The organism is Pseudoalteromonas sp. S2893, from assembly GCF_005887105.1.
GTDB classification, from domain to species: Bacteria; Pseudomonadota; Gammaproteobacteria; order Enterobacterales; family Alteromonadaceae; genus Pseudoalteromonas; species Pseudoalteromonas atlantica.
In genome coordinates, this window is record NZ_PNCY01000011.1 from 1 (window position 1) to 57,671 (window position 57,671).

Annotated in this window: 54 protein-coding genes (1 of these 54 running past the window's edge); 33 read left to right on the plus strand and 21 right to left on the minus strand. The window is 40.9% G+C overall.

Annotated elements, in window-relative coordinates; translation table 11 throughout:
• The first annotated feature begins 231 nt into the window (after positions 1-231).
• The 6 genes from CWC04_RS06625 to CWC04_RS06655 all read left to right on the plus strand — a co-directional run bounded on the left by CWC04_RS06625 (position 232) and on the right by CWC04_RS06655 (position 8,513).
• Positions 232-1,878, plus strand: coding sequence for a sensor domain-containing diguanylate cyclase (locus tag CWC04_RS06625; protein WP_249326069.1), 1,647 nt, complete (start codon positions 232-234; stop codon positions 1,876-1,878).
• A gap of 246 nt (positions 1,879-2,124) precedes the next feature.
• Complete coding sequence (locus CWC04_RS06630; protein WP_055255729.1) at positions 2,125-2,781, plus strand: carbonic anhydrase; 657 nt, start codon at positions 2,125-2,127, stop codon at positions 2,779-2,781.
• A gap of 414 nt (positions 2,782-3,195) precedes the next feature.
• Positions 3,196-5,772, plus strand: coding sequence for a nitrite reductase large subunit NirB (gene nirB, locus CWC04_RS06635; protein ID WP_138684944.1), 2,577 nt, complete (start codon positions 3,196-3,198; stop codon positions 5,770-5,772).
• Positions 5,759-6,112 (plus strand): nitrite reductase small subunit NirD, encoded by a 354-nt coding sequence (nirD, locus tag CWC04_RS06640; protein ID WP_024033472.1) that lies wholly within the window; start codon positions 5,759-5,761, stop codon positions 6,110-6,112. The genes nirB and nirD overlap by 14 nt, the downstream gene beginning before the upstream one ends.
• Positions 6,113-6,123: 11 nt before the next feature.
• Positions 6,124-6,990 (plus strand): uroporphyrinogen-III C-methyltransferase, encoded by an 867-nt coding sequence (cobA, locus tag CWC04_RS06645; protein ID WP_138684945.1) that lies wholly within the window; start codon positions 6,124-6,126, stop codon positions 6,988-6,990.
• A gap of 269 nt (positions 6,991-7,259) precedes the next feature.
• On the plus strand, positions 7,260-8,513 hold the full coding sequence (locus CWC04_RS06655) for a nitrate regulatory protein (RefSeq protein ID WP_138684947.1): 1,254 nt from the start codon (positions 7,260-7,262) through the stop codon (positions 8,511-8,513).
• A gap of 32 nt (positions 8,514-8,545) precedes the next feature.
• On the opposite strand, the gene lepB is transcribed toward CWC04_RS06655, so the two are convergent.
• The 4 genes from lepB to aceK all read right to left on the minus strand — a co-directional run bounded on the left by lepB (position 8,546) and on the right by aceK (position 12,796).
• The gene (gene lepB / locus CWC04_RS06660) at positions 8,546-9,196 is read right to left on the minus strand and encodes a signal peptidase I (RefSeq protein WP_138684948.1); all 651 of its coding nucleotides are present in this window, start codon (positions 9,194-9,196) and stop codon (positions 8,546-8,548) included.
• 138 nt (positions 9,197-9,334) lie between these two features.
• On the minus strand, positions 9,335-9,589 hold the full coding sequence (locus tag CWC04_RS06665; protein ID WP_004586776.1) for a DUF2999 family protein: 255 nt from the start codon (positions 9,587-9,589) through the stop codon (positions 9,335-9,337).
• 103 nt (positions 9,590-9,692) lie between these two features.
• A complete protein-coding gene (locus tag CWC04_RS06670; protein WP_138684949.1) occupies positions 9,693-10,655 on the minus strand; it encodes a zinc-binding dehydrogenase in 963 nt (320 codons plus the stop codon).
• A gap of 365 nt (positions 10,656-11,020) precedes the next feature.
• Complete coding sequence (gene aceK, locus CWC04_RS06675) at positions 11,021-12,796, minus strand: bifunctional isocitrate dehydrogenase kinase/phosphatase (RefSeq protein WP_138684950.1); 1,776 nt, start codon at positions 12,794-12,796, stop codon at positions 11,021-11,023.
• A gap of 117 nt (positions 12,797-12,913) precedes the next feature.
• Between aceK and CWC04_RS06680 the strand changes: the two genes are divergently transcribed.
• The 3 genes from CWC04_RS06680 (at position 12,914) to CWC04_RS06690 (ending at position 15,357) form a co-directional block, all read left to right on the plus strand.
• Complete coding sequence (locus CWC04_RS06680) at positions 12,914-13,861, plus strand: LysR family transcriptional regulator (RefSeq protein ID WP_064385020.1); 948 nt, start codon at positions 12,914-12,916, stop codon at positions 13,859-13,861.
• 82 nt (positions 13,862-13,943) lie between these two features.
• Positions 13,944-14,393, plus strand: coding sequence for a GNAT family N-acetyltransferase (locus tag CWC04_RS06685; protein ID WP_004586780.1), 450 nt, complete (start codon positions 13,944-13,946; stop codon positions 14,391-14,393).
• Between the two features lie 532 nt (positions 14,394-14,925).
• Positions 14,926-15,357 (plus strand): hypothetical protein, encoded by a 432-nt coding sequence (locus CWC04_RS06690; protein ID WP_138684951.1) that lies wholly within the window; start codon positions 14,926-14,928, stop codon positions 15,355-15,357.
• Between the two features lie 12 nt (positions 15,358-15,369).
• Here CWC04_RS06690 and icd read toward each other — a convergent pair whose 3' ends face one another.
• On the minus strand, positions 15,370-16,620 hold the full coding sequence (icd, locus tag CWC04_RS06695; RefSeq protein WP_138684952.1) for an NADP-dependent isocitrate dehydrogenase: 1,251 nt from the start codon (positions 16,618-16,620) through the stop codon (positions 15,370-15,372).
• A gap of 167 nt (positions 16,621-16,787) precedes the next feature.
• Between icd and CWC04_RS06700 the strand changes: the two genes are divergently transcribed.
• On the plus strand, positions 16,788-17,591 hold the full coding sequence (locus tag CWC04_RS06700) for a M61 family metallopeptidase (RefSeq protein WP_138684953.1): 804 nt from the start codon (positions 16,788-16,790) through the stop codon (positions 17,589-17,591).
• Here CWC04_RS06700 and CWC04_RS06705 read toward each other — a convergent pair.
• The gene (locus tag CWC04_RS06705) at positions 17,588-18,133 is read right to left on the minus strand and encodes a dienelactone hydrolase family protein (RefSeq protein ID WP_138684954.1); all 546 of its coding nucleotides are present in this window, start codon (positions 18,131-18,133) and stop codon (positions 17,588-17,590) included. The genes CWC04_RS06700 and CWC04_RS06705 overlap by 4 nt on opposite strands.
• Before the next feature lie 369 nt (positions 18,134-18,502).
• Between CWC04_RS06705 and CWC04_RS19660 the strand changes: the two genes are divergently transcribed.
• Together CWC04_RS19660 and CWC04_RS06710 are read left to right on the plus strand one after the other, a co-directional pair.
• Positions 18,503-18,670 (plus strand): hypothetical protein, encoded by a 168-nt coding sequence (locus tag CWC04_RS19660; RefSeq protein WP_024033460.1) that lies wholly within the window; start codon positions 18,503-18,505, stop codon positions 18,668-18,670.
• A 131-nt stretch (positions 18,671-18,801) separates the two neighbouring features.
• A complete protein-coding gene (locus CWC04_RS06710; protein WP_126007357.1) occupies positions 18,802-19,662 on the plus strand; it encodes a transporter substrate-binding domain-containing protein in 861 nt (286 codons plus the stop codon).
• A 29-nt stretch (positions 19,663-19,691) separates the two neighbouring features.
• On the opposite strand, the gene CWC04_RS06715 is transcribed toward CWC04_RS06710, so the two are convergent.
• The 5 genes from CWC04_RS06715 to rnm form a co-directional block, all read right to left on the minus strand.
• Entirely contained in the window at positions 19,692-20,267 is a 576-nt protein-coding gene (locus CWC04_RS06715; protein WP_138684955.1) for a YceI family protein, read from the minus strand.
• 1 nt (position 20,268) lies between these two features.
• Entirely contained in the window at positions 20,269-20,817 is a 549-nt protein-coding gene (locus CWC04_RS06720) for a cytochrome b (protein ID WP_138684956.1), read from the minus strand.
• A gap of 120 nt (positions 20,818-20,937) precedes the next feature.
• Positions 20,938-21,777: a segregation and condensation protein A gene (locus CWC04_RS06725; protein WP_004586788.1), complete on the minus strand. Its 840-nt coding sequence runs from the start codon at positions 21,775-21,777 to the stop codon at positions 20,938-20,940.
• Between the two features lie 5 nt (positions 21,778-21,782).
• A complete protein-coding gene (locus CWC04_RS06730; RefSeq protein WP_004586789.1) occupies positions 21,783-22,403 on the minus strand; it encodes an L-threonylcarbamoyladenylate synthase in 621 nt (206 codons plus the stop codon).
• The gene (rnm, locus tag CWC04_RS06735) at positions 22,400-23,254 is read right to left on the minus strand and encodes an RNase RNM (RefSeq protein ID WP_004586790.1); all 855 of its coding nucleotides are present in this window, start codon (positions 23,252-23,254) and stop codon (positions 22,400-22,402) included. The genes CWC04_RS06730 and rnm overlap by 4 nt, the downstream gene beginning before the upstream one ends.
• A gap of 449 nt (positions 23,255-23,703) precedes the next feature.
• Between rnm and CWC04_RS06740 the strand changes: the two genes are divergently transcribed.
• Genes CWC04_RS06740 through trpA form a run of 6 tightly spaced genes read left to right on the plus strand, consistent with a single transcriptional unit; the run spans position 23,704 to position 30,292 of the window.
• Complete coding sequence (locus tag CWC04_RS06740; protein WP_138684957.1) at positions 23,704-25,272, plus strand: anthranilate synthase component 1; 1,569 nt, start codon at positions 23,704-23,706, stop codon at positions 25,270-25,272.
• A gap of 1 nt (position 25,273) precedes the next feature.
• Entirely contained in the window at positions 25,274-25,876 is a 603-nt protein-coding gene (locus CWC04_RS06745; protein ID WP_004586792.1) for an aminodeoxychorismate/anthranilate synthase component II, read from the plus strand.
• An 11-nt stretch (positions 25,877-25,887) separates the two neighbouring features.
• Positions 25,888-26,925, plus strand: a complete 1,038-nt coding sequence (gene trpD, locus CWC04_RS06750; RefSeq protein ID WP_024033453.1) for an anthranilate phosphoribosyltransferase — start codon at positions 25,888-25,890, stop codon at positions 26,923-26,925.
• Positions 26,918-28,282: a bifunctional indole-3-glycerol-phosphate synthase TrpC/phosphoribosylanthranilate isomerase TrpF gene (gene trpCF, locus CWC04_RS06755; protein WP_138684958.1), complete on the plus strand. Its 1,365-nt coding sequence runs from the start codon at positions 26,918-26,920 to the stop codon at positions 28,280-28,282. Before trpD ends, trpCF begins: the two co-directional genes overlap by 8 nt.
• A gap of 7 nt (positions 28,283-28,289) precedes the next feature.
• Entirely contained in the window at positions 28,290-29,474 is a 1,185-nt protein-coding gene (gene trpB, locus CWC04_RS06760; RefSeq protein ID WP_138684959.1) for a tryptophan synthase subunit beta, read from the plus strand.
• Positions 29,471-30,292, plus strand: a complete 822-nt coding sequence (gene trpA, locus CWC04_RS06765; protein ID WP_004586796.1) for a tryptophan synthase subunit alpha — start codon at positions 29,471-29,473, stop codon at positions 30,290-30,292. The genes trpB and trpA overlap by 4 nt, the downstream gene beginning before the upstream one ends.
• A 63-nt stretch (positions 30,293-30,355) precedes the next feature.
• Here the strand turns inward: trpA and CWC04_RS06770 are convergent, their stop codons facing one another.
• Positions 30,356-30,934 carry a type 1 glutamine amidotransferase domain-containing protein gene (locus CWC04_RS06770; RefSeq protein WP_004586797.1) on the minus strand — a complete coding sequence of 193 codons (579 nt, stop codon included), beginning with the start codon at positions 30,932-30,934 and terminating at the stop codon, positions 30,356-30,358.
• Between the two features lie 400 nt (positions 30,935-31,334).
• Positions 31,335-31,604, minus strand: a complete 270-nt coding sequence (locus tag CWC04_RS06775) for an HU family DNA-binding protein (RefSeq protein WP_004586798.1) — start codon at positions 31,602-31,604, stop codon at positions 31,335-31,337.
• Between the two features lie 172 nt (positions 31,605-31,776).
• On the opposite strand from CWC04_RS06775, the gene CWC04_RS06780 reads away from it, so the two are divergent.
• Positions 31,777-32,352, plus strand: coding sequence for an inner membrane-spanning protein YciB (locus CWC04_RS06780; RefSeq protein ID WP_138684960.1), 576 nt, complete (start codon positions 31,777-31,779; stop codon positions 32,350-32,352).
• Positions 32,353-32,419: 67 nt separating this feature from the next.
• Positions 32,420-33,061, plus strand: a complete 642-nt coding sequence (locus CWC04_RS06785; RefSeq protein ID WP_024033448.1) for a CPBP family intramembrane glutamic endopeptidase — start codon at positions 32,420-32,422, stop codon at positions 33,059-33,061.
• A gap of 70 nt (positions 33,062-33,131) precedes the next feature.
• Here CWC04_RS06785 and CWC04_RS06790 read toward each other — a convergent pair whose 3' ends face one another.
• Positions 33,132-34,556 carry a sodium-dependent transporter gene (locus CWC04_RS06790; RefSeq protein WP_138684961.1) on the minus strand — a complete coding sequence of 475 codons (1,425 nt, stop codon included), beginning with the start codon at positions 34,554-34,556 and terminating at the stop codon, positions 33,132-33,134.
• 186 nt (positions 34,557-34,742) lie between these two features.
• Between CWC04_RS06790 and CWC04_RS06795 the strand changes: the two genes are divergently transcribed.
• From CWC04_RS06795 to CWC04_RS06815, 5 genes are all read left to right on the plus strand, one after another.
• Complete coding sequence (locus tag CWC04_RS06795; protein WP_024033446.1) at positions 34,743-35,045, plus strand: YciI family protein; 303 nt, start codon at positions 34,743-34,745, stop codon at positions 35,043-35,045.
• Positions 35,046-35,200: 155 nt separating this feature from the next.
• Complete coding sequence (locus tag CWC04_RS06800) at positions 35,201-35,464, plus strand: PepSY domain-containing protein (protein WP_024033445.1); 264 nt, start codon at positions 35,201-35,203, stop codon at positions 35,462-35,464.
• Between the two features lie 3 nt (positions 35,465-35,467).
• Complete coding sequence (locus CWC04_RS06805) at positions 35,468-36,142, plus strand: response regulator transcription factor (protein WP_004586804.1); 675 nt, start codon at positions 35,468-35,470, stop codon at positions 36,140-36,142.
• Positions 36,136-37,473 carry an ATP-binding protein gene (locus CWC04_RS06810; RefSeq protein ID WP_004586805.1) on the plus strand — a complete coding sequence of 446 codons (1,338 nt, stop codon included), beginning with the start codon at positions 36,136-36,138 and terminating at the stop codon, positions 37,471-37,473. Before CWC04_RS06805 ends, CWC04_RS06810 begins: the two co-directional genes overlap by 7 nt.
• Positions 37,460-37,876, plus strand: coding sequence for a hypothetical protein (locus tag CWC04_RS06815; protein WP_004586806.1), 417 nt, complete (start codon positions 37,460-37,462; stop codon positions 37,874-37,876). Before CWC04_RS06810 ends, CWC04_RS06815 begins: the two co-directional genes overlap by 14 nt.
• A 110-nt stretch (positions 37,877-37,986) precedes the next feature.
• Here CWC04_RS06815 and CWC04_RS06820 read toward each other — a convergent pair whose 3' ends face one another.
• Positions 37,987-39,021 (minus strand): AI-2E family transporter, encoded by a 1,035-nt coding sequence (locus CWC04_RS06820; RefSeq protein ID WP_138684962.1) that lies wholly within the window; start codon positions 39,019-39,021, stop codon positions 37,987-37,989.
• A 170-nt stretch (positions 39,022-39,191) separates the two neighbouring features.
• On the opposite strand from CWC04_RS06820, the gene CWC04_RS06825 reads away from it, so the two are divergent.
• A complete protein-coding gene (locus CWC04_RS06825; protein ID WP_138684963.1) occupies positions 39,192-40,085 on the plus strand; it encodes a TIGR01777 family oxidoreductase in 894 nt (297 codons plus the stop codon).
• A gap of 130 nt (positions 40,086-40,215) precedes the next feature.
• Positions 40,216-41,391, plus strand: coding sequence for a GGDEF domain-containing protein (locus CWC04_RS06830; protein ID WP_138684964.1), 1,176 nt, complete (start codon positions 40,216-40,218; stop codon positions 41,389-41,391).
• Positions 41,392-41,441: 50 nt separating this feature from the next.
• Here CWC04_RS06830 and CWC04_RS06835 read toward each other — a convergent pair whose 3' ends face one another.
• Both CWC04_RS06835 and CWC04_RS06840 read right to left on the minus strand, forming a co-directional pair.
• A complete protein-coding gene (locus CWC04_RS06835; protein WP_138684965.1) occupies positions 41,442-43,994 on the minus strand; it encodes a glycoside hydrolase family 3 protein in 2,553 nt (850 codons plus the stop codon).
• The gene (locus CWC04_RS06840) at positions 43,994-45,268 is read right to left on the minus strand and encodes a sugar MFS transporter (RefSeq protein WP_024033438.1); all 1,275 of its coding nucleotides are present in this window, start codon (positions 45,266-45,268) and stop codon (positions 43,994-43,996) included. Before CWC04_RS06840 ends, CWC04_RS06835 begins: the two co-directional genes overlap by 1 nt.
• A 258-nt stretch (positions 45,269-45,526) precedes the next feature.
• Between CWC04_RS06840 and CWC04_RS06845 the strand changes: the two genes are divergently transcribed.
• From CWC04_RS06845 to CWC04_RS06855, 3 genes are all read left to right on the plus strand, one after another.
• The gene (locus CWC04_RS06845) at positions 45,527-46,858 is read left to right on the plus strand and encodes a GH1 family beta-glucosidase (protein WP_096041555.1); all 1,332 of its coding nucleotides are present in this window, start codon (positions 45,527-45,529) and stop codon (positions 46,856-46,858) included.
• A 60-nt stretch (positions 46,859-46,918) separates the two neighbouring features.
• Positions 46,919-48,247: a glycoside-pentoside-hexuronide (GPH):cation symporter gene (locus CWC04_RS06850; RefSeq protein ID WP_138684966.1), complete on the plus strand. Its 1,329-nt coding sequence runs from the start codon at positions 46,919-46,921 to the stop codon at positions 48,245-48,247.
• Between the two features lie 63 nt (positions 48,248-48,310).
• Positions 48,311-49,315: a LacI family DNA-binding transcriptional regulator gene (locus CWC04_RS06855; RefSeq protein WP_096739481.1), complete on the plus strand. Its 1,005-nt coding sequence runs from the start codon at positions 48,311-48,313 to the stop codon at positions 49,313-49,315.
• 53 nt (positions 49,316-49,368) lie between these two features.
• Here CWC04_RS06855 and CWC04_RS06860 read toward each other — a convergent pair whose 3' ends face one another.
• Both CWC04_RS06860 and CWC04_RS06865 read right to left on the minus strand, forming a co-directional pair.
• On the minus strand, positions 49,369-50,034 hold the full coding sequence (locus CWC04_RS06860; RefSeq protein ID WP_171038564.1) for a DUF2987 domain-containing protein: 666 nt from the start codon (positions 50,032-50,034) through the stop codon (positions 49,369-49,371).
• Positions 50,027-50,836: a glucosaminidase domain-containing protein gene (locus CWC04_RS06865; protein ID WP_138684967.1), complete on the minus strand. Its 810-nt coding sequence runs from the start codon at positions 50,834-50,836 to the stop codon at positions 50,027-50,029. Before CWC04_RS06865 ends, CWC04_RS06860 begins: the two co-directional genes overlap by 8 nt.
• A gap of 265 nt (positions 50,837-51,101) precedes the next feature.
• Between CWC04_RS06865 and CWC04_RS06870 the strand changes: the two genes are divergently transcribed.
• The 3 genes from CWC04_RS06870 (at position 51,102) to CWC04_RS06880 (ending at position 55,936) form a co-directional block, all read left to right on the plus strand.
• A complete protein-coding gene (locus tag CWC04_RS06870) occupies positions 51,102-52,394 on the plus strand; it encodes an anti-phage deoxyguanosine triphosphatase (protein WP_138684968.1) in 1,293 nt (430 codons plus the stop codon).
• 215 nt (positions 52,395-52,609) lie between these two features.
• Entirely contained in the window at positions 52,610-52,921 is a 312-nt protein-coding gene (locus tag CWC04_RS06875; protein ID WP_138684969.1) for an Mpo1-like protein, read from the plus strand.
• Positions 52,922-53,368: 447 nt separating this feature from the next.
• Entirely contained in the window at positions 53,369-55,936 is a 2,568-nt protein-coding gene (locus CWC04_RS06880; protein ID WP_138684970.1) for a TonB-dependent receptor plug domain-containing protein, read from the plus strand.
• Between the two features lie 80 nt (positions 55,937-56,016).
• Here CWC04_RS06880 and CWC04_RS06885 read toward each other — a convergent pair whose 3' ends face one another.
• Both CWC04_RS06885 and CWC04_RS06890 read right to left on the minus strand, forming a co-directional pair.
• A complete protein-coding gene (locus tag CWC04_RS06885) occupies positions 56,017-57,060 on the minus strand; it encodes a branched-chain amino acid aminotransferase (protein WP_138684971.1) in 1,044 nt (347 codons plus the stop codon).
• A 150-nt stretch (positions 57,061-57,210) separates the two neighbouring features.
• Positions 57,211-57,671, minus strand: the 3' portion of a protein-coding gene (locus CWC04_RS06890; protein WP_138684972.1) for a fatty acid desaturase family protein. Its footprint extends 592 nt past the window's final position; only the last 461 of its 1,053 coding nucleotides appear in the window; the start codon falls outside the window, past its right edge — the gene reads right to left on this strand; it ends in the stop codon at positions 57,211-57,213.

The window sequence follows — 57,671 nt, forward strand, 5'->3', positions numbered from 1 at the left end:
CGAATGTAGCTCAGTTGGTTAACGCGCTACCCACCTTAAATCCTAACTAATACGACAAACACCCGCGGTGTTTATAAATTCGTTTAAACAAAAACGCCCTCGTATTACTTATTTATTAATGCAGTTTGTTATTTAAAGCCAAATTAAGCCATTACTTAAAGGCGATAATTTTGTTTGATTTATATACTATTTGTTTACAATTTGATTATAATCGCTTAGTGGGTTTTTAAAGTGAGTTTAGGTATGGTGCGGGTTGGTATATTAACAGTATTCTTTTTCTGTGCTTTGTTTAGCCCGCTAGCATATGCTTATACACTTAATAACAACATTACCCTAGAGGATGATAACCTGTGGCGCCCTGTCACAGCATTCAATGCGTCTCCTTCTGCACAGCAAGTAATTACATCTTATAAAAACGCTAGTGAAACGAGTAACCTGCTCGGTAAAAGTGGCGCTGTAATAACAAAAATTGCGCTAAATAACCCCACCACTGGAGATTGGTATGTGTTGCCGCAAGCCAATTTTATCGACGTTGGTTTAGCCTATTGGCAAACCGAACAGGGGGATATAGTTAAGCTTGCTGATTTTTCGCAGTCACACGTTAATCAACCGGCTATTTTAATGCATGGACAAGCATTTAAACTGCCCTTCTATGCGCCAAGCAGTGGCTATTTATGGATATATTTAGAAGCCAAACACTATCCAACGCCGGTTGATTTAAGTATTTTAAGCGAAGGTGCATTTTTGCATCATCAGTTTTATATAAACTCATTAAGCCTTATTACTATTTCTGTCATGCTCACTTTAGCAATGATGGCCTTTGTAATGTTTTTAAGAGTAAAGCAAAAAGTGGCCTTGTTTTGTGCTGGGTATGTCGGTTTGCACGGTCTTGGCTGGGCGTTTGCTTCGGGCGCTGTAAATACAATTTATGCCAGCCCCTCTTTTAATAAACATTACTTAGGTATTTATTTATTTGCCTTTGCTGTAAGTTGCGCAGCAGCATTTACCTACTACCTGTTTAATTTCGATAAAGAAAAAGCCAATAAGCTTGGGAGTGCTTTAAAATACTTTACCGTTAGCGCATTTGTATGCGGTATCTGCAGCCTATTTATGCCCTTTTATTTAGTGTTTTATATCGCGCACTTTTTAGCAGCTGTATGGGTTATGCTTAGCTTAACCACCGGGTTTGCTATGCTTAGCCTGAACGATTTTAGAGCCAAGTATTTTTTATTTGGAAATATGCTCTATAGCCTGTCATTAGTAGTATACGTTGCGTTTCATTTTGATTTAATAAATGCGACCTCATCAGAAATACTTGTGCTGCTAGCCTTAGCAATAGATTGTGTGTGTATTGTGCTGTCTTTGTCTGAGTGGCTAAAGTTAAAACAGCATGAATTTAGTACCTTGTTACATGAATCTCGCTTTGATCCTCTAACCCAAGTAGGCAACCGACTACTATTAAATGATGAGCTGATTAAACTTGCACACAGTGCTTACATCATTGTGTTTATAGATTGTGATGGAATAAAAAAAATAAACGATGCGCTTGGGCACGCTAAAGGTGATACTTTTTTAATAAATGCAGCAAAATTAATGACACAGCATCTAGCGCAAGACGGCACCGTATTTAGAACCGGGGGCGATGAATTTATTTGGTTATGTAAAGTCAAAAACAAATCACACCTTCCCCAACTAAAAACCACACTTACCCAGAAGCTCACCGCATTACATCGCACTATTCAACAGCAATGGCCGCAATCTGGTATTAGTTATGGCATAGCATCTAGCGATGAGTGCCAAAGCCATACCGAGTGTTTAACCTTAGCGGATCAGCGTATGTATAACTTAAAATCAGCCCATAAACTTAAAGCAAGTTAAGCTACTAACCTCCTCAACCACCTTTTTCGCCACTTACCCTTTTATTTTACTCGAAGTCTCTGCTAGGTACGCTCATGTATACGCGAATCACTGCATGCATGTGTGTCGCCCTTTGTTCGCGAGTATGAAATTTATTAAACAGTGTAATAGTACAAAACAAACAAGAACAAAGTTATAATGGCGCTAATTTGTCAGGCGAATAAAGCTATAAATAACACGATTAAATTACACCAATAGGAGTTGTACATGGAACATATTATTTCGGGCGTGGCTAAGTTTCAAAAAGAAGTTTACCCATCAAAAAAAGCAGCGTTTCAAAAACTAGCCAATGGTCAAAACCCAGAAGTGTTATTTATCACCTGTGCCGACTCGCGTATCGACCCTAACCTAGTGACTCAAACTGAACCCGGTGAATTATTTATTTGTCGTAACGCGGGCAATATTATCCCGCCACATAGTAATCAAACCGGCGGTATGACAGCCTCAATTGAATTTGCGGTGGCTGCACTGGGCGTATCACACATTATTATTTGTGGGCACTCGGATTGTGGCGCAATGAAAGGCGCTATAAATACTGAAGGTTTATCAAGCTTACCGCACGTTAAAGAGTGGCTTGGCCACAGCCGCGTAGCAACTGAAGTTGTAAAAGAAAAATGCGGTTGCGCAGAGCTAAACAATAACGACCACCTAGGCTTAGTAATTGAAGAAAACGTAGTACAACAACTACAGCATATAAAAACACACCCTGCTGTGGCTGCAAAAATTGCAACCGGTCAAGTTAAGCTACACGGTTGGGTATATGATATAGAATCTGCAGAAATTAAAACCTACGATGAAGCAACGGGCAGCTTTAAACCTGTTGAAGATACCGATGTAGAAACCCTAGCAAAACAAAGCAAGTAAAGCGGCTTTACAGTATTAATGCGCTTACTGTTATCTGAAAATAACAAAGCGCATTTTTTATTTATAGCCTAAACGCTTACCCCTCGTTATTAGTTAACGGCACAAATGCACTTTTGCTGACTAAACAGCACTTTGTAGCCTCATTATGTGCACTCCCATAGTGCTAGCCCCGCACCAAAACAACTCAAATATGCGTAAGTAAAACCATTTAAAAGTAATGTAGCTATTAAAAAACAAACACTTATAAAAATGGCCGTGTTTTTGCTTATACGATAACCATACCGTTCGTTATTAAAACGACACACATTTAGGTTGTTATGACCACAGGCAAAGAAGCCCGCTCGCAGTTGCATTAATTTGTAACTGTGGCGGGCTTTTTTGTTTTTAAATTAAACCGTCATTGAGGGGATACCAATGCAAACACCAACAAAAATACTCATTATTGGTAATGGGATGGTTGGGCACCATTTTGTAGAGCAAATGCGCCAAAGCGACGCTAACGCGCACATTACCGTACTGTGTGGAGAAGCAAATTTAGCTTATGACCGTGTTTACTTATCCAGCGTGTTTGATGGTAAAACAGCCGCCGATTTAGCCCTAACCACCTTTGATAATTATCAGCAGTTAAATATAAATGTGCATACTAACCAGTGGGTTAATGAAATAGATAAAACAAACAAGGTAGTTAGCACTCAAACCGGTGATAAATTTAATTACGATAAACTTATTTTAGCAACAGGGTCGTACCCGTTTGTGCCGCCAATTAAAGGGAATGACCAACCCCATTGCTTGGTTTACCGTACCCTAGAAGATTTAGAGCAAATAAAAGCAAGCGCTGCACAAAGTAAAAGTGGCGTAGTGATAGGTGGCGGCTTGTTAGGGCTTGAAGCAGCCAATGCAATTAAGCAACTTGGGCTTGATACTCATGTAGTTGAGTTTGCACCCCAACTTATGGCGGTACAACTTGATGAACAAGGTGGTACGCTGTTAAAAAACAAAATTGAAAAATTGGGCGTAAGCGTGCATACCGCTAAAGCCACCAGCGAAATAGTAAAAGGCGAAACGAGCCGTTACAGATTAAATTTTTCAGATGACACGTTTTTAGAAACCGACCTAATTTTGTTCTCGGCCGGTATTCGCCCATACGATGAGCTTGGCAAAGTGGCCGAACTTGAATTAGGACAACGTGGCGGCATTGTAATTAATAACCAATGCCAAACATCAAACCCAGATATATATGCTATTGGCGAATGTGCCTTGTGGGACAAAAAGCTTTTTGGCTTAGTTGCTCCGGGATATAACATGGCTCGCGTGGTTGCAAGTCAACTTACAGGCGGCGAACTTGAGTTTTTAGGCGCCGATATGAGCACAAAATTAAAACTACTCGGGGTAGAGGTAGGCTCAATTGGTGATGCCCACGCTAAAACCCCCGATTGCAAAAAGTTAATTTATCAAGATCCTATTCGTGATTGTTATAAAAAAATTATTTTAAATGAGGCAGGCAACAAGTTATTAGGCGCAGTGCTTGTTGGCGATACTAGCGATTACGACACACTGTTGCAGTACATGTTAAACGACATGGAATTACCCGAACACCCTGAGTGCCTCATTTTACCTGATAGCGAAGGAGCACCTGTTTTAGCGGGAAATGCCCTGCCCGATACCGCCACTATTTGTTCGTGCCACAATGTAAGTAAAGGCGACATTGTGGGTGCAATTGATGGCGGCTCATGCGATTTATCTGCAGTTAAAGCTTGTACCAAAGCCGCCAGCGGCTGTGGTGGTTGTGCCGCATTATTAAAATCGGTAGTCGACAGTGAACTTCAAAGCCGTGGGGTTGAAGTTAACAACCATGTGTGTGAACACTTTGCTTTTTCGCGCCAAGAGTTACTGCATTTAGTAAAAGTAGAAAGCATTAAAACTTTTGATGATTTGCTCGCTAAACATGGCAGCGGTCATCACGGCTGTGAAATATGCAAACCTGCAGTGGCCTCTATTTTAGCTTCAACGTGGAATGAGTTTATTTTAGAACCCGCTCATGTTGGCCTGCAAGATACCAACGACACTTACCTTGCAAATATGCAAAAAGATGGCTCTTACTCTGTCGTTCCCCGAATAGCGGGTGGCGAAATTACCCCCGACAAACTTATTGTTATTGGCCAAGTCGCCAAAGACTTTAACCTGTACTGTAAAGTAACCGGTGGGCAGCGTATCGACTTATTTGGCGCACGCCTTGAAGAGCTCCCTATTATTTGGGAAAGACTTATTGCAGCCGGTTTTGAAACCGGTCACGCTTATGGTAAATCGCTCAGAACCGTTAAATCGTGTGTTGGCAGTACGTGGTGTCGCTATGGCGTACAAGACAGTGTTGGCCACGCGATTGCGATTGAAAACCGCTACAAAGGTTTACGCGCCCCGCATAAATTTAAAATGGCCGTATCGGGTTGTACCCGCGAGTGCGCTGAGGCACAAAGCAAAGATATAGGCGTAATAGCAACCGAAAATGGTTGGAACTTATACGTATGTGGAAATGGCGGTATGCGCCCGCGCCATGCTGATTTATTTGCTACCGATTTAGATACCGAAACACTCATTAAATACATTGACCGCGTGATCATGTTTTACATTAAAACCGCCGATAAACTGCAGCGCACCTCAGTGTGGATGGAAAATTTAGAGGGCGGGTTAGATTATTTAAAAAGCGTAGTAATAGACGACAGCCTAGGTATTTGCCATGAGCTTGAAACCCAAATGGCGCTTATAACTAAAACTTACGCCTGCGAATGGAAAAAAGCAGTCGAAAGTCCAGAGGCTTCAAAACGGTTCCGCCAATTTATTAATAGCCCAGATGCTGATAGCAATATTTTATTTGTACAAGAGCGCAACCAAATTCGCCCTGCAACTGAGTCTGAAAAACGTAACCAGCAAAATTCGACAAACCGTATCCCCGTAATGGAAATTGAGCAGGAGCAAGCTGATGTATTGGCATAAAATTGGAACAACCGACGACCTAGTTGCTAATAGTGGCGTATGCGCATTAGTAAACAACCAGCAAGTGGCCATATTTTATGTTCCACAAAATAGTGAGCCTGTGTTAGCCATTAGCAACTACGACCCGATAGGCAAAGCCAATGTACTATCGCGCGGCATTATTGGCTCTATTGATGGAAAATTAGTAGTGGCCTCCCCTTTGTATAAGCAACATTTTTGTTTAAATACTGGCGAATGCCTAGAAGCAGAGGCAATACAGCTCCCCGTATTTGAAGCCAAAATAGACAATGGCAATGTCTTTGTTAGCGCTGAGCCAAAAGCCATTACAGCGTTAGCATAAGGAGTAATAAAATGAGTGTTCTTTCGTATTTTTCGGGTATTGAAAGCCCATGGCTAAACAAGTTTGTTAATAAACTCACTCAAGATACAAAGCACAAAGCTAAACATCAAAAAAACGGCCACGTGTATTTAATAGGGGCAGGCCCGGGCGATGCTGAGCTTATAACGGTGAAAGCGCAGCGCCTGATTGCAGCAGCCGACGTGGTATTGTACGACAGCCTAGTTAGTGAAGCGCTTTTAAATACACTGCCTAGACATGCGCAGCGAGTGTATGTAGGTAAACGCGCAGGCAAGCACTCTATGCCACAAGCTGCCATTAGTGACCTATTAGTAAAATACGCACAACAAGGGTTTAAAGTTGTTCGTTTAAAAGGTGGCGATCCGAGTATTTTTGCGCGCATTAATGAAGAAGCCAACGCCCTATCAGAGCACAATATTAATTTTGCTATTGTCCCAGGCGTTACCACGGCGTGTGCAGCCTCGGCTTATACTGGTATACCGCTCACTGCTCGCGATGTGGCTCGAAGTGTTACATTTTTAACGGCACAATTTGCCGATCCTAATAAACTCCCTAATTGGCACAACTACACCTATGTAAAAGGCTCTAACAACCCCACGCTAGTCGTCTATATGGGATTAGGACGTTTAAACGCATTAAGTACTGGTTTGCAATCGGTTGGCTGGCCTAAAACAACCCCTATCGCATTGATAGAAAATGCCACCACCAACAAGCAAAAAATAATAACCAGCACGCTTGAGAAAATTACTAGCGAGAGTGCGGTGCACACATTAACGGGCCCTACGCTAATTATGGTTGGCGAGGTAATAAATCATCAAATGGCTATCAGCCCAGCGTTGCTGCAATGTAGTAACGCATAAATTCCCCCTCTGGTGTTTGCTCTGTGCAGTTTACAGAGTAAACACTTTTTTCCCCTCGTTCATGAAGGGCGCAATCGAGTGCAAAAACAACTATTTTTGCACCAAAAAGGTTTATTCCTGTAATAAGGACAGATAAGTTAAAATGGGAACAAATAACAAGTATGGCTTTAAGCAGCTGTTTTAATTTAATTTTAAATTCAATCGAAAATTTTTTAAATGATTGGAACAGTGGTTGCACTTTATATACAAAAAAGTGTGGAACAAGTCCTATGTTATCGAGCAATCCTCTCACAAAACAGTTTTTATTAGCAGCAAAATACCAAGAAATTCATGCCTTAAAACAGCTTCAAAAAAGCTGTGCATCGCTTACTAAACTGGGCGATTTTATACACCAGTTACAAAAAGAGCGTGGCATGAGCAATATTTACTTAGCCTCTAACCGCAAACGTTTTGCTTCGCAGTTAAAACAACAAATTAGCTTAACAGAGCAAACGCAAACGCAGTTTTACCACTCAATTAAAACGACCTTTATTACCGATAACGCCGACACGGGCCACACCCGTTTGTACAATTTAATTACCCATAGTTTGCAATCGTTAGAGGCGCTGCCAGAGCTGCGACAACAAATAGCAAATCAAAAAATTACCCCTGTGCATGCAACTCAATCGTACACGCAGCTTATTTCGTGTTTGCTAAATATAATTTTAGAAGCCGCCGATGGCGCAAGCGACCCGCGCGTTACACGATTGCTAGTGGCTTATTTTAATTTTATGCAAGGTAAAGAATACGCTGGACAAGAACGTGCCTGTGGCGCGCAAGCGTTTGCATCAAGTAAGTTTACCGTGGAGCAAAAACAACAGCTTGCTCATTTTGTTCAACAACAGCATCACAGCTTTACGTTTTTTAACGAATACGCCGACGAACACGTATTAAAATGCTATCGCTCGTTAACTGATCACCCCGTAAATAAGCAAGTGGATCAGCTACGGGGGCTTTTACAAAATTTAGATGACGAAAATGCGCAGCCGCTTTCTCAGCTTAGTGAGGTGTGGTACGAGGTAACAACAACGCGTATCGATATTATGCACAAAATTGAGCAAAACCTCAGTGACTACCTTATTGACACTGCAGCAATGCAAATTGCTCAGGCGCAGCGCACTTTAAATTCAAATAAACAGGTTATAAGCAGTCTTGAAGAACAATACATGCCAATGACCGACGGCCAACTCGCGTTTAAACAAAATACCCCCCAAAATACCGCTGCTAATAAACTCAATAGTAATAAAAGCATGTACGACTTAATCATGGAGCAAAGCCAACATATTAAGCAAATAAATCAGGCTTTAGTTGATGCTAAACGGGTAATAACAGAACAAAAAATAATACATCAGGCAAAGTATATTTTAATAGAGCAGCTAAGCCTTAGCGAAGAGCAAGCTCATAAAAAGTTGCAAAAGCAAGCAATGGACTCGCACTGCTCGCTTTATAATATTGCGCAAAAAATTGTAGAGCTAAGCGATTAAAATCGGGCGTATGGTTAGCGCCCAAAACCGCCTTAAAGTAAGGGTTTTAAAAAGCGGTTTTTACGAGGTAAGTAATAATCGTCGTAATCAAGCGACACAATAATACGCTCTGCTTTGCCAAGTAGTTCGCTGCGGGGGATTAAACCAATAACACGCGAGTCAGCACTGTGGTCGCGGTTATCACCCATTGCTAAATAATAATCTTCAGGAATAGTTATTTTATTAAAACCCGATAGCTGCGAAGGCGTATGCGCAACACGAATCGTGTGTTTGTGGCCATTTAAATCTTCTATTTTATCTAAAGAATCAATATTGCTTTGCAAGTTATTGTATTTAAGTTTAACGCCATTAATTTCTAGCTCGTTGTTATAAAGCGCTACCGTATCGCCTGGCACACCAATTACGCGTTTAATTAACCGGTTATCATCAGCTTGTGAGTCAAATACAATAATATCGCCTGTTTGTGGGTCGGCCAATTTAACTAAAGGAATATGCGTAAAAGGGATGCGTATATCATAAGCCATTTTATCGGTTAATATTCTGTCGCCTTCTAAAATGGTGGGTTTCATCGAGCCTGTCGGTACTTCATACCAATCGGCAACTGCGCTTCTAAACACGCTCATCAGCGCAATAAATAAAATTAATGAACGGTTATTTTTCCAAAATTTATAAAGTGGCTTCATACCTAGTCCCTACCTATCATAAGTAATAGTATGACTAGCTTAATACAGAGCAGTTCAATGAATAATGTAACAAAAAGTGTGGTGATTTTAGGTAGAATTACCAAGGCTTATGCCTTGGTAAGGGGTAATTTGTGAAGCTTATTGCTGGTTTAGCTTGTCTTTCGCTTCTTTTACTTTTTCAAAGTCTAGGCCGAGTTCGTCGGTGGCTTCTTTAATTAAGTGCGGCTGAGTCATCACCACGGCCATTAACTGCTGTAGTTTTTCAGGCGGAATACCAAGCTCTTGTACTAATGCCATTGCCATCATTGGGTTTTGTGTAAAGGCTTCGAACAATGCTTTTACTTTTTCGTCGCTTACATTGTGCTCTTTAAGTATTGCTAGTATTGGGTTCATTTTTAACCTTGTAAGTTTTGTACGTATTTTATATTTACTAAATTATATTAGCTGAGCCATGCATTAACAACGCCAACACACGCCTCAGTGTTACATTGGGTGGTTATTCTACAAGTAATACCACTTTACCGGCATTTTCATTACGCTCTAAAATAGCATGCGCTTCGTTAGCATCGCTCCACGGTAGTGTTTTATACACGTTAAAGTCGTACTTTTTAGTAGCAATATCATTGTAAAAACGCGCAACTAGGTCATCGCGTAATTGGCGTTTAAACTCAATGCTACGGTTTCTAAGTGTTGATGCATGAAACGAAATACGTTTACGTAATAGCGCTGCAAAATCAACCTCAGCAAAACGCCCATCTAAAAAAGCGAGCATAATAATTTGGCAATCCATGGCAGCAATAGCCGCATTTTTATTTAAATAACTGCCCGAAACAGGATCTACAATTGCATTTGCTAAAAGCTCATTTGCTTGCATATATTCTACAAAGTCAGTTGTTTTGTAATTAATGGCATGATCGGCGCCAAGGGCTTTTGCATGCTCGCATTTTTCATCTGAGCCGGCAGTAATAACCACCGTTGCACCTGCACTTTTAGCCATTTGAATAGCCGCACCGCCTACACCACTTGCCCCTGCATGAATAAGCGCTGTTTGGCCTTGTTGTAATTTACCAAGTTCAAAAAGCGCACCAAATGCTGTGAGGTACACTTCGCTAATAGCTGCACCTTCAACCATGGTTAAATCATCTGGCAATACCATTAATTGTTTAGCATCTATGGCAACGTACTCGCTGTAAGCCCCGCCTGCGCACAAGCTAAAAATACGTTTATTAAGCCAGCTTTTATCAACATCAAAACCAAGCTCAACCACTGTGCCTGCGCACTCTAAACCTAAAATGGGGCTATCCCCAGTTGGTGCTGGGTATTTACCTTGGCGCTGCATGCAATCAGCGCGATTTACACCTATAGCAGACACTTTTACTAGCACTTCGTGGCTTTTTAAAACCGGTTTATCGGTTTCACTAAATGCAAGGGTGCCACCCTCATGAGAAATATATTTCATTAATGCTCCGTATTTAGCCTTTTAATTAGGGCCTGTTAACCTTTCAGGATTAAAATTTGTTCAATCTAGGGGCCATTTAATCGCGGCGCGAGGTTTGTAACCTAGTGGGCTAAGTAAAAGCCGAGCAAAGCTTCCGCGTCCTGCTCACGCCCCTTACCTACATCCATGTAGGCAACAAAGGGTAAATGGCCCCTAGGCAGAAACCCTTCGGGCAGCGCCTGTTTGGCATTTATGCTACGTTATCGCCTATTTATGGGGAACAACCACACTACATAGGCTCTGCCTTGCCTAATTACCAAACAGACGGCTGCAAATTTAACCTCGAAAGATAAACAGGCTCTAGCTAGACATGGGGTTAGTTATTTTTATTTAAACCGCCAGCTTTGTTTATACGGGTATACGTCAGGTAAAAAGCCTGATTTAATTTGTTGTTGGCAAGTTTGCCAAAAATCAGCTAAAAACAGATCGTTATGTTCGCAGTTAAAATAGTTAAATGCTGTTTCGTTTGCGCTAAAAAACACCTTAAACTGACTGGGGAAAATATCGTTTTCTGCTATATCAAAATAACTGTTGGCGCTTAGCTCCTCTAGGTCGTTTTGTGCACTAGGTACATCTCTAAAGTGGCAATCAGTCAATGGGCAAATTTCATCAAAGTCGTAAAAAACAACGCGCCCCCAACGGGTTACGCCAAAGTTTTTCATTAGCATATCGCCTGGGAATATATTTGCGCCGGCTAAGTCTTTAATCGCTTTACCGTAATCGGTCATAACCTGTTGTAATGCTTTGTTAGAGCAGTGATTAATGTATAAATTAAGCGGCGTCATTTTTCGCTCAACATACACATGCTTTAAAATAAGCGCCTTACCCGATATAACCATACTACTGCCAATTTGTGATTTCATTTGCTTAAGTAACTCGTCGCTAAAGCGGCTGAGGTCGAACGCTAAATACCTAAATTCGTGTGTATCTACTAAGCGCCCTACACGGTCGGCTTGCTTTACAAAGTTGTACTTGGCTTTTACTTGCGCTTTGGTGGCTGTTTTTGGTGCACTAAATTTATCTTTTATTACTTTATAAACGTAGTCTAGCCCTTCAATGGTAAATACCAGCATAACCATGCCGGGAGTACCAGGTGCTGTCACGTATTTAAAATTAGTAGGGCTATTTTTAGTGGTATCAACTTTGTAACGATAAAACTCTGTTTTAGCGTGCTTAATAAAGCCAATGGCGTTAAATAACTCAAAGCGTTTTTTATGTGGCATCAGCACGCTTAAGTAATCTACGTAACGCGCGGGTTGGTCGGTATCAACCATAAAATAGGTACGAGCAAAACCAAACAGTAAACTTAACTGATCGGCGCCCATCATTACGGCATCAAGCTTTAACCCTTTATTAGTATTTAATATGGCGATAGCAAAAGGCATATTATCGCCATTTTTAGCGATACAGCGCCCTATTAAGTAGCAGGCTTTGTTTCTAAAAAATAATGAATTTGCGTATTCTATAAACCCGTCGTTTAAATTTATAAGCTCATACACTTGTTTGCATTGTTGCTTTGCACCGGCCATTAACGTTGTTTGCAATGCCTGTAAATCGGCGTTTAATTGACTAAAAGGTACTCTAAATGCTTGGCGGGTAATGAGCGTTTTTACAGCGTGGTTAAACCCATCTTTAAACGATATTCTGCTTACTAAATTTTCATACGAACGCGGCTCGCTTCTGTATTTTGCTTTTAATACAAACAAATGTACGGTACGAATTTTTTTATCGTCCCAAATTGCACCAAAGGTAGAATTAAAAAAGGTATGCGCTATGGGTTTATTTTCATGATTTTGCACCATATCGCCGTATATATTTTTAGCTAGTTGCCATGTTTGCGGGCAACTCAGTTCAGCGTAAGCAATTACTCTCACAGCTTCACTGACATTTTTTACTTCCCGTTCGTACACTTGTAAGCGTTCGCGCATGGCAGTTTGCACATCGTGATATTTTTGTTGTTCAAACCGGCTTTGCGCACCTAGCGTAATATTTAAAAACTGCGCAAACATTGCTTCAAAGCCTGCAAAAACAGCGCGGGCCAACTTAGTAGCAATAACTTGCTGTAGCGCATTATTGGATTGATTAGTTAACGATTTTGACATGATTGCAGCACTTTTATTTTTACCACTTATAGCGGTTATTTTTTATTAATTGTTTACACCTTAGCAAGCAGGCTTTAATTTAGGTAATTAATAAAGCATATAAATAAAATTGATCATATGAATATACGTAACGTCGATCTCAACTTATTAGTGTACTTAAATGTGCTCATTGATGAAAAAAGTGTTTCAAAAGCGGCCAATAAACTCGCACTAACACAACCTGCCATGAGTAACGCACTTAAACGATTACGTGATTTATTTGACGACCCACTACTTGTGCGCGCCGCAGGCTCTATGACCCCCACCAGCAAAGCACTTAGCTTAAAGCCTGAAATAGAGTCTCTTTTAAAAATGGCAGAGGCGATTACTCAGCCCAGTGAGCAATTTAACCCAGCAACGGCAGAGGTGACTTTTAGAATAATGGCAAACGACTACATGGAGTCGACTTTAATTGCCCCCTTTATTACTGAGCAGTTAACTAAAAACCCAGGGGTTAATTTTGATGTACTTAGTCCAAGCGATGTAAACCTGCAAGACATGGAAAAAGGCACTATTGATTTAGCCATAAACCGTTTTAATGGCTTGCCTCGCTCGTTTCATCAAGCCAGTGTTTGGCGCGATAATTACTGCTGTTTAACCCACCCTAAAAATACGTTTTTACAGCATTCAAGCCTTGATGATTACCTACAAAAAGAACATGTTTGGGTAAACCGTGCAGGCTGGGGGCCAGAAGCTGCCGTTACCAATAAGTCTGGCAAGCAAAAACTAGGCTGGGTAGATGAAGCACTTTGGCAGCTAGAGCAAACGCGTAAAATACGGGTGTTTACACGCCACTACATGATTGCAAGTTTGCTATGCCAATCAGAGCAACTTATTGCTACTTTACCGCGCAGGCAGGCTAAATTATTAACCACACATACCGATTTAGTCATTAGCCCAGTACCGTTTCAAATAGTCCCTATTGAGGTAAAAATGATATGGAGCCCACTGCTTCACCATGCTCCCGCACACCAGTGGTTACGCCGTGAGTTGCTTGAGTTTGCTAAAACAATTGCGGATAGGTAGTTTGTTATTCCCCGTTCATCAGGCGCTAGCGTTTTCAAAAATTGGCATGATGTTTTCGATCAACTTTTTGCAGAAGTATACAATGATCAACAAACTTAATAATAAGAATACCGAGATAGCAAATATAATTTTTACTGTCTTTCAAAAGTCCTATGCTATCGAAGCTAATTTAATAGAGGCACTTAACTTTCCTCCTTTGGCACGTAATACTGAAGATATTAAAAAGTCAGAAACAACCTTTTATGGCTTCACCGAAAATGAATGTTTAGCAGCGGTTATTGAAGTAGATACAAACAGCCAGTGTTTAGATATATGCAGCTTAACTGTTGACCCTAGTTATTTTAAAAAAGGTATCGCAAGTAAGCTAATAAATTATGTTTTAGAAATGAGTGATTTATCTTATGCAAGAGTTGAGACTGCGGTTGCTAATACTCCTGCAATAAATTTATATAAAAAGCATGGCTTTGTAGAGTTTAAAAGATGGACACCGTCACATGGTATAGAAAAGCTAGCTATGTCGGTTGTCACTTAAAGCATTATTAAAGAAACAGATTAATACAAATGGATAGTGCATCAATAATTGCGAGGAGTGTTATGTTTGGCGGTATAGGTATTGTGCAGCTTATTGTCAGCGCTATTTTGAGAACCATTCTCTACTTTATTAAAATTTAATATTACTGCAGTTAAATAAAATGAATGCTCAAATAAAAAAGCGCCATGGTATTCAACTTTGGGAAAATACCATGGCGCTTTTGAAATCGTAGAAATAGGAGTGAACCCTACCCTTTATATTTAGCAACCTTGATGCCAACCCACCACAAAAATAAAAAACATTTAAAATCAAACATCTAATTAAGTTATGCTTTTAATTATCATTTAGTGTGTCCCAGTTTTGTGCATTTTTATAGGTTTTTGCACCACTTTAATTAAGCATGCTAAGTGGTTTTTGGTTTGTTGTCATTTACTATTGATAAAATCAATGTCAGTTATTGAAAACAACAATTTCATTAATAATACACTTAGCGCTAAAGTGAAGTTAAGCCAACAAACTAAGAGTAATGATTATGACAACATCAAGCTTCACACAACAAGACGGGTTATTTATTGACACTAATTTACATCAGTTTATTACCCAGCAGTTATGCACTAAAACCAATGCAGCTGAGACATACCAAGCACTTGCTACCTTGGTTGATGAGTTTGGTTGTAAATGCCGTAAAACAAAGCACCAACCCGATGACATTTTAGAAGTAGATACGCTACTGCATGCGTACCAGCGTAAAAACCACCCGCTTTGCCATGTAGATGCACAAACAACCGAGGCAGTACTTGATGAATACTGCTGCCAAGTACCGGCTATTATTGTAGTTGCATTAATGGATACGCTTAGCGGTACTCAGTGCGATGAACCTAATGCACACGATATTTACCACCGCGCTGCACAGCTTACTAATCGCCCATGTGTACACAAGGCAAAAACAGCCACAGCGGCCTAATAATGGAGTTGCTTAAAAATACTCGATAACCTTTTGTGCAAAGTCACTGCAGCTTAGGGTTGTCGAGTTATTAATATTTTGCGTTAAATCAAAGGTTACATTACCGCTTTTGAGTGCTTGTTCGAGCGCTTGTTCAATCAGCGTTGCTGCCTCATCCCAGCCCATAAACTTAAGCATTAAAACGGCACTTAAAATACTGCTACTTGGATTTGCTTTGTTTTGCCCTGCTATTCTCTCAAACGTACCATGAGTTGGTTCAAAAAATGCCACATCGTTATTTAAATTAGCAGCCGGCATAATGCCCACTCCGCCAACTTGTGCGCTGAGCATATCAGCTAAAAAATCGCCATTTTGGTTTGTGGTTGCTACCACATCAAATTGCTCTGGGTTCATTAAACATTGTTGCAACATGTTATCGGCTATCACTTCTTTAATAATTAAAGGCGATTTATTAGCGCGTGCTATTTCAAGCCAGCGTCCGTTTTCGTGTGGGGTAGCGTTAAACTCATTTTGCGCTAAGGCAAACCCCCAACGTTTAAAGGCACCATCGGTAAATTTAAGTACGTTTCCTTTATGCACAAGCGTTAACGATTCGCTGTTATTTTTAAGGGCATAATTAATTGCATAGCGTACTAGGCGCTCGGAGCCTTCTTTAGATATATTTTTTATACCTATGCCACAGTCTTGAGAAAACCTTAGGCGCGTTACTCCCATTTCTTCACATAAAAAGTCGAGCATTTTCTCGCTCTCTACGCTGCCAGCTTGCCACTCTATTCCTGAATATACATCTTCGCTGCTATCACGCAGCACTGTTATGTTAGTTAAAAATGGATTTTTTAACGGCGATGGCAACGCACTTAGCCCTTTAACAGTGCGCATATTTACAAATAAATCCATCTCGTGCCTTAGCGCCACATTTAATGAGCGAAAACCGCCGCCAAGAGGTGTAGTTAGCGGCCCTTTAATTGCTATTTTACACGCACGTACTGCGTTAATCGTCTCCTCTGGGAACCAATCGCCATCATATAACTTTGCTGCTTGCTCGCCGTTATATACTTGCATCCAGTGAATTTTTCGCTCCTTTACATAACAGTGTGTAATGGCATTATTCACCACATGCTGCATGGCAGGTGTGACCTCTTGCCCAACCCCGTCACCATTAATATAAGCAATAATAGGGTTTACAGGCACATGCCATTGGCCTTTAGCATCAATAGTAATATTTTGTCCGTGCTCAGGAATTTTAATATGCTGATAAGCCATGGTTAATACCTATACTAAAAATAGTGTTACCTAATTAAATCATGCTTGATTGAGCATGTATGCAATTTGCTTTTTATAATTGATATTAGTTAAAAAAATAACGAATAACATGTGCTTAATTACGTAAATAGTGGGTCTAGTATCAAGCGCGTATTTAGGAGGTATAAATGAAATTATTTTGGCTGTTATTGCTATTAATGTGCTCTTTAAAAGCCTCAGCTGTTGATGTGGTTATTCATAATTTAGACGCACTGACTACTAAGGGTCAAAAAACGGTAGCTACTTGGGTAAATCAAAGCCTTAAAAAAACACAAAATACCTTAGGCCCATTACAACAAAGCACCCTCCCTATTTATTTAAAGCCACAATATTTTGCTTTTGAACCCGTGCCATGGGCTAGCATAAAACGAAATAATCCCGATGGATTAGAGCTGCATATTGACCGCTACGCAAGTTTAAATGCATTTACAAAAGATTGGACGCTTTACCATGAGCTTTCACATTTATATTTGCCACTACTGCCTTACTCTGGCTTTTGGTTAAGCGAGGGGTTTGCCAGTTACATGCAAAACGTAATAATGCGCAACAGCGGTGTCATTAGCCAAGCGCAATTTGTTCAGCGCCTAAACGCAGGGTTTGATCGAGCACGCTTACAAACTAAAACAAAGCAACAGCCACTTAATAAACTTTCAAGTGATATGTGGAAGCAACGTGCACAACAGCGGGTTTATTGGACAGGAGCTGCATTTTTTGTAGAAGCCGATTTAGCCCTTCACAAACAAGGTAAAAGCGTTGCCGCTATAATAAAGCAATACCAACTATGCTGCAGAGCTGCGCGCACAAGTGCTAAAACGCTCATAAAAGAGCTAGATAAGCTCTCACGCAGTAGTATTTTTACTACCTTGTACGCGCAATATAATACGCGCACTGACTTTCCTGTTATTACTAAAACGCAGTTAAATACACTTTAAGTACTTTTAATAAGTGCGCAATACTCATCATATGCTTTTACATTGTAATTAGTAGAGTAAGCATTCATAAAAGCATGTAAAAACGGTGTTTTGTTACACGTAACTTGGCTTTTACTGGCTAAAGCACTTATCACTTCATCTACATTAAAATGCATTTCGGTATGTGGAAAAATAAACGTACAAGGTACTTTTGCCGCAATATCTAAATGATTTCTAATTTGTGAAGGGTAAAAGCCAATGAGCTTTTTTAGGTGTGGATTGCCTGTTAATAACTGTGCGCGCCACGCGGCACTTGCGCCTGCACTAAACCCTATACAGGCTGTTGGCTCTGTAAGGTTATTAAATACATTTAAGAGCTTAGCTACGTAATTGTCATGGCCACAGGAATTTATAAATTTATTATAATAATACTTTTCACTATCAAGGGGTTGCAGTTCTCCTTTGTAGGGGTCTATAACCTCTGTATTGCCTTGCATAATATCTAACAACCTCACTAAAGGTGCTGTTACACCATAAATATCGCTGACTATTATGTAATTCATACTTACCTTTTTAAGGTTAAAATCCATGCGTTTAAGCAGTTGATAAAATTAAGTATAAATAATTTTTAAATAAATAGCTTGCACACATTTTTTATTTAGGTTACCTTTCTTCTCTGGTTTTAAAAACCACCGCGGTTAACCTTTTTACCCTGATCCAGTAAGCCCCGCAAAACGTTTATTTTAAAGCTAAGTTATTGTACGGCGAGAACCCCTATTAATACCTTGATGATTTTTTTAATATCATCGCAAAAGTGTCATAAAGATCGTCAACACTGTAATGAAGCTAAACACAACATCGTTAATTTATTAACTGCATTTGGCTATAAAAAATAGCGCAGAGTAAATAACAAGAATAAAGTGAGTTTTATTATGTCTTATAAATACAATGGATCTATGATCCAAATTGCCCATCCGGTGCAATCAATTTCTGTAAACAAACAACGTGTTATTTTTAGTGATACACAAGGTTTGAAAAACGCAATGTTTCAAAAAGCAAGCGAAGCGCGCGAATTTGTAAAATGGTTAAAAGCCAACTAATCATTGCGAGCAATTAACTGCTTAAGCAGTTAATGTTAATAAAATGTGCCAGCTTTGTAGCTGGCATTTTACTTTGTTGCACTTAATTGACTACAATAGCGATACTTTCATTGTTTTAGGTAATTGTAGTAATGCTCCGTGCATTTTTGTGTATCACCTTATATTTAAGCATTTCTTCAGTCAGTTACGCCAATACGATTAACTGGCTAACACACGACTTTGCGCCCTATTACATTTTAAATGGAAAATACCAACACCAGGGGCGTGATGAAAGCGTTATAACCTTACTCGAGCAACAACTTGCGCACATCACGTTTAATCGCCTTGTTATCCCCTCTGGCAAAGTTACGCAAGAACTGGCCAACAAATCGGCCACACATTGTGCCCTATCACTTTATAAAAATGCATTTAGAGAAAAGTTTATTCACTTTAGCGAGCAAAGCTCAACCACGGGCCTTTCACCTTCCATTGCTATGCATAAAGGTTTGGCGCATTCACTAGAAGTGCCTAACTCAGAGCCGGTGTCGTTGCAGGATTTACTAGCAGAAAAAAAACTCACGTTAGGTGTATCTATGAACCGCTCATACGGCGAGCAACTCGACAGTGTAATAAATAACACCCCCGATGTTGATATTGTTATTCGGCCAACGCGCAATAGTTTAGCCAGCCTTACCTATATGCTTAATTTAAAGCGCTTAGATATTTTATTAGGTTACCCAAGTGAGCACCATTACTTAGCTAAATCTATGTACTTTGAAGAAAACCTAACTCAGCGAGCGATTGTTGAAGCGCCACCGTTAAGTTATGGCTATATTGGCTGCACTAAAAATGAGCAAGGAGCTAAAAATATTCAACTATTAGATGAGCAATTAAAAAAAATTAAGCAAACCGAGCAATACCATCAAGTAATGTTACGCTGGTTACCCCCACATTTAAAACCCTTATTAGAATCAAGAATTCACGCCACAAAAAACAAAAACGCCACTAACTAAAGTGGCGCTTTAATTTAATCTACGCTTTATTATTTACGCACACCTTCAATAGACAGCCCAATATCAACATGGGTAGACGCTGGGCCTAAATTATAATCAATGCCGTAATCGGTGAGTTTTAAACTGGTTTCGCCCTCAAAACCAGCACGGTAGCCACCCCAAGGGTCTTGCCCTTCTCCTACTTTATCCATTTCAAACGTAATGCGTTTAGTTACGCCATGTAAAGTAAAGTCACCCGTTACAGTGGCTGTATCATCATCGGTAAATTTCACATCGGTGCTTTTAAATGTTGCTGTTGGGTATTTATCTACATTTAAAAAGTCTTTACCTCGTAAGTGTTTATCACGCTCAGCATGGTTAGAGTCTAAACTTGCAGTATCTATATTTACTAAAATATTAGACCCTGTTTGCGTTTTAGCGTCGTAACTAAAGCTGCCATCAAAACGGTTAAATCGCCCGTGTAGCCAGCTGTAGCCTAAATGCTTAATTTTAAAGGTAACAAATGCATGCGCCCCTTGCGTATCAATTACATAATCTGCTGCATTTGCAGTGGCCGATAACATCATTACACCCGATAGAGCTGCACTTACTAGTCGTTTTTTCATGTTAGTATTCCTTTGGTTTGATCATTCTTGTTAAGGTTTTATCTTTATCAATAAAGTGGTGCTTTAATGCCCCCAGTGCATGCAAAACAGCCAAGCCAATTAATGTACACGCACCGTAGTAATGAATTTTTCCGGCAATATCGGCTTGTCCATCAAAGTTATAATCCAGAGCTGGTACATTAAATATCGAAAAAACGGCGATTGCTCTGCCATCGGCGGTAGAAATCAAATAACCCGCCACTACAATGACTGCTAAAATTAGGTACATAACAATATGCGCGGTATTTGCAATGTGGTTTACTGTTTTATTTTGACTAAGGGGGCGAGGTTTGGGGCTGAATACGCGCCACAAAATTCTAAAAATAAGCACTGCGGCTAGCGTTATACCTATACTTTTATGTAAATCCAATGAGCCTTTATACCAGCTATCGTAATAGGTTAGCTCAACCATGTATAAGCCCAAGCCAAATAAACCAAACACGGTCAAAGCCATCAACCAGTGTAAAATAATGGCAATAAGGCCATAAAATGTGGGCGTATTTTTAAACATGTGGGTTCCTCTAAATTCAATAATTTAAGAATATAGAGGGTGAAGAAAAACTAAAATAGCGTATACAAACAGCATCTGTGCATATACGCACATACAACTTGAGCTACAGGTTTTTGCTAGTTAGCTATTAGGCGTGTCGGTAAGGTTTATGTAAATTAAGCTATCAGGTGAGACTTGCAAACAGCTAATTAAGCCTTCTTTTATAAGCTCAAGCATAGCAATAAAGCTAACCACTACACCGCTTCGCCCTTCACTAAGGGTGAATAAATCGTTAAACGGCAGCGCTTTTTTTGCGTTACTCAGCTGGGCTAAAATTTGGCTCATCCGCTCACGGGTAGAGAGGATTTCTGCTGTCACTTGGTGATGCTCAAATGTTTTGGCGCGCGCCATCACGTCGCTCAGTGCTAACATTAAATCTTTTAACTCAAGCTCTGGCAGGTTTTGAGCGGTATTTTCAATAACCGGCATAGTTGCATGTGCTACGAAAATATCACGGCCTACACGGGGGATGGCATCTATATTTTCGGCTGCTTTTTTAAACTGCTCGTATTCTTGTAAACGCTTGATCAGTTCTGCGCGGGGGTCTTCCTCTTCTTCGAGCTCCTCGTGCACAGGCAATAACAGACGCGATTTTATTTGTGCCAATAACGCTGCCATTACTAAGTACTCACCGGCAAGCTCTAACTGAAACTCACTCATCATTTCTACATAACTGACATATTGCTCAGTAATGCTAAAAATAGAGAGTTCGAGCACATCTAACTTGTGCTTTTTTATTAAATACAGCAGTAAATCAAGCGGTCCTTCAAAGGTTTCCAAAATAATTTCAAGTGCATCGGGCGGAATGTATAAATCTTCAGGTTTATCTACAACGGCTTTGCCATGCAAAAAAGCCAGTGGCAGCTTTTGCTGCACTGGCTCACTTTGAGTCTTTTTTTCGCCCTGTGTTGAATCACTCACCAAGGTTACTCAAACGGGCTGGTATCGCCACACCCTACACGTAAAATGTGAATATCGTCTTCTGATAGGTCAATAACCGTGGTTGCTTGCTCTGCAAGGTGTCCGCCGTCAATAATTAAATCTACGTGTTTATCTAAACGCGTTAAAATTTCATCTGGATCTGATTCTGTAAACTCTTCTCCAGGTAAAATTAACGAACACGACATTAACGGCTCCCCAAGCTCTGCAAGTAATGCACATGCAATTGGATGCTCTATAACGCGCATACCAATGGTTTTTTTCTTATCGTTTAATAACCGCTTTGGCACCTCTTTTGTACCTTTAAAAATAAAGGTGTATGGCCCTGGCGTATTATTTTTAATAAGCCTAAACATTTGGTTATCTACACGGGCATAAGTTGCCAGCTCAGATAAATCACGGCATACCAGCGTAAAGTTATGGTGTTTTTCTATTCCACGAATACGCTCAATGCGCTCTTTTGCTTGCTTATTACCGAGGTTACACCCTATCGCGTAGCCCGAATCTGTTGGGTATACAACAACCCCGCCCTGTTTAATAATATCAACCGCTTGGCTAATAAGTCGTGGCTGTGGGTTTGCTGGGTGAATATGAATTAATTGACTCATGATAATGCTCCTTCTTGCCCTTCCCACACTTGCCAAACCCCTTGGCAGTCTTTGGGTAAGTATAAGTTTTTACCTAGCTCTAAATAACTAGTTGGAAAATGAAAGTCAGAACCTTGCGAGCACAATAAACCGTACTCTTGGCTCAATTGCCCTAAAAATTGGCGTTCAGTGGGCGCTTGTTGCGGCTGCGCAACTTCCATGGCATCGCCCCCGTCACTTTTGTATTGCACAAGTAACTTACGTAACCATTTATTAGACATTTGATAACGCCCTGGGTGTGCAAGTACCGCAACCCCACCTGCAGCATGAATGGCGCTAATGGCTGTTTGCATATCACACCAATTGCTTGGAACATAACCTGTTTTGCTGCGCCCTAAGTATTTTTTAAAAACCCCAGGAAAATTTTTAGCAACGCCTCTTTCAATCAATGCACGCGCAAAATGGGCACGGGTAATTTGGGCGTTTTCTGCCAGCGCCTTGGCTTGCTCGTAAATGCCATCAAAACCGTTTTTTGCCAGCCTTTTGCCAATTTCAATGGCGCGTTCATCACGCTTTTGCTGCTGCGCCGATAACAATGATGTAAGGGCATTGTTGTTTATATCAATATTTAGCCCAACAATATGTATTTCAAAGCTTTCCCACTTGGTAGAAATTTCTACGCCAGATATAAGCTTAAGCGGTAAGTTTTCTGTTTCGATAAACGCTTTTGCCGGCGTAATAGCAGCCACAGTGTCGTGATCGGTTATCGCAAACACATCAATGTTTTTTTCTACGGCGCGGTTTAATAATTGCTCAACTGTTAAATGTCCGTCTGAATGCGTTGTATGGCTGTGTAAATCGTATTTTATCAAAAGAAAACTGCTTAAATTTAAGGGTAATAGATGTTTATATAAGTATAACAACTTTTTTGACTAAATTGTTTTAAATAAACACTTGACACAAAAGCGCTAAATACGTTTTACTGTAGCCACTTTAAGACACATTAAGAATTAATAAAAATGATCAATTCAATTCAACACACTATTTGGTGGTGGCACTCATAATTTTTGGGTGATGAATTGTCGTGTCTAGCAAATATTCAAAACCCGCAACTATGCGGGTTTTTTTATAACTAAATTTTACGTATTTAATTTTTTATTTTGAGGCAAAAAAACATGAATAACGGTCTTACTCTTACACATCGTTGGTGGTGGCGCCTGATATAGCGGGACGGTAATGATCTGTTTGTAATTTAGATATCGTTATTCAAACCCCGCATTGCAAAAGCATTGCGGGGTTTTATTTTTTGAGGGAATGAGGTTTGATTTTTAGTCATATAACTACCACACCAGGCGAAGTTACTAGCATAACGCAAGTACGCGACTACATTAGTAGCCCACTTGCACTTTATGCAGCACTTGATAAGCCTAATTCGCTACTGCTTGAATCAGCCGAAATTGATTCTAAAGACAGTGTCAAAAGCTTAATTTTAGTTGACTGCGCGCTGCGCATTGTTTGCCAAGGTAAAACCGTCACGGTAAGTGCTCAATCTAATAACGGTAAACAGTTACTGCCGTATTTAAGAGCCAATGTACAAAGCTGCGATGCAACCTTAACCGACACAAGCCTAACTCTTGTTTATAAAGGCGGCTCTAATGACATTGACGAGGCAAGTAAACTGGTTGCCGATAATGCATTTAGCGCACTACGCACCTGTATAAACAGTATCAAAAGCACCACCGAAAACCCGTTTTCGGTATTTTTAGGCGGTGTATTTGCTTACGACATGGTGGCTAATTTTGAGCAGCTAAGCGACGTACCCGATGGCGAAAACACCTGCCCAGACTACGTATTTTACTTAGCCGAAACCTTAGTGGTTATCGACCATCAAAAACAAACCACCGAGCTTATTGGTAATGTGTTTAATGGCCCAGACGTACACGCTAATTGTTTTGAGGTAGGTAAAGAGCTAGAACGATTAAATGCCTTATGCGACAATGCAGAAGAGTTTAGTGCGCCTATGCAAACAGGTACTTGCGATGTAAGTGTTGATATAAGCGATGAAACTTACTGCGAGCAAGTGGTTAAGCTTAAAAAGAACATCGTTGATGGTGATATTTTTCAGGTTGTGCCTTCGCGCACGTTTTCACTGCCCTGCCCTGATTCATTGCACGCATATAGCCAGCTTAAAAAGCAAAACCCAAGCCCTTATATGTTTTATATGCGCGATGAAGAATTTGCTTTATTTGGCGCCTCACCTGAGTCTGCGCTTAAATACGAAGTGCAAAGCAAACAAGTTGAAGTTTACCCTATTGCCGGTACTCGCCCACGTGGAAAATTTGCCAATGGCGCAATCAACCCAGATTTAGACAGCCGTATTGAGCTTGAACTAAGAAACGATCAAAAAGAGCGTGCAGAGCATTTAATGCTAGTTGATTTAGCCCGTAACGATGTGGCACGCATCAGTGTAGCCGGCACGCGCCATGCAAAAGAGCTATTAAAAGTAGACCGCTACTCGCAAGTAATGCACTTGGTTTCTCGCGTGGTGGGCACATTAAAGCCTGAGCTTGATGCACTACACGCTTACCAAGCGTGTATGAACATGGGCACGCTGGTAGGCGCTCCGAAAGTACGCGCTGCCGAACTTGTACGCCAAACCGAAGGCAAACGCCGTGGCAGCTACGGTGGCGCAGTAGGCTATTTAACAGGCGATGGTGCAATGGATAGCTGCATTGTTATTCGCTCAGCGTTTGTTAAAAATAATACCGCGTATGTGCAAGCAGGTGCCGGTGTCGTTTACGATTCTGATCCACAAGCCGAAGCTAACGAAACCCGCGCTAAAGCTCAAGCGGTGATCACCGCCATAAAATCGACTTATGAGGCGGTATAAAATGAGCACAGCAAACCCAATGAAAATATACTTTTTAGATAACTTTGATTCGTTTAGCTACAACCTTGTTGATGAACTAACCATGCTGGGCTGTGAGCTTGTGGTATACAGAAATAACATAAGCGCAGAGGTTATTTTTAATAAAATGCGCCAAGAGCCTGGGCAAGTATTATTAGTGCTTTCGCCAGGACCTGGTGCACCCAGTGATGCAGGTTGCTTAATGGAATTAATCGAACTGGCTAAAGGTCACTTCCCCATGCTGGGCATTTGCCTTGGGCAACAAGCACTTACACAAAGTTATGGCGGAGTAATCGGCCACGCTGGCGAAACCGTACATGGTAAGTCATCAATCATTAATTTAAACCCGCACCCGGTGTTTGAAGGAATGGGCAACACCATGCCCGTAGCCCGTTACCATTCATTAATGGCAACCAAGGTGCCTGAAAATATTGAGGTAATTGCACAATTTGACGATATTCCTATGGCCATATATCACCACGACGATAAAGCGTTAGGTTATCAATTTCATCCTGAGTCAATACTTACGCCAAATGGTGCAATGCTACTTCAACAAAGTGTTGCGTACTTAACGCGCACCAACTAATAGAGGACATTATGAGTACCCAAGCACAAGAGACCATAAATGTTCAATACGCTATTGAGCAACTTATTCAAGGCAAGTCGTTAAACTATGCCCAATCAAACGCATTATTTAACCAAATAATGCAAGGTAACATGAGCGAAATAGAGCTCACTGCATTGCTAATCAGCCTTAAAATAAAAGGCGAAGTAAGTGATGAAATTGCCGGCGCTGCAGCGTCAATGCGAGAAAACGCCGTTGCCTTTACAACCGCTAGCACGCAACTTGCCGATAGCTGCGGCACCGGGGGCGATGGCTCAAACACGATTAATATTAGTACTACCGCGGCGATTGTTGCAGCTGCCGCGGGTATTAATATGGTAAAACATGGTAATCGCAGTGTATCGAGTAATTCGGGCTCTGCTGATTTATTAAAAGCACTGGGCATTAATATTGATATGAGCCCAGCACAGGCTGCACATTGCCTTGAGCAAACCCATTTTACCTTTTTGTTTGCACCGCATTATCACAGTGGTGTACGCCACGCGATGGGCGTACGTACTGCGCTTAAAACACGTACCATTTTTAATATTTTAGGCCCGCTTGCTAACCCTGCTGCACCACACGTGCAATTACTGGGTGTTTACGATGAGTCTTTATGTATGCCAATGGCGCAAACACTTAAAACTTTAGGCACTAAGCGTGCGATGATAGTGCATGGTTCTGGCACTGACGAAATAGCCCTGCACGGCCCAACTAACGTAGTTGAGCTAAACAATGGCGAAATAACGCAGTACACATTAAACCCAAGCGACTTTGACCTTGCAAACTATTCACTTGAACAACTAGCCGGTGAAGGCCCACAATATAACGCAAATGCGAGCCTCGCTATTTTACAAGGTAAAGGCAGTGATGCGCACAATGCTGCAATCGTGGTCAATGTGGCTGCACTTTTATACCTAAGCGGTAAAGTACAGTCATTAAAAGAAGGCGCACAACAGGTACAAACATTACTAAGTTCAGGCAAAGCCATGAACACATTAAATGCAATTATTGAGGTAAGTCATGGCTAATGTATTAGACAAAATTGTTGCTGATAAAAAACAAGAGCTAATAGAGCGTAAAGCCGCGCGCCCACTAGAGAGCTTTAAACACTTAGCAGTGCCAACCAGCCGCAGCTTTTATAAAGCGTTAGCAAAGCCGGGTACGCAGTTTATTTTAGAATGTAAAAAAGCATCTCCTTCAAAAGGACTAATAAGAGAGCCGTTTGATTTAACCGAGATCACCTCTGTTTATAAAAAATATGCTAGCTGCATGAGCGTACTTACAGATACTAAATACTTTCAAGGTAGTTTTGATTATTTAGAGTTTGTACGTAGCCAAGTAGAGCAACCACTTATTTGTAAAGACTTTTTTATTGATGAGTACCAAGTTTACATGGCACGTATTTATGGCGGCGATGCTATATTACTAATGCTTTCAGTGCTTGATGATGAACAATATAAAGCGCTACATGCAGTTGCCGACTCGCTTAACATGTCGGTATTAACCGAAGTCAGTAACGAAGAAGAAGTACATCGTGCCCTTGCACTTGATGCGCAAATTATTGGTATTAATAACCGTGACCTTCGCGATTTAAGCACTGATTTAGCCACCACCGAAAAGCTACGTACGCTTATCCCACAAGATAAAGTGGTTATCTCAGAGTCAGGTATTTACACTCATCAAGATGTTAAACGTTTAGCGCCATTATGTGATGGCTTTTTAATTGGCAGTTCTTTAATGGCTGAGCGCGATTTAGAACAAGCCTGTAAAAAAGTGATTTTAGGTGATAACAAAGTGTGCGGTTTAACCCGAGCACAAGACGTACAGGCCGCTTACAACAACGGCGCAGTGTACGGTGGACTCATTTTTTACCCTAAATCGCCTCGTTATGTTGATTTAGATTGTGCGATTGAGCTGAGCCAAAGTGCGCCACTTAAATTTGTCGGTGTTTTTGTTAATGCAAGCCCGCAGCAAGTGGTACAATACGCGCACGAACTAAAACTTGCCGCAGTACAATTACACGGTCAAGAAAGTGACGATTACATTGCCGCATTACGTACACAGTTACCTAAAGGTTGTGAAATTTGGAAAGCACAGGCAATTAAAGATACATTGCCTACCCCAGCTACGGGCGTAGACCGCCATCTTTATGATACCCACAGCGATACACAAGCCGGTGGTACAGGTAAAGCATTTGATTGGGCAGTACTGCGCGACGCAACAACCCCCTTTATGCTAGCGGGTGGCTTAAATCCAGACAATATAAAAGACGCGCTTTCTCAAGGTGCCCTAGGCCTTGATTTAAATTCAGGCGTTGAAGAATCTGCGGGTAAAAAGTGCCCTATCAAATTACAAAATGCTTTTACAAGCATCAGAAATTATTGAGGTTATAATGCAAAATCCAGCTTATTTTGGCGAGTTTGGCGGTATGTTTGTACCTGAGCTACTTGTCCCTGCGCTTAAGCAGTTAGAGAACGAATTTAACAAAGCACAAAAAGACCCTGAATTTCAGGCTGAGTTTACAAAATTATTAAACGAGTATGCCGGTCGCCCTACGCCGCTTACTTTAACGCGTAATTTAATTAAAAATCCTAAAGTAAAACTTTACCTAAAACGTGAAGATTTACTGCACGGCGGCGCACACAAAACCAACCAAGTACTTGGTCAAGCGTTGCTAACTAAACGTATGGGTAAAAAAGAAGTTATTGCCGAAACTGGAGCGGGCCAACATGGCGTGGCAACAGCCCTAGCCTGTGCATTACTTGGCTTAAAATGCCGCATTTATATGGGTGCTAAAGACGTTGAGCGCCAACAGCCTAATGTATTTAGAATGAAATTAATGGGCGCAGAGGTTATTCCGGTAACAGCCGGCTCTGGCACATTAAAAGATGCGGTAAACGAAGCGCTCCGTGACTGGTCTGCAAACTACCAAGACGCTCATTACTTACTTGGTACCGCAGCGGGTCCTCACCCATTCCCAACAATTGTACGAGAGTATCAAAAAATCATTGGTGAAGAAGCTAAACAACAAGTAATAAAAGCAGAAGGACGCCTACCAGATGCCGTACTAGCCTGTGTTGGCGGTGGCTCTAATGCCATTGGTATGTTTACTGACTTTATTGACGAGCCAAGTGTAAAACTTATTGGTGTAGAGCCTGCAGGTAAAGGCCTAGATACCCACGAGCACGGCGCTACAATTTGTAAAGGTACTAAAGGTATATTGCACGGTACCTATACGTACATTATGCAAAATGACGATGGCCAAATTGAAGAGTCATACTCAGTATCTGCCGGTCTTGATTACCCTGCAGTTGGACCACAGCACGCGTTTTTACACGAAACAGGCCGTGCTCAATATGTGGGTATTACCGATACAGAAGCCCTTGACGCGTTCCAAGCACTGGCTAAAAACGAAGGCATTATTCCAGCTCTTGAATCAAGCCATGCCCTTGCTTATGCGCTTAAATACGCCGAAGAGCAAACAGAAGAAAGCATTTTAGTGGTTAACTTAAGTGGCCGTGGCGATAAAGATTTAACCCACGTACACAGCGTTTTATCACAAGGAGGTCAGCTATGAGCCAGTTAAATACAGATCGTTACGGTAAAACCTTTGCTGCACTTAATGAGCAAAAACAAGGTGCATTTGTGCCATTTGTTACCATTGGCGACCCAGGTAAAGAGCAAAGTATTGCCATTATTAAAAGCTTAATTGATGGCGGCGCGGATGCACTGGAGCTAGGTATTCCGTTTTCGGACCCAATCGCCGATGGCCCCGTTATTCAAGCGGCGAATATTCGTGCTCTCGATGTAAACATTAACACGCAAGATTGCTTTGATATTATTAAAGAAATACGCGATTACAATGCAGATATTCCAATTGGCTTATTATTGTATTCAAACCTTGTGTTTAAACGCGGTTTAGAAACATTTTATAAAGATGCAAAAGCGGCGGGCGTAGACTCTATTTTAGTTGCTGATGTACCACTGCATGAGTCTAAAATGTTTAGAAAAGCAGCCATGGCAAACGGTGTAGACCCAATATTTATTGCCACACCCAATGCCGATGACGATACTCTGCGCCAATGTGCATCTTACGGCCGTGGCTACACGTATTTATTATCGCGTGCGGGTGTTACCGGCACCGATACTAAAGCGCAAATGCCAGCGGGTAACATAGTAACTAAGCTAAAAGAATACCATGCAGCCCCTGCTTTATTAGGCTTTGGTATTTCTACTCCCGATGATGTAAAAGCCGCCCTAAATGCCGGTGCAGCTGGTGCTATTTCAGGCTCGGCCGTTGTTAAAATTATTGAAGCCAACCTTAATGATTTAGATGCGATGACAACGCAGTTAAAAGCGTTTGTAGCTGATATGAAAGCGGCCACCGCACTGTAAAAAATTAAAATTTACGCATTAAAAAAGGGCATTTTCAATGCCCTTTTTTATTAAGCTCTAAACTTAGTGAGCTTGATGCTTACCTTCTAAAATTTCTTCAATAAATTTTGCATTAAATGCTTCTAAATCTGCAGGGCTGCGGCTTGTTACTAAGCCTTGGTCTACACTCACCTCTTCATCAACCCAGTTTGCACCAGCATTGATTAAATCACTTTTAATGCTTGGGAATGATGTAACGGTACGGTCGCGTAATTTATTAATTTCGGCAAGTAACCAAGGGGCATGGCAAATAGCTGCAACGGGTTTGTTTTTCTCGGCGCCAAAAAAACCGTCTATAAACGCTTTTGCGTGCTTATCTTGGCGTAACGTATCAGGGTTAAATAAGCCACCTGGCAGCATAAGCGCATCGTAATCGCTGGCACTGGCATTTGTAACAAGTTTATCTACGCTTACTTTGTCGCCCCATTTATCTTCATCCCAGCCGGTGATTTCACCCTCTTTTACCGACACAATATCGATATCGGCGCCGGCATTAAGTAAAGCATCACGTGGAGATAATAGCTCACTTTGCTCAAAGCCATCGGTGGCTAAAATAGCAATTTTTTTGCCTTGTAAACGAGTGCTTGTTTGTAATGTAGACATAGAGATCTCCTTATTGCGTTTAATAAAATGTTTCAATCACCCTATTAAAAGCATAACCGATGCCAAATTTAACCTATTGAAAATAAAGATGAATATAAATTAAAGCTATCAAAGCTATGTAAATCATTTAGAGGGTTTGAATAATCTACATAGCTTAATTTAAAGTGCGTATTAAAAACCAGCACACAAGCTTTGCTTACAAGATGAAGTAGTTAGGCATTAACTAAAAGCTGGGGATTTATTTTCTAGACGCACCCTTTTAGCCGGGTGCGCAAAACTATAATTTTGTGATTAATAGCGCTAACTAAACCTAAAAAGGTAACCGGGCTATTAGCAAGTATTGGTTGCAGGAACTAGTCGCTGGTACTGATCACTGGTACCGGTCAATGCAAGTTGCTATTTAAAGGAGATCTTTTAATGCTTTGGCAGGTTTAAATACGGGTTTGTTAGCGCCTTCTATTTCAATGCTTTCGCCTGTTTGTGGGTTACGCCCAGTGCGCGCTGGGTAGTAGCTTAAAGCGAATGTACCAAATCCATTTATTTGCACTTGGTCGCCTTCAGACAGCGATTTAGTAATTACTTTTTGTAAGCTAGTAAGGGCTGCTTGTGTGTCTTTTTTTGTTAGTTCACTGCGTTTTGCTATTTGGGCAACAAGTTGTGCTTTGTTCATTGTAGGCTCCTAAATGCACACTTAATCAGTGTTGGTTAAGTGTGGGAATATGATGATGGATAATTAAAGCCACGCAGGCTAAGGCTTACAGGGCAACAAGTCAACCTTGTAGTTGCCTAGTGTTATGTGGTAAAAACTTCCCTGACTTCTTTTTGTATAATTTAGGTAGTATATGCACGCATTGATTGAATACATCCCGCTAATATTATTTTTTGCGGTATTTAAATTAGTTGATATTTACTGGGCAACAGGCCTTTTAATGGCCACTACGCTTATTCAAGTTGCGTATAGCTACTTTAAGCACGGCCATGTACCTGCCCGCCAATGGCTATTTTTTGCTATTGCAGCGGTGTTTGGCACATTAACCTTAGTACTCCACGATGAGCAATATATAAAATGGAAAGCCACGTTAATTTACGCCGGCCTAAGCCTTACCTTATTAATTAGCCGCTACGTGCTGAATAAAAATCTTGTTAAAAAAGCACTTAGCTCAATCCTCGAAAACGCCAACGACTCTAAACAGGCGATTGAAGTACCTGAGCCGGTGTGGAATAAGCTTAACTTAATGTGGGTTGCCATTACCGCAGGTATTGCAGTACTGAATATTTACATTGCGTATAATTTCTCACTCGATTTTTGGGTTAACTTTAAAGTGTTTGGTTTAATGGCCATTACCTTTGTGAGTATTTTGATCACTATTTTTGCTTTGTATAAATACTTCCCTGATGAAGAAGAACCCGCAAAGTAAAACACCTTCGTCATAAAAATGTCGTCTTTGCTTGATAGCGTGTAAAAAAAATCAATCAGAGACGACCTTGAACGCCAATCAATACCGCTGGTTTGAATTTACCCTAATATTTGTTTTATTGCCTTTAATAGGCTTTACCCTTCGTAGTTACCTAGCTAACTGGCTAATACCCGCACTAATTGTTTTAATGAGTGTGTGCTGCATGTTATTACTGAACGACCCTCACTTTAAGCGATTTAGACTCACAAGCCTGGGGCAGTTTTCTGCAGTAAAGCGCCGTTTATTTAGTTTCTTTTTTTTAGGAGCGCTTTTTTCAGGCGTGTTTTACGGCATTATTCACCAAGAAAACTGGTTTAGCATGCCGCTGCACTCATTTTATAACTGGCTACTTTTACTGCTTCTATACCCGCTGCTGTCGGTATTACCACAAGAGCTAATTTTCAGAACCTACTTTTTTCATCGCTATAAACGCATTATGCCCAAAAAAAGAGTGCGTATAGTGGTAAGCGCAACGGTGTTTGCCCTTGCCCATATTGTGTATGCCAATTGGGTGGCTGTAGGCTTAGCATTTTTAGGCGGGCTATTATTTTCGTTTACCTACGCGCAAAGCCGTTCAACCATAGTGTGTGTAATTGAGCATAGCTTATGGGGATTGTGGATGTTTACACTGGGGATTGGCAGTTCATTAGACTCAGGAGCTATCAGCTAACAAGCTAAGCCGCTATTTAAAACACAAAAAAGCCGCGTTAATACGCGGCTTTTGGCAACTTTTTTATAGCCTAAAATCCAAATAACTTAAAGGCAAAAAACTTAGTCGCTACTGTGTTAATAAATATGGCTAATAAAATAACCGGAATAAACGTAGAAAGCGAAAAGTTAACGTATTTTTCCATAAAGCTACCGGCGTAATTTGGTGAGCCTTGGCTTAGCTCATCTGTTAGGCGCGCTTTTTTCCAGCGGTACATAACAAATAAACACACCATTAAACCATTCAGTGGCAATATAGTGTCGTAAAATACATCATAAACAATATCAAAAAAGCTTTTATTACCGCTGCCGTAACTAGTAAACGACGTTAGGCTGTCAATCATACCAAACGACATAGTACACAATATAGTTAACACACCTGTGGCTAGCGTTAAAATACCTAAGGCTTTTTTACGGCTGATCCCTTTGCGGTCGCTAAGGGTCGCTGTAGGAACTTCTACAATTGATACAAGCGAAGTAATCGCTGCAAAAAACACTAATAAAAAGAACGAAAACGCCACTGCAGACGCGCCAAAGTAACCAATGTCATTTTGTAGTGCTAATAAAATTTTAGGTAAGTACACAAATATCATCGATACAGACGAGTCAGAAAGTGCGGCTGGGTCGGTATTAGGATCAAAACTAAATATTGCCGGTAACACCATTAAACCAGCAACAAATGCCACTAATGAGTCGGTAATAGCCACCATTTTTGCACTGCCAACAATGTCATCTTTTTTAGATATGTAAGAAGCGTACGTCATTAAAATACCCATACCTAGCGATAGTGAGAAAAACGCTTGGCTTAGTGCACCATTAAGCACGCTGGCGCTCATTTTAGAAAAATCAGGAATAACATAATATTTAACACCAGCCATGGCGTTATCAAGCGTTAATACATACGCTACAAGGGCAAGCAACATAACAAATAAAGCCGGCATTAAAAACTTAGCGGCTTTTTCAATGCCTTGTTTAACCCCACCCAATAAAATAAGGTTAACAATAATAACGACCACCGCCATGTAGCCAAAAACAGTGTAGCTATTTATAAAGCTGCCAAAATGGCTCGGATCTGCCAATGCATCTAAATTACCCATGGCGGTTTGGCTTAAGTAACCAAAAATCCACACGGTAATAACCATGTAAAATACGGCAATCATAAACGGCGTTAATACAGCCAAAAAGCCTGCAAACTTCCATTTTTTGTCGTTATTTGCCAGCGCTTTGTATGAACCAAGTGGATCTTTTTGCGCGTTACGACCCATGGCCATTTCAGCCATCATTACCGGTAAACAAATAAAAGCAACAAACAAAGCGTATACAAGTAAAAATGCACCACCACCATTTTTAGTTGCCGACACAGGAAAACCTACTAAGTTGCCAATACCCACTGCCGAACCTGCTGCAGCCAGTATAAAGCCAAGACGGGAGCTAAAATGCTCTCTATTATTGCTCATGTATTAACCTTGTTATTTTTAAGTTATTCAAGCGACTCTACCAGTGTTGTGCCGCGCTTTTCAAGCAATTACACACTAAAAATAATTAATAACTGTAAACCTAGCTTTAACGGTAATTTGTTCACCAACTATCAACGTTGTGCTAGTATTTGCGTTATTAAACTTAACATTTTTTTGAGAATTACTATGTTGTACATGATTTATTCAACCGACGTTGAAAACAGCTTACCGCTTAGAAAAGAAGCCCGTCCCGCCCACTTAGCACGTTTAAGCGAACTTGACTCTCAAAACCGTTTATTTGTTGCCGGCCCACTACCAGCAATCGACAGTGAAGACCCGCAAGATGCTGGATTTACAGGTTCATTAGTCATTGCCGAATTTGATTCACTTGAAAAAGCACGTGAATGGGCAGCCTCTGATCCATACGTTGCAGCCGGCGTTTACGCAAACACCGTTGTAAAACCATATAAAAAAGTATTACCAGCGTAACGAACACCCTGAATTTAAAACGTTATTTAATTCAGGGTTGGTTCACTGCTAATTAATTAAGCTGGCGAACGTAAAAGCGCATATTGGACGTTTTTACTTGAGTTTTAGTAGCTTAGTTAATTAGAATAGCTGGGTTTGATCTAGGAGTTCCCGTCATGCGTGTATTATTAACCCTTGGTTTAATTGCCTGTATTAGCGTCAGTGGCGCCGTACACGCAAGTTCGACTGTTACCAAAGCAGTTAAAAAAACTGAGATCAGCAAAAAGAAAGCCGTAATACTTGCAAAAGAAGAAACTGACGGTAAAACCTTAAAAATTACAGAACAAGCAAAATTTTATACTGTACGTATACTCAAATCTGACGGCCACGTCGTTGATTTACATATAAATAAAAAAACCGGCGAAGTGAAAAAGGATTAGCAAATGCGAATTTTAGTTATAGAAGATGATTTACACTTAGCAGACAACCTACGTAATGCTTTAGAGAAAGAACGTTACAGTGTTGATTTATGTCACGATGGCGAAGCTGGCCTATTCCATATTACAGAGTACCCGCTAGATATGGCGGTGGTTGATTTAGGCTTACCAAAAATTGACGGTATTGAGCTAATCAATAAAGCACGTGCACAAGGCGTGACAATCCCTATTTTAATCTTAACGGCGCGCGACCGCTGGCAAGACAAAGTTGAAGGCCTAGATGCAGGTGCCGACGACTACTTAACCAAGCCGTTTCATGTGGAAGAATTAATTGCGCGTTGTAACGCACTTATTCGCCGCAGTGCTGGTAAAGCAAACCCTGAAATGACAGCTGGTCCGATTAAAATTCATACTCGCTCGCAACAAGTTTGGGTTAACGACAAAGAACTTAGCCTTACTGCTTATGAGTACAAAGTACTTGAGTATTTAATGGTTAACCCGCAAAAAGTAATTTCTAAATCAGAACTTACTGAGCACATTTACGACCAAGATTTCGATCTTGATTCTAACGTTATCGAAGTATTTGTACTTCGTCTGCGTAAAAAATTAGACCCTGAAGGCACATTAAACCCAGTAGAAACACTACGTGGGCGTGGTTACAGGCTTAAAAGTCAGTGGTAGCATCGCAAATATCGCTTAAAATAAGGCAAGGATTTATCCTTGTCTTTGTTTTATTGGTGGCACTGCCCATTTTGTTTTACTCGATTGGTAAAGCGTATTACGCCTCATTAGTCGAAACCACCGAAAAAAATCTAGAAGCCCACTTATACTCTCTTATTTCTGAAGTCGACTTTACTGAGCGCGGCATTATTATGCCCAGCACAATTTTAACGCCTGAGCTTAATAACTTAAATTCAGATACCTACGCCATGATTTACCGCGATGATGTACCTGTGTGGCACTCAGAGTCGGCAGTAAACGTAAACTTTAAACCCGAGTACATAGAGCCTAAAGCAGGTGCAGCCGACTTTAGGCGTGTGGTTTACAACAATGCAGTTTACTGGCAATTAAGCCTAACGGTCATTTTAAATAATATTGACCAATCTGAGCAGGCACGTTTTATATTACTCAAACGAAACGATGCATTGCTAAGGTTAATGGATGGCTTTAAGCAAACCCTAGTCGATTGGATGTTTATAATGGGTATTGCGATTGCCGGTTTAATGGCAATTGGATTTATTTGGAGCGGCCGGCCGTTACAACGTCTTGATAAAGAAATAAAAGCCATTGAGTCGGGCGATATTCAAGAAATTAAAGGCTTATACCCTGTAGAGCTGCAAACAATTAAATCAGACCTAAACTTATTACTAGAGTCGCAGCAACGTCAAAAAGAGCGCTACAGAGCCTCTTTAAGTGACCTAGCACATGCATTAAAAACCCCCCTTGCGGTATTAAAATCAAGCCCGCTTGCTAATGATGCCGATGCCCAAGAGCAACTTGATAGAATAAATGTGATGATCGAGCATCAGTTAAAGCGTGCAGCTACTGGCGCATCAGACACATGGAAAAAGCAAACTCCAGTTAAACCTGTGGTTGATTCTATTTTAAGTGCAATGGCCAAGGTATACCGCGATAAAGACATTATATTTAATTGTACCGTGACCGATAAAGATTACTTTTTAGGTGACCAAACAGATTTAATGGAGTTACTGGGTAATTTAATTGATAACGCTTGTAAAGCGTGTCGCTCGCAAGTAGAAATACAGGTCATTCAAAGTAAAACACTGTGCATAGGCATTAGTGACGATGGGCCCGGTGTACCCGAGGATAAACGCGAGTCTTTATTAACCCGTGGTACCCGCCTTGATACTTACGAAAGCGGCCACGGTGTTGGCATGGCGATAGTCTCTGACTTGGTTAAATCTTATAACGGACACTTAACGATTAATAAGTCGGACACCTTGGGCGGCGCACAATTTATTTTAGAGTTTAATTACAATGATAAAAAATAGCCTTTTAATCACACTTGCGAGCCTATTAGCCCTAAGTGCTAATGCCAGTGCCAGTGCCAGTGCGCAAGCACAGTGTACGCTTGAGCAAAACGCAACGCCAAGCCAAACTAAACGCTATACGCAGTGTTTAGACACCCAAATAAATCAGGCTAAATACAATCAGGGTACTTGGGTTCAAAAACGTAAATATGAACTCACTAAATTAGAAGAGCAAAGCGGAAATACGCAAATACTCATGTTGTTTAAGCGCAGCGTCGACAACCATCAAAAGTATATTGAAGCAAGCTGCCAATGGCGCTATATATTAAAACTGCCAAATGCCAGCCAAGCCGCTATTGATTACAAATTATGTGAACTTGCACTTATTGAACAGTTTACTCAAGTGCTTAAAAAGCCACTTTAAACGGGGATTAACACCCATAAAAAAAGCGATTAATACTGTGTATTAATCGCTTTTTTTGTATCAATTATTTAATCAAATACGCAATTTTAAGCTTTGAAAACCAATTGATATTATTTATCGTCTATCGACTCACCAGTACCAAGTAGCGTGGCAACCCAACGCCCTTCATCACTTGCCTCTAGGGCTATTTTAACAATCATGGTAAGCGGTACCGATAGCAACATGCCTACAGTGCCTAATAACCAACCCCAAAATATTAACGACAAAAACACCACCAAGGTAGAAAGCCCAAGCCCTTTACCCATAAATTTAGGCTCTACAATGTTACCCATTACCGTATTAATAATTAAATACCCTGCACCTACAAGCCCGGCTGTTAATGGTCCTTGTGTGATCAGTGCTAACAATACAGCTGGTACTGCGGCAATAATAGAACCTATATTAGGAATATAATTAAACATAAAGGCCAACACGCCCCACAGCACAAAGTAGTCAACATCTAAAATCCATAAATAAAATGCTGCAATAATACCGGTGGCTAAACTCACTAATGTTTTAATTGCCAAATACGAATTAATAGAAACCAAAAAGCGGTCAATTTGCTCCATTTTTCTGTCTGGGTCGGCAACTGCCATATGAATTTTTTTGCTTAATGCAGGCCCTTCAAAAAGCATAAACACCACAGTTAAAATTATTAAAAACATGTTTGCCATTACGCCACCTAAGCCGGTAAGCATATTCGTGGCTACATCAACCATTTTACCTGGGTCAAACATAGAGAGAATTTGATCTCTATCGATTAAGATATTGTATTGCGATGCAAGATCGACCAGCCACACAAACTCTTCTTGTAATTGGGCTTTATATTCAGGAAGTTGCTGAGAAAAGTCGTTTACGGATTGCCCTACAAGGCCGCCTAAGCTAACACCTAAGCCCACAATGATAAGCACCACAATAACAACAGAAACCCCTTTAGGGATCCGATAGCGACCAAAAAATGTGATCAGCGGGTTGCATACAATGGCAATAAACGCCGCCAAAATAAAGGGAATAATAATAACACTTGCGGCCTTAATACCGGCTAATACAACCACCAGGGCTGCAAATATTATTAAGCTTTTATTTACGCCAGTTAAACTTGCCAACGCGCCAATCCTTTTCTTATGAAATTCGCTTTAGTGTAAGGCAAAAACTAATTAAATGAAATATTTACAAAGTGATCGTTGTTTTTTAGTTAACGTAATAATTTGCATTAAGATAGTTTAGATAGTATACATTTTAAACAAATCGTACACTTAAAATTGGTAAGATTTTTATGCATATTTTTTTTACAGGCGCTACAGGCCTAATAGGTAAACACTTAACGCCTTTTTTGCTACATCATCATAAAGTAACCGTACTGAGCCGAAATAAAACCAAAGCCCATGTATTGCTTGGTCATAATATTGATGTAGTAAGCACCGTTGATGAGGTTAATTTTAACCATGTTGATACTGTAATTAATTTAGCCGGCGAACCTATCGTCAACAAACGCTGGACGCAGGTACAAAAACAAACAATTAAAAACAGCAGAATAAACCTTACCACGCAAATCAGCGATGCTATTTTAAATTGCAGCACGCCCCCTGCTACATTTATATCTGGTAGTGCCATTGGCTATTATGGCCGCCAAGGCGATACCCCCGTAGATGAGGACACCGACGATGTAAATGATGAATTTAGCCATCAGCTATGTAAAGAGTGGGAGCACGCGGCACTAAAAGCGCAAAGTGATAAAACACGGGTGTGCTTATTACGCACGGGAATTGTACTTAGCAAAAACGGCGGCGCTTTAAGTAAAATGCTTCCTGCGTTTAAATTTTTTGCAGGTGGCCCCATTGGTGATGGGGAGCAAGGTATGTCGTGGATTCATATTGATGACATGATTCAACTGATTTTATTTATTATAAAACACACGTCGCTTTGCGGGCCAATTAACGCCACTGCACCCACCCCTGTTAGCAATAAAGTATTTAGCAAAAGTTTAGGTAAAGCATTGTCACGCCCTGCGGCCCTAACCATGCCAAGCCCTGTGTTAAAAGTGTTAATGGGTGAAATGTCTGATTTGCTCACTACTGGGCAATATGTAATACCCAAAAAAGCGTTAGCGCATAATTACCGTTTTCATTTTACGGATATAGATTCGGCCCTAAGAAGTTTAATAAAGTAGGTGTATTCAGCATAGATACACCTAATAAAGGTTATAAAAATACTACTTTAAGCTAGGTTACTGTAATTAATATAAGCTTTAGTATCTAGTCTCCATTAAAATAGTCGTTTTATAATAAAAGAACCTTTCTATGCTGCACTTACCAACCGTTATAAGCCTTTCTTTTATTTTAAACCTTATAATTGGGCTGTATTTTATCTCTATTTATCAATATAAAAAACAAACTAGTTTTTTATATTTTGGCCTAGCTTGTACCACCTTTACATTCGCCATACTATGCGCAAGCTTACGCGTGATCATTGCATGGCCGTTTATTACCCATTACTTTGCCAGTTTATTTATTATTGCTTGCCCACTTTTTTTAATTATGGGATTAAAAGCACTCAGCCCTTTAAATAAAAGCATATGCAGGCAAGTTAGCTATTTACTCATCATGGCTGCGGTTTTTTTGCTCGTAGTTTACAACACCGCTGTAGAGCAAGTATTGGTTAGTTTAACTGTGGCAGGGTTATTTTTGTATGCCTCGTATATTGTTTTAAGCACCCGCTTTATAGCAAAATTACATCAACGTATGCTATTGCTTTGCTTATTACTGCACGCACTCGTTATGCTAATACAGGGAGTTTTATTACTGTTGCCGTTGTTTACTGCGCTCAACTTTAATTTTGCCTCTGCTTTGCAATTTACTTTGGCTGTACACTTAATACTTGCCACTAGCGCCGCCCTATTGCTGCCTTTTTTAGTGTTTGCCAATACAGAGCATACGCTCAACTCCCTTGCTAATCGCGACCCATTAACCCAGCTATTAAATAAACGCGGTTTAAATGCAGTGGCCAATACGTTATTTAATAAAAATAATACCGAGCATCCCCTTAGCATTATTATGGTCGATATAGACTTTTTTAAGCGCGTTAACGATGAATACGGACACGATGCAGGTGATGAGGCAATTAAATGGGTTTCGCAGCATATTGCAGCGCTTTTTTCTAAGAGCGCAGTTACCGCGCGTGTTGGCGGCGAAGAGTTTGCAATTTTACTTAACCACTGCACTTTAAATGAGGCACAGTGCGCGGCAAACACCCTCAGAAAAAACATTAAAAACAAGCCCTTTAGCTATTACGGCAACACCATTTATTTAAGAATAAGCGCTGGAGTGGCGTGCAGCGATACTCAAACAAGCTCTTTCAAATCGCTACTTAGTGCGGCAGATAAGCGCTTGTATATTGCTAAAACCACAGGACGCGACAAAGTTATATATGAATCTGCACAAAACCCTTTTATAAATAACAAACCGGTTTGCACATAAAAAAAGCCCTTCAATTGAAGGGCTTTGACATACACACTAAAACAAAATGATTACTGACATTTAAGCCCAGCAGAGTCTGCCTTATTAGGCACAAACTGAATGTTTGCTACCGACACTGAGGTTTTACTGCTTGCATGTAAACTAAACGGGCTTGTAAGGCTTGCAAAGTCTACGCCTTGGTTAGCAAAACAACGTAAGTCTACCGACACCGACTGCCATTTATTTTTGATTGATTGATCAACCATTTTACTCAAAGCAATCGCACCACCACACTCACCTGAACAAGTCATAGCAAGGTTTACGTCATCGGTTAGTGGCTCATTGAGTTTAATATCAAAACTAATAACGCCATTAGCCTCTAAATACGTAATGGTATCTTCTGCAAAGCTTGTGACTATTTCAGCACTTGCCTTTTGCTCGCCGCTAAAATTAAATTGGCGCGCGTCTTCTTGAACTGTTTTATCCTCAGTACGGTATTTAAGTGCACCCAGTTGATGAGTACTGCTTGATACATCTAATAGCTCATCGCCAGATTTAAGTAATAAACGCCACGGAGCAACCGGTGCGCCAACTAAAATATCCATACTAGTGAGTGCTGAGTTATCTAATTTAGAGTCTTCGTCTAAATTATCAGCCAATACATTTTTATCGCCATAAGTTAAACCAAAGCCGTACGGTAATAATGGGCTGTAATCGTCATCGCCTTTATTAACCGTTGCTTGTACTGCTGTCTTAGGCCATGAAAACGAAAGCTTGCCGCTAAAGTCATGTTGAATACTGCCATCTTTGGCTTTTAAAATAACATCGGCAATACCGCCGCCCTCTGTACCTGGCAGCCATGCTGCAACAAATGCATCTGAGGCATTTAATTCACTGTTAACCCACATAGGGCGACCCGAAATAAATACCGATACAACCGCAATACCCTGCTCTTTTAACGACTTTAATAACGCGAGCGATTTTTTATTACCGCGCTCAAATTCAAGGTTATCTCTATCGCCATGGCCTTCTGCATAAGGCTCTTCACCAAATACCACAACGGCTACATCTGGGCGCTGCTCATATGAGCCATCCACACTTAAAATGGCACGACCACCCGCCATAGTAATTTGTTTTTCAAGACCTGCGTAAATAGACGTGGCACCAGGAAAATCAGCATTTTTGTTATTCGTCCCTTGCCAAGTAATACTCCAACCACCCGACTGCTTACCTATGTTATCGGCTCCATCGCCGGCAATAAGTACAGTTTGGTTTGCATCAAGAGGCAAAATATTGTTTTTGTTTTTAAGTAAAACAAGTGATTCGCGTACTGCTTGACGCGCAACTTCGCGGTGCTGCTGCGCACCAATTAGCTCAGTTTTACCCGAAAACTGACGCTTAGCTGGGCTTGGTTTATCAAATAAACCGGCACGCAATTTAACGCGTAAAATTCTACTTACTGCATCATCAATGCGCGACATGCTGATTTCGCCAGCTTTCACTTGCGCTATGGTGTTTTCGTACAGCGGCTTCCAAGCGCCCGTTGGCACCATAAAAATATCAAGCCCCGCGTTAACAGCCTGTGCACAGCTTTCGTTTGTACAACCTTCAATTTGGCCGTGGCCGTTCCAATCCCCTACAACAAAGCCATCAAAGCCCATGCGGGTTTTAAGTACATCGGTTAACAGGTATTTATTACCGTGGTTTTTAACCCCATGCCAGCTATTAAACGATGCCATAACCGACTGACTTCCCGCCGATAAGCCGCCTACATAACCTTGGGCATGTATATCAAACAAATCTTGCTCACTGTCGATATTATTACCTTGGTCATCGCCATCGACTGTGCCGCCATCACCTAAAAAGTGCTTAACGGTACTAATAACACGTTTATCACTTAAAAAGTCGCCATCGGCTTTGCCCTGTAAACCATTTACAATGGCAGCAGAATAATCACGTACTATTTGAGGATCTTCTGAATAACCTTCATAGGTTCTGCCCCAGCGGTCATCGCGCACAACAGCCACTGTAGGTGCAAATACCCAATCAATACCCGTTGCCATTACTTCGACCGCAGTGATAGCTGCTATTTGCTCAATCAATGCAGGGTTGTTTGCCGCACCTAAGCCAATATTATGCGGAAATAAGGTCGCGCCAATTACATTATTGTGACCATGTACCGCATCAGTGCCCCACATTGTGGGTATTTTACTGCCATCGATAGAATCATCTACCGACGCCTGATAAAAATCTTCAGCCAATTTTACCCAGTCCATTGGTGTTGCGTGTTTATCACCATTAGGAAACGCACCGCCCCCATTTAGGTATGAGCCAAAGCCATATTTGCGCATGTCTTCAACGGTAATATCACGAATTTCTGGTTGAATCATTTGAGCTACTTTTTGCTCAAGTGTCATCGTTTTTAAATAATCGGCTATTTTGGCTTCAATTTCTGGGTCTTGTTTTACGGCAATATTAAGTTTTGGCCAAATTTTCTCTGTTTTAGACAACGCATTATTAGCTTCAGGAGTGGTTGTCGCGTCATTTGAACATGCCGCTAAAATGCCTAGTGATGCAATTAATGAGGCACGTGCTATTTTATTAAGTGAAAAAGGGGTTTTCATTATAGAGTCTCCTGAGCTTGAACTGGTTTGCTTCCGCTTAAACCATAAAACGCGATAAATAAGTAACAAAAAATAGGTAAAACATACGAAAGTTGAACACCCACACTATCAGCAAGTGCACCTTGTAAAAGTGGCACTATTGCCCCCCCTACAATCGCCAAGCACAAAATACCAGAGCCCTGCGCGGTATGCTTACCAAGGCCATTTAACGCTAAACTAAAAATAGTTGGGAACATAATAGAATTGAATAAACCAACCAATAGTATTGACCACATTGCTAATTGACCCGACGTGCTCATGGCAATAACCACCAAAATAATAGCCATACTTGCGTTAAAGCCAAGTACTTTACCAGCGGGTAATTTTTGCATTACCGCGGCACCAATAAAACGCCCCACCATAGCTCCACCAAAATAATATGTGATGTAGTGAGCGGCAACATGCTCTTTTAATCCGGCAATATTTTCTTGTGCTAAAAAGCTAACTAAAAAACTGCCAATCGCAACCTCTGCACCTACATACATAAATATACCCACAGCACCGAGTGTTAGGTGGCGGTATTGCCATGCACTACCTTCAATTGTCTCTGACTTTTCAGCGGCTTCTTTTTGCTCATTCATTATGTCTGGCAATTTAAGCCACGCAAAAATACCGGCTAATAAAATAAGCATGCCTGCTAATAGTAAATAAGGAAGTTGTACCGACTCTGCATTTTGTGCCGGTGTTAAAAACGCTTCGGAAGCAGAATCAAGAATCAAAAATGCACCAAATGTAGGGGCAACCGTCGTGCCTAGCGCATTAAATGCTTGCGTTAAGGTAAGGCGAGAAGACGCCGTTTTAGGGGCGCCCAATAAACTTACATAAGGGTTTGCAGAAACCTGTAACAAGGTAATACCGCTTGCCAGAACAAATAAAGCAAACAGAAATACTGGGTAATTATGTAGCGCCGCGGCTGGGTAAAAAAGTACACAACCACATGCCGCTATAAGTAACCCCACTACAATGCCTTTTTTATACCCTAATTTTTTAACTATGTAGCCACTTGGCAGTGACATTAAAAAATAAGCGCCGAAAAAACAAAACTGAACCAGCATTGCCTGAACATAAGTTAGGTTAAACACCGCTTTTAAATGCGGGATTAAAATATCGTTTAAGCAGGTAATAAATCCCCACATAAAAAATAAAGTAGTTAAAGAGGTTAATGCAAAACCATAGTTTTTATCTTGGTAGTTTTGCGACTGTGTGTGTGTCGTCAGTGGTGCTGAACTGGCCATGGGCTCTCCGCAATTTATTATTATAAATTAATGCAAAAGTCGTTATTAAAAATTGCCGTGTAACCCAGCAACATTAAAGAGTTGACCTTCGTATCAATTAACACTAATCTAAAAATGTAAGCGCTTTCACGTGTAATTAAATACGAACATGTAACATATTTCAACAAGTTTTATTTTTTTATAAACGCGCCCTTACGCTTCATCGCAGTAAATACAGTGGCTATTTATGCATTTAAGGTTTAAAAAGGTTTGTTACTAATGACAAAATTATCGTTACCATCTCATTCACCTCTATTAACAAAAAACTTTGTTTATGGTGTGGCTACGGCATCATTTCAAATTGAAGGCGGGTATGAGCATCGCCTGCCCTGTATATGGGATACCTTTTGCGATACACCCAATAAAATAGCCGACAGCTCAAATGGGCATGTTGCCTGCGATCATTACAACCAGTGGCAAAATGATATTGAATTAATCGACTCGCTTGGCGTAGATGCGTATCGACTTTCTATCTCTTGGCCGCGCGTTATTACCTTATCGGGCGAGCTAAACCCAGAGGGCGTAAAGTTTTATACTAATATTCTTGATGAGCTTAATAAGCGCAACATTAAAGCGTTTGTAACGCTATATCACTGGGATTTACCTCAACATTTAGAAGACAAAGGCGGCTGGTTAAATCGCGATACAGCTTATGAATTTGCTCGCTATGTAAAGCTTATTAGCCAAGCATTTGGCGAGCGGGTATTTTCGTACGCGACCCTAAATGAGCCATTTTGCAGTGCCTTTTTAGGCTACGAAGTAGGCATACATGCCCCAGGTTTAGTGGGCAAAGAGTACGGTAAAAAAGCGGCGCACCATTTATTGCTTGCCCATGGTTTGGCAATGGATGTGTTAAAACACACCTCGCCTAATACTCAAAATGGTATTGTGCTTAATTTTACACCTTGCTACCCATTAACGCAGTCAGCAGAGGATATAAACGCAGCTCGTTACGCCGATGATTATTTAAATCAATGGTATATGAAACCAATAATGGATGGCCAATACCCAGAAATTATAAAACAGCTTCCTAGCAATCAGCAGCCTGAAATCCACCCAGGCGATATGGACATAATTTCACAATCTATTGATTACTTAGGCATTAATTTTTATACGCGCCAAGTATACAAAGCGCACCCTAGCGATATATACGAGCCACTTGCTCCACAAGGGCCTTTAACCGACATGGGCTGGGAAATTTACCCGCAGTCGTTTACCGATTTACTTGTAACGCTTAACAACACCTACACCTTACCGCCTATTTATATAACCGAGAACGGCGCAGCTATGCCCGACACCATTAAAAATGGCGAGGTAAACGATGTAGATCGCCTAAACTATTATCATAGCCACTTAAATGCCGTGCACGATGCCACAGCGCAAGGAGTTAATATTATTGGTTACTTTGCGTGGAGCTTAATGGATAATTTTGAATGGGCTGAGGGCTACTTAAAACGCTTTGGTATTGTTTACGTTGATTATAAAACTCAGCAACGTACTATAAAAGCCAGTGGCCAAGCTTATAAGAGCTTGATACAAAGCCGTAAATAGCCAATAAAAGCTATTCGATTAATCGCATAAATAAAAATCAAAAAGCGAGAACCTAACATCATGATAAGTGTAAAAGAAAAAATAGCCTATGGCCTTGGCGATACGGCAAGTAATATTATTTTTCAAACAGTTATGATGTTTTTAATGCTTTACTACACAGATGTAGTAGGGCTTTCTCCAGCGGTGGTAGGCACCATGTTTTTAGTGGTTAGGTTGTTTGATGCCATCACCGACCCAGTTATGGGCAACTTAGCCGATAAAACCCAGTCGCGCTTTGGACATTTTAGGCCCTATTTATTGTGGCTTGCCCTGCCCTTTGCGCTTATTAGTATTTTAGCTTTTACCACGCCAGAGCTTGAAGGCACTGATAAAATTATTTACGCCTTTACTACCTACACCTTGCTTATGGTGGCGTATACCGCCATAAATATTCCTTATTGTGCATTAGGTGGCGTGCTCACTAACGATGTAAAAGAGCGTGTTAGCGTGCAATCGTATCGTTTTGTGTTTGGTATGTTAGGCGGCGTTATTGTTGCGGGCTGTACAATGCCAATGGTTGAATACTTTGGCCAAGGCGATAACGCCAAAGGCTACCAATACACCATGACGGCAATGAGCTTGCTTGGCTTAGTGTTATTTTTACTGTGTTTTTTTGGTACTAAAGAGCGCGTAGAGCAACCGCCTGAGCAAAACCTGTCGTTGTTTAAAAGTCTAAAAACCTTAATTAAAAACGATCAATGGCGAGTCCTGTGCGCTGCCGCGCTATTTTTACTCACTGGCCAAGTATTACGTTTAACCTTAGGTGTTTATTACGTTAAATACTATTTAGGGCAAGAAGATTTAATTACCTCCTTCATGACCCTAGGAGTGGTTGCCAGTATGGTTGGGTGTGCGTGTGCTCAGCCGTTGGCTAAGCGATTTTGTAAAATAAAAGCCTATATTAGTTTGCAGTTAATCGCTGCGGGCATATGTATTGCGAGCTATTTTATCTCCCCTGATAACATTACCTTGGCATTTGCCGCCTTTATTCTGTGGAAGTTTTTTTTAGATATGGCCACCCCGCTACTATGGGCAAAAATGGCCGACACCATAGACTACGGGCACCACAAAACTGGGGTAAGAATTACTGGCCTTGTATATTCGGGCGTTATATTTTTTATAAAAATGGGTGTGGCGTTAGGCGGTGCAATTGCAGGCTGGCTGCTGTCTTTTTATAATTATCAGGCGCAAACAATGCAGAGCGTTGATACGCAGCAGGGTATTTTATTATCGTTTACTATTATACCGGCGTTTGGTTCTTTGTTTGTTGCATTTATTATGCGTAAATACACGCTCAACAACGCACAGTTAGCCTCTATACAGGCATCGCTAAAAACTAGTGCTAGTTAACATTTGGTGGGTACGGTATTATTTGCCCGCCAAAATAAAGGATATAAGTGAGTTAACAATAACATGGCCACAATTTATGAAGTGTCGGAGCTTGCTGGCGTATCGTTAGCTACAGTGTCACGGGTAATGAATAAAAACACCCGCGTAAGTGAAAAAACCACTAAAAAAGTACTCGATGCAATGCAGCAGCTGGGCTATAAACCCAACTCTATTGCGCAATCGCTTGCCTCAAACAGAACCAACAGCGTGGGTATTTTGGTCTCAGAGCTTCATGGTCCTTTCTTTGCTCAAATGATGGCAGGCATAGAGTCAGCCCTGCGCGCTGCAGGTAAGCACGTTATTATTACCACCGGTCACAGTGAAGACGATAAAGAAAAAGACGGCATTGAATTTTTAATTAGCCGCAAATGCGATGCGCTAATTTTACATGTAGAATCAGTCAGTGATGACTACCTAATTGAGCTAAGTAAAGGTAAAACCCCTATTTACCTTATTAACCGATACGTACATTCACTTGAAAGTAACTGCATTAGCCTAGATAACGAACTCGGCGGCTACTTAGCCAGTAAATCTATTGTTGAGCAAGGCCACACAAATATTGCTTATATTGCGGGGCCTCAAGTTAAAGCCGATGCCAGAAACCGTTTAAAAGGCCATAAAAAAGCACTGCACGAAAAAAACATCCCTTTTAATGAGGCGCTGTTTTACGAAGGTGATTTTAACGAAATTGGCGGCAGCAAAGGCCTTGAAAAACTACTCAACACGCGTATTCCATTTAGTGCTTTAGTGTGTGCCAACGATGAAATGGCATCAGGTGCTATGAAATACGCCCGTGAGCATGGCTTTAATTTACCAAACGATTTGTCGGTTATTGGCTTTGATAACGTTATATTTGCCAATTATCTTTACCCTACACTTACCACCATAGATAACCCAGTAGAAGAAATGGGTGAAATGGCTGCAAAAATGGTGCTACAAGATGTGTATCAGTATAAGAATTTACACATAAACCGCGTGTTTGAACCCACCCTTATAAAACGTGACTCAACACAAGCACTGCCAAAATAACGCATAAAAAAACGGCGCTATATTAAGCGCCGTTTTTATTAACCCCTAGTAACTTATTTTGCTATCCAAGGGGTTACTTTAACTACGTTTTCTATATCACCGAGCAGATTTACGTCATCTTCCCAGTTATCCTGTACAGCAAAGTAGCAGATTGATTTTTCGCACTGTATATGTGGGTTATTAAAGATCACAGGCTCTTTAAATGTTACAGCAACGCCTTTTTGCTCAGGCAATAAAAACCACATGAGCTTACTAACAAAAAAGCCTGATAAATCTGTTAAAAGTTCATCTAACTCGTTATTAATTGTGTACAACGAATCTTTAGTTAAACTAAGCCCTTCAAACTCGCTGGCCTCAATTTGCAATTTTAACTGACAATCGTGATCAGGGTTTTGTGGCTCTACAACAATAACGGCTTTATCCGTATCGAGCTGCTTATCAAACGGTAAAAGTAACTGTGCTTTATCGGTAAAATTAAGCGGGTATTCGTTATTTTCAGTTAAAATTGTGCCGTTTTTAATAGCACATGCCTCGTTTGTGGCAATATCGCTAATGTAAAAGTTAACCCTTGCATATTGAAAGTCGCCATTGTTAACCACTTTTAATCTATCGTAAAAGCCATCGTACGACATAACAAACTCTTTGGCATTGACGGTACTTGCCGCCAAACTTAATAAAATGAGTATGGCGTTAATATTTATAAGTCGTTTTTTATTCATCAAAGTAAGCTCTGTTTTGGTTAATCATGGTGTTTAGCTCTTCTATGTAGGCCTCGCCGCGCTCTGAGTACGACATTAAACCATGCGTTAGTGCCGTTGCTGAAATGGGCTTTTGCTGTTGTCGTAAATTTTCGCGTATTAGGCGTAAATCTTTGTAGGCATTATGCGTGTTAATATTTCTAAAATACGAGCTTACTGCTGCGCGTACCGACTTAAATGCAGCAACTTCGTGCGCCGCTCCGCTATTGCGGCGCCTTGGCACCATACCGCAGCCTTTTGAATAGCACCATTGGCCAAAAAAGTTAAGCCCTATGCGTGCAAAGCGCGATGTACCCCACGCCGACTCATTCGCCGCTTGCATTAGCGCAAGCTCTTTAGGAATAATATCAACACGGCGCAGCGCTTGGCTTAAAATTAGGGTGTTTACTGTTTCAGGTAAGCCATAGGCTTTTAAAATATTAACGATGTCGCGCTGTTGTTTTTTCTCGAGCGGTTCGTTGTATTCAAGCATCATACGCGCAATTTCTAACTTAGCGCGTTGCTGTAATATTTTTTTATTTTCAGCCTCAACATGTGGGCGAATAAAATCAAAAAAGGCCTGTTTTTTCTCTTTTACATCAGCAAATTCAGAAAATTTAGGTAAGGTAACATTGTGCAGGGGTTTTTCTTTTTTCTTTACTGTTTTAGGTTGTTCACCTGTGGTTTGTTCTTCAACCTCTTGCTCATTACTTTGCATAAACGGATATGCAAGCGCCCATAAAAAAAATACGCTTAGTAACAGCTTTAAAATGGTTTTTAGCATGTAGTCTCTCTTTCAAACAACAATTATGCATGGGTAATACACACACATACGAAACCCCATTATACCTAAGCCACTATATAAACGCGAATAACACCCTGTGTGTAACCCTTTAAGGGCCACGCTTTGCTAAAAAATGCTAAAGTGGCTGCTTGCGATAAATATATTATCCACCAGCTAAGGTTATGTACTTGTTCATTCGCAATTTATTAGGGCATGGGTATACTGAGCTTATACCGTGTATAACAACGTTTTGTGAGTAAGCAGTATGGATAAGCAATGGCAAAGCCGAATAATAGAACAGTATAAAAATCGCCCTAATGATAATCGCTCCCCCTGGCAGGTAGACCGCTCTCGTATAATTCATGCCGCAGCTTTTAGGCGCTTACAAGCAAAAACCCAAATTATGGGGATAGGCTTAAACGACTTTTATCGCACACGCTTAACGCATTCTTTGGAGGTATCGCAAATTGGTACCGGCATATTACGGCATTTAAAAGCACAGCACAGCGATTTTGAACACTTCCCCTCTACTGGTTTATTAGAAACCTTATGTTTAGCCCACGATATAGGCCATCCCCCGTTTGGCCATGGCGGCGAAATTGCCTTAAATTATATGATGCGTGAGCACGGTGGATTTGAAGGCAACGCACAAACATTGCGTATAGTGGCTAAACTTGAGCCTTACTCTAACGGCCACGGCATGAACCTAACGCGCCGCACGTTGCTTGGCTTTATTAAATATCCCGCATTTATAGACGATTTATGGCACACCATTCCGAAGGTAAATAACACACGCTCATTTATAAAAGCAGATGATTGGCGCCCCGCTAAAGGCTTATACAAAGACGATGCACAAATATTTAAATGGATCATTGCCCCTTTAAGCGACAACGACAAAGCGCTATTAACTAGCCATACGCCAATAGATCAGTTCCGTGCAAAAACCCGTTATAAATCGTTAGATAGCGCCATAATGGAACATGCCGATGACATAGCATATGCAGTGCACGACCTAGAAGATGCCATAGCCACTAAAGTACTCACATTAGATGATTGGCAAACACACGCATTACCCCACTTAAACGCGCTTAATTACGATTGGTTAAACACTAAATTAGACTCGCTTACCCAACGCTTATTTTCAAAAAACGATTTTGAGCGTAAAGATGCCATAGGCGAGCTAGTAAATATGTTTATTATTCATATTCATTTAGATGTTCAGCATGGTGATTTTGAGTGCCCTATTTTAAAGTACACTGCAAAGCTAGACCCACAGTACGAGCACGTTTTACAAATACTTAAGCATTTTGTATTTAATCGCTTAATACGCGACCCAGAAATGCAGCAAATAGAGTTTAAAGGTCAAAACTTACTGATTGAATTATTTACCGCTTTTGCCAGTGACCCTCTGCGTTTATTACCCGAAACAACGCAAGCGCTTTATCTAGACGCTGAAAAACAAAACCAAGGGATGCGCATAATATGCGACTACCTAAGCGGCATGAGCGATGAATACGCCTATAAAACCTATCAGCGGTTATTCTCACCAGTACAATAAAAGCCACGAGCACATCTTGCTAAGCGTTTAGTTAAAGGAAGAGCCTGTGTAAGGGTTATTGCAAATAAAAAGGCGTGCGCAGGAGGCGTTATCGAGTCCACTCGGTTACAAACCTTGCGCCGCAGTTAAATAACCTCTTGTTTGCAAAAATTTTTCCTGCAAAATTTAGCAGGCCCTTGTATATTTAATAAACTATAAAAATAAGAGCATTGACTATGAACACACCACACACTTTTAACTCCTTTAAAGCGTTTTACCCGTATTACTTAAAAGAGCACCGCAATGTAACCTGCAGAAGGCTTCACTTTATTGGCAGCACGCTAGTACTTGTTGTCATTTTTATTGCATTAATCAAGCAGCAATATAGCTTGCTGTGGTTATTACCGGTTATTGGCTACGGATTTGCTTGGGTTGGGCATTTCTTTTTTGAAAAAAACCGCCCCGCCACTTTTAAGCACCCCCTTTATAGCTTATGGGGAGATTGGGTCATGTTTAAAGATATACTTATCGGTAAAATAAAATTTTAATTTTTATATTATTTTATTATAAAAATCACTCGCAACCTTTTTAAACGCTATACAAATTTCAGCTTAAATAATCTGCTCTTTATATGTTAATTTATTTAACATATAAAAGGTGGGTTATACACTTAATTTAAAAAAAACACTGAGTCACAGCCATTATTAAATGGTGTACACACTGCTCTTACCTGTTAATTAAAAGTAAACCTCATGGTTGCCAATTATTTTAATATCCATCAGATACTTACAAACCCTAGCCTATTTATAGCTTTTACCTCATTTAGTTTTATTAATTAAACCTTGTAACTATATATCCTTTAATTTTAATTGAATGTTATTCAATTGACTCATTTTGTTAATGCGGTTTATGTTCTCAAAGCAGCTCCATTAAAAAGTAGCGGCTATAAAAACAAAAATTTTAAATCAATGGGTGATCAGATGAGGATTAACAACATGAATAAAAGCCTACCGTTTAGGTTAAATAACTTAAAAGTGAGTACAGCAGTGGCTGTGGGCGCATCGCTTTCGCTATTTGGTGCGTTTACTGCCCACGCGGCACAGCAAACACCTCAAGCACAAGAAGATATAGAGCAAATAAGCGTTATTGGCTCACGCCGTTTAGGGCGCACAGTTGAAGACAGCGCCGTACCTATTGATATTATTGGCGCTGAGGCGCTTACCAGTTCAGGCCTTACGGAAACAAACGCGCTACTGAGCAATTTGTTACCAAGTTTTAACTTTCCACAGGCATCGCTTACCGATGGCAGCGACCATGTACGCCCTGCACAACTACGTGGTTTAGCACCCGATCATACCTTAGTGCTGGTTAATGGGAAGCGTCGTCATAGTAGCGCACTGCTTAATTTAAATGGTTCAACGGGGCGTGGCTCATCTTCTGTAGATTTAAATGCAATACCAGCTAATGCTATTGAACGCATTGAAGTTTTACGCGATGGCGCTGCGGCGCAATACGGCTCTGATGCTATAGCGGGTGTGATTAATATTGTACTTAAAAGCGCAAGCAGTGGCGGCTCCCTTGCGGCTATTTATGGGGCAAATATCACCGAGATGGATGGTGTACCTCAGCTTGAATCGGTATCTGAGGGTAGCGATGGCAACCTAGCATTTACCGAAGGCGGCGATCGCTCTTTAACCGATGGGCAAACGCTCACTTTGCAAGGTAATATTGGCTTAGAGCTTGGTGATAATGGCTTTTTAAACATTTCGACCGAATACCGCGACCGCCACTCTACTAACCGTGCCGATTACGATCAACGCGAAAACTACGACCGATTAGAAGATGGCTCGCTCGACCCCCGCGAGTTTGCAGTTAACCGCTATAACCATAACTTTGGTAATGGGGATGTAGAAGACCTATCGGTTTTTTATAATGCAGGGTATCAGCTAGCTAACGATGCAGATTTGTATTCATTTGGCTCTTACTCTAAACGTGAAGGTGAAGGCGCTGGTTTTTATAGACGCGCAAGCGATAGCCGTAATATAGAAGAAATATACCCCGACGGTTTTTTACCTGTGATCACCTCAGATATAAACGACTACTCACTCGCGTTAGGTGTTAAAGGCTTTATAAGTGATTGGAACTACGATGTATCGGCTGTGTATGGTGAAGATGCGTTCGAATTTGGTGTAACCAATAGTTTAAATACGTCATACGGCCCCACTAGCCAAACACGCTTTGATGCAGGTACGCTGACATACGATCAACTTACTTTAAATGTTGATTTAAGCCGCGAAGTTGACGTCAGCTTTTTAGAAAGCGCAGTAAGTGTTGCCATAGGGGCTGAGTATCGCACAGAAGGCTATCAAATAGAAGCTGGCGAAGAAGCCTCATACGCACAAGGCTCATTTGGCCCAGGTGGCGTAGTCACAGGCGAAGATGGCCCATTTGGTGCAGCAGGTGCGCAAGTATTTCCAGGCTTTACACCTGAATCAGAAGGTGACAACAGCCGCCACAATGTAAGCTTTTACATAGACTTAGAAACCTACCTGACAGATGATTGGAACTTAGCTGTGGCAGCCCGTTATGAGGATTACTCAGATTTTGGCGATACACTTAACGGCAAAATTGCAACGCGCTATTCGTTAACCGAAGATTTAGCCATACGCGCTTCAGCCTCAACAGGATTTAGAGCACCTTCATTACAACAGCAATATTTTACCTCGGTTGCTACCGTATTTGTTGATAGCGTTCCGACCGAAACCGGCACCTTTGCACCAAGCAGCGATGTAGCCAAAGCGCTTGGCTCACCGGGCCTTGATGCCGAAGAAGCCACTAACTACGGGGTTGGCTTTACCTGGTCTACCGACTTTAATTTCAGCTTATCGGTTGATTACTATCAAATACTAATTGATGACCGTATTGTTTTATCTAACAATTTATCGGGCGCAGCAATAGAAGAGTTGCTAGAAGGTACGGGCGCTAACCAAGGCCGCTTTTTCTTAAACGCTATAGATAGTAAAACGCGTGGTGTTGATGTGGTTGCCTCGTACAACTTGATCACCGATGGCTATGGTGATATTGCCTTTAACTTAGGCTATAACTACGGCAAAAATGAAGTCACTGATATTATTGACCCGCCCGCTGAGCTGCAAGGTGCTGGGTTTGATCAAGACAACTTGTTCTCAGGTACAGAGCTGCGCCGCTTTGAAGTAAGCACCCCGCGCAATAAATATAATTTAAGTGCTACATGGACCCATGATGCGCTGCGTACCACACTTAGAACTACGCGTTATGGTCAAACCCAAGACCCTTCATCAACGCCTGAACTAAACGAGGTATTAAAGCCTAAGTGGATCACTGATTTAGATGTAGCCTATGCCGCTACCGATAACCTAACGCTTAGTTTAGGTGCCAATAACATTTTTGATGTATACCCAGATCCTACCCGCGAAAATGTAGAAGAAGTCTCTACTTTTTCTCGCTTGTTTGCTTATTCGAGCTTTTCGCCCTACGGATTTAATGGCCGTTACGTGTACGGCAAAATAGAAATGAAGTTTTAAGCGCTAAACATTTCAGAATGTACTCAAAAACACAAAAGCCACCTAGTCGGTGGCTTTTTAGTGCGAACTGCTCAAATCAATTAGATTTTAGTTAACCAGCCGTGTTTGTCTTCACTTTTACCCCATTGAATATCGTTCAATGCTTGGCGTAATCGCGCTGTTGTAGGGCCTGGCTCGCCACTGCCTACTTTGTATTCTTTATCATTATGAATAAACGTGCCTACCGGCGTTAACACCGCAGCAGTGCCTGAAAGTGCAGCTTCTGTACCTGGCTTTGCAGCACGCTCTAAAAGCTCGGTAACGCTAAAGTTACGCTCGCTTACCGTCATGCCTAAATCTTTTGCAATGGTTAAAATGCTATTGCGCGTTACACCATGTAAAAACGTGCTATCAAGCGCTTTGGTAATAATTTCGTTACTATCAATAAGAATAAAGTTAGCTGCACCTGTTTCTTGTACGTCGCCACCTGGGCAAAACAAGATTTGATCGGCTTGGTATTTTTCGCGCGCTGCGCTAATTGGTGCAAGTGCACTGGCGTAGTTACCGCCACTTTTTACCATGCCCATGTGCGGGGCACAGCGCATGCCATCTTCTTCAAGTAATACACGCAGCGCAGTAGCGCCGCCTGTAAAGTAATCGCCAACTGGCGATAAAAGTGTATATAACAACGAGCTTATTGACGGCGCAGCCGCTTTACCAATGGCAGCCTCTGTTCCTATGTGAGTTGGGCGAATGTACATAGAGCCTGGTGGTAATGGCGTTTCATCAGCATACTCTTTAACAATCTCGATAATCATGTCTTTTAGCATTTGCCCATCAAAGCTTGGTAAGCTTAATAACGCAGAGCTTTGCTGCATACGCGCAATATTTGCATCTATTCTAAAAATATAAATAGAGCCATCTTCGTGGCGAAAAGCTTTCAAGCCTTCAAAACACGTGCTTGAATAATGAAGGACGTGCGCGCCCGCATGAAGTTCAAGTTTATCGGAAGGGACGATTGAGCTTTCGCTCCATTGGTTATCAGAAAAACGAGCTTGAATCATCTGCGGCATAAACACGGTACCGAATGCGGCCATTTTAATCTCTCTTGTGTGGTCTATTTTTCTCCATTGTATGACATTCATGCATCATTTAACCATAGCAAAACTGAGGCTTTTTTAATTATCAAAAAGAATTTTTTGCAACTGCTGTTTATAAATTGGCCATAATGTTAGGCACATACAAAAAAGCCGATTAATGCACCTTCATTAATCGGCTTTTTAAAGGCACATTATTTATTTAAACGAGTACCTTATAATACGTTTTAATACCGAGCTATACTGCTTAAAAAAACCACCTGTATGATAATCAATGCCGTGTTTTTGCATAACGGCTTGCACTTGCGGGGCCACTTCTTGATAGCGAGAGGACGGCATATCAGGAAATAAGTGATGCTCAATTTGGCAACTTAAATGCCCAGTTAAAACATGAAACCAATGCGGGCCTGTAATATTAGATGAGCCCAATACCTGGCGATAATACCACTGCCCTTGCGTTTCGTTTATGCAGTCTTCTTCTTTAAAGGTTTCGGTGTCCTCGGTAAAGTGCCCACAAAATATTATGGTTGAGGTCCATAAATTACGGATTAAATTTGCCAGTAAGTTGCCTGCTAATACCCATAAAAACAAAGGGCCTGCCAATAAAGGAAATATCACATAATCTTTTATTAATTGGCGCGCACCTTTACTAAAAAAGC

Coding starts and splice junctions, on each gene's coding strand:
- CWC04_RS06630 (WP_055255729.1), top strand. CDS start 2,125: ATGGAACATATTATTTCGGGCGTGGCTAAGTTTCAAAAAGAAGTTTAC.
- nirB (WP_138684944.1), top strand. CDS start 3,196: ATGCAAACACCAACAAAAATACTCATTATTGGTAATGGGATGGTTGGG.
- nirD (WP_024033472.1), top strand. CDS start 5,759: ATGTATTGGCATAAAATTGGAACAACCGACGACCTAGTTGCTAATAGT.
- cobA (WP_138684945.1), top strand. CDS start 6,124: ATGAGTGTTCTTTCGTATTTTTCGGGTATTGAAAGCCCATGGCTAAAC.
- CWC04_RS06655 (WP_138684947.1), top strand. CDS start 7,260: ATGTTATCGAGCAATCCTCTCACAAAACAGTTTTTATTAGCAGCAAAA.
- lepB (WP_138684948.1), bottom strand. CDS start 9,196: ATGAAGCCACTTTATAAATTTTGGAAAAATAACCGTTCATTAATTTTA.
- CWC04_RS06665 (WP_004586776.1), bottom strand. CDS start 9,589: ATGAACCCAATACTAGCAATACTTAAAGAGCACAATGTAAGCGACGAA.
- CWC04_RS06670 (WP_138684949.1), bottom strand. CDS start 10,655: ATGAAATATATTTCTCATGAGGGTGGCACCCTTGCATTTAGTGAAACC.
- aceK (WP_138684950.1), bottom strand. CDS start 12,796: ATGTCAAAATCGTTAACTAATCAATCCAATAATGCGCTACAGCAAGTT.
- CWC04_RS06680 (WP_064385020.1), top strand. CDS start 12,914: ATGAATATACGTAACGTCGATCTCAACTTATTAGTGTACTTAAATGTG.
- CWC04_RS06685 (WP_004586780.1), top strand. CDS start 13,944: ATGATCAACAAACTTAATAATAAGAATACCGAGATAGCAAATATAATT.
- CWC04_RS06690 (WP_138684951.1), top strand. CDS start 14,926: ATGACAACATCAAGCTTCACACAACAAGACGGGTTATTTATTGACACT.
- icd (WP_138684952.1), bottom strand. CDS start 16,620: ATGGCTTATCAGCATATTAAAATTCCTGAGCACGGACAAAATATTACT.
- CWC04_RS06700 (WP_138684953.1), top strand. CDS start 16,788: ATGAAATTATTTTGGCTGTTATTGCTATTAATGTGCTCTTTAAAAGCC.
- CWC04_RS06705 (WP_138684954.1), bottom strand. CDS start 18,133: ATGAATTACATAATAGTCAGCGATATTTATGGTGTAACAGCACCTTTA.
- CWC04_RS19660 (WP_024033460.1), top strand. CDS start 18,503: ATGTCTTATAAATACAATGGATCTATGATCCAAATTGCCCATCCGGTG.
- CWC04_RS06710 (WP_126007357.1), top strand. CDS start 18,802: ATGCTCCGTGCATTTTTGTGTATCACCTTATATTTAAGCATTTCTTCA.
- CWC04_RS06715 (WP_138684955.1), bottom strand. CDS start 20,267: ATGAAAAAACGACTAGTAAGTGCAGCTCTATCGGGTGTAATGATGTTA.
- CWC04_RS06720 (WP_138684956.1), bottom strand. CDS start 20,817: ATGTTTAAAAATACGCCCACATTTTATGGCCTTATTGCCATTATTTTA.
- CWC04_RS06730 (WP_004586789.1), bottom strand. CDS start 22,403: ATGAGTCAATTAATTCATATTCACCCAGCAAACCCACAGCCACGACTT.
- CWC04_RS06745 (WP_004586792.1), top strand. CDS start 25,274: ATGAGCACAGCAAACCCAATGAAAATATACTTTTTAGATAACTTTGAT.
- trpD (WP_024033453.1), top strand. CDS start 25,888: ATGAGTACCCAAGCACAAGAGACCATAAATGTTCAATACGCTATTGAG.
- trpCF (WP_138684958.1), top strand. CDS start 26,918: ATGGCTAATGTATTAGACAAAATTGTTGCTGATAAAAAACAAGAGCTA.
- trpB (WP_138684959.1), top strand. CDS start 28,290: ATGCAAAATCCAGCTTATTTTGGCGAGTTTGGCGGTATGTTTGTACCT.
- trpA (WP_004586796.1), top strand. CDS start 29,471: ATGAGCCAGTTAAATACAGATCGTTACGGTAAAACCTTTGCTGCACTT.
- CWC04_RS06770 (WP_004586797.1), bottom strand. CDS start 30,934: ATGTCTACATTACAAACAAGCACTCGTTTACAAGGCAAAAAAATTGCT.
- CWC04_RS06775 (WP_004586798.1), bottom strand. CDS start 31,604: ATGAACAAAGCACAACTTGTTGCCCAAATAGCAAAACGCAGTGAACTA.
- CWC04_RS06780 (WP_138684960.1), top strand. CDS start 31,777: ATGCACGCATTGATTGAATACATCCCGCTAATATTATTTTTTGCGGTA.
- CWC04_RS06790 (WP_138684961.1), bottom strand. CDS start 34,556: ATGAGCAATAATAGAGAGCATTTTAGCTCCCGTCTTGGCTTTATACTG.
- CWC04_RS06795 (WP_024033446.1), top strand. CDS start 34,743: ATGTTGTACATGATTTATTCAACCGACGTTGAAAACAGCTTACCGCTT.
- CWC04_RS06800 (WP_024033445.1), top strand. CDS start 35,201: ATGCGTGTATTATTAACCCTTGGTTTAATTGCCTGTATTAGCGTCAGT.
- CWC04_RS06805 (WP_004586804.1), top strand. CDS start 35,468: ATGCGAATTTTAGTTATAGAAGATGATTTACACTTAGCAGACAACCTA.
- CWC04_RS06815 (WP_004586806.1), top strand. CDS start 37,460: ATGATAAAAAATAGCCTTTTAATCACACTTGCGAGCCTATTAGCCCTA.
- CWC04_RS06825 (WP_138684963.1), top strand. CDS start 39,192: ATGCATATTTTTTTTACAGGCGCTACAGGCCTAATAGGTAAACACTTA.
- CWC04_RS06830 (WP_138684964.1), top strand. CDS start 40,216: ATGCTGCACTTACCAACCGTTATAAGCCTTTCTTTTATTTTAAACCTT.
- CWC04_RS06835 (WP_138684965.1), bottom strand. CDS start 43,994: ATGAAAACCCCTTTTTCACTTAATAAAATAGCACGTGCCTCATTAATT.
- CWC04_RS06840 (WP_024033438.1), bottom strand. CDS start 45,268: ATGGCCAGTTCAGCACCACTGACGACACACACACAGTCGCAAAACTAC.
- CWC04_RS06845 (WP_096041555.1), top strand. CDS start 45,527: ATGACAAAATTATCGTTACCATCTCATTCACCTCTATTAACAAAAAAC.
- CWC04_RS06850 (WP_138684966.1), top strand. CDS start 46,919: ATGATAAGTGTAAAAGAAAAAATAGCCTATGGCCTTGGCGATACGGCA.
- CWC04_RS06855 (WP_096739481.1), top strand. CDS start 48,311: ATGGCCACAATTTATGAAGTGTCGGAGCTTGCTGGCGTATCGTTAGCT.
- CWC04_RS06860 (WP_171038564.1), bottom strand. CDS start 50,034: ATGAATAAAAAACGACTTATAAATATTAACGCCATACTCATTTTATTA.
- CWC04_RS06865 (WP_138684967.1), bottom strand. CDS start 50,836: ATGCTAAAAACCATTTTAAAGCTGTTACTAAGCGTATTTTTTTTATGG.
- CWC04_RS06870 (WP_138684968.1), top strand. CDS start 51,102: ATGGATAAGCAATGGCAAAGCCGAATAATAGAACAGTATAAAAATCGC.
- CWC04_RS06875 (WP_138684969.1), top strand. CDS start 52,610: ATGAACACACCACACACTTTTAACTCCTTTAAAGCGTTTTACCCGTAT.
- CWC04_RS06880 (WP_138684970.1), top strand. CDS start 53,369: ATGAATAAAAGCCTACCGTTTAGGTTAAATAACTTAAAAGTGAGTACA.
- CWC04_RS06885 (WP_138684971.1), bottom strand. CDS start 57,060: ATGAATGTCATACAATGGAGAAAAATAGACCACACAAGAGAGATTAAA.